The 53,656-nt window shown below is 57.5% G+C and carries 59 protein-coding genes, 1 pseudogene and 1 riboswitch (1 of these 61 cut by a window edge); of the genes and pseudogenes, 35 read left to right on the top strand and 25 right to left on the bottom strand.

Translation table 11 applies throughout. The features are described from left to right. Window positions 1-166 precede the first annotated feature (166 nt). The 9 genes from CFBP5473_RS11235 (at window position 167) to CFBP5473_RS11195 (ending at window position 9,151) form a co-directional block, all read left to right on the top strand. Window positions 167-1,729 (top strand): helicase HerA-like C-terminal domain-containing protein, encoded by a 1,563-nt coding sequence (locus CFBP5473_RS11235; protein WP_027675608.1) that lies wholly within the window; start codon window positions 167-169, stop codon window positions 1,727-1,729. A 138-nt stretch (window positions 1,730-1,867) separates the two neighbouring features. Then, the gene (locus CFBP5473_RS11230) at window positions 1,868-2,710 is read left to right on the top strand and encodes a metallophosphoesterase (RefSeq protein WP_027675607.1); all 843 of its coding nucleotides are present in this window, start codon (window positions 1,868-1,870) and stop codon (window positions 2,708-2,710) included. 185 nt (window positions 2,711-2,895) lie between these two features. Beyond that, window positions 2,896-3,531 carry a LysE family translocator gene (locus CFBP5473_RS11225; RefSeq protein WP_027675606.1) on the top strand — a complete coding sequence of 212 codons (636 nt, stop codon included), beginning with the start codon at window positions 2,896-2,898 and terminating at the stop codon, window positions 3,529-3,531. A 190-nt stretch (window positions 3,532-3,721) separates the two neighbouring features. Further along, entirely contained in the window at window positions 3,722-4,153 is a 432-nt protein-coding gene (locus CFBP5473_RS11220) for a c-type cytochrome (RefSeq protein ID WP_027675605.1), read from the top strand. A gap of 75 nt (window positions 4,154-4,228) precedes the next feature. Beyond that, window positions 4,229-5,146, top strand: a complete 918-nt coding sequence (locus CFBP5473_RS11215) for a cytochrome c (RefSeq protein ID WP_027675604.1) — start codon at window positions 4,229-4,231, stop codon at window positions 5,144-5,146. A gap of 409 nt (window positions 5,147-5,555) precedes the next feature. Then, window positions 5,556-7,460 (top strand): methyl-accepting chemotaxis protein, encoded by a 1,905-nt coding sequence (locus CFBP5473_RS11210; protein WP_027675603.1) that lies wholly within the window; start codon window positions 5,556-5,558, stop codon window positions 7,458-7,460. 102 nt (window positions 7,461-7,562) lie between these two features. Then, a riboswitch (cobalamin riboswitch) is annotated at window positions 7,563-7,777 on the top strand. A gap of 144 nt (window positions 7,778-7,921) precedes the next feature. Then, window positions 7,922-8,104 (top strand): CbtB domain-containing protein, encoded by a 183-nt coding sequence (locus tag CFBP5473_RS11205; RefSeq protein ID WP_027675602.1) that lies wholly within the window; start codon window positions 7,922-7,924, stop codon window positions 8,102-8,104. Window positions 8,105-8,118: 14 nt separating this feature from the next. Further along, window positions 8,119-8,826, top strand: coding sequence for a CbtA family protein (locus tag CFBP5473_RS11200; protein ID WP_027675601.1), 708 nt, complete (start codon window positions 8,119-8,121; stop codon window positions 8,824-8,826). Between the two features lies 1 nt (window position 8,827). Next, window positions 8,828-9,151: a hypothetical protein gene (locus tag CFBP5473_RS11195; RefSeq protein ID WP_027675600.1), complete on the top strand. Its 324-nt coding sequence runs from the start codon at window positions 8,828-8,830 to the stop codon at window positions 9,149-9,151. On the opposite strand, the gene CFBP5473_RS11190 is transcribed toward CFBP5473_RS11195, so the two are convergent. Both CFBP5473_RS11190 and CFBP5473_RS11185 read right to left on the bottom strand, forming a co-directional pair. Continuing rightward, complete coding sequence (locus tag CFBP5473_RS11190) at window positions 9,148-9,720, bottom strand: type 1 glutamine amidotransferase family protein (protein ID WP_027675599.1); 573 nt, start codon at window positions 9,718-9,720, stop codon at window positions 9,148-9,150. The two genes, CFBP5473_RS11195 and CFBP5473_RS11190, sit on opposite strands and share 4 nt — an antisense overlap. A 27-nt stretch (window positions 9,721-9,747) precedes the next feature. Then, window positions 9,748-10,236 (bottom strand): GNAT family N-acetyltransferase, encoded by a 489-nt coding sequence (locus tag CFBP5473_RS11185; RefSeq protein WP_027675598.1) that lies wholly within the window; start codon window positions 10,234-10,236, stop codon window positions 9,748-9,750. Between the two features lie 284 nt (window positions 10,237-10,520). On the opposite strand from CFBP5473_RS11185, the gene CFBP5473_RS25340 reads away from it, so the two are divergent. Next, window positions 10,521-10,808: a class I SAM-dependent methyltransferase gene (locus CFBP5473_RS25340; protein ID WP_234881750.1), complete on the top strand. Its 288-nt coding sequence runs from the start codon at window positions 10,521-10,523 to the stop codon at window positions 10,806-10,808. A 401-nt stretch (window positions 10,809-11,209) separates the two neighbouring features. Beyond that, entirely contained in the window at window positions 11,210-11,605 is a 396-nt protein-coding gene (locus tag CFBP5473_RS11175; RefSeq protein ID WP_051441283.1) for an Imm8 family immunity protein, read from the top strand. Window positions 11,606-11,696: 91 nt separating this feature from the next. Here CFBP5473_RS11175 and CFBP5473_RS11170 read toward each other — a convergent pair whose 3' ends face one another. Both CFBP5473_RS11170 and CFBP5473_RS11165 read right to left on the bottom strand, forming a co-directional pair. Then, window positions 11,697-12,110, bottom strand: coding sequence for a MerR family transcriptional regulator (locus tag CFBP5473_RS11170; RefSeq protein WP_027675597.1), 414 nt, complete (start codon window positions 12,108-12,110; stop codon window positions 11,697-11,699). 91 nt (window positions 12,111-12,201) lie between these two features. Continuing rightward, a complete protein-coding gene (locus tag CFBP5473_RS11165) occupies window positions 12,202-12,696 on the bottom strand; it encodes a hypothetical protein (RefSeq protein ID WP_037171004.1) in 495 nt (164 codons plus the stop codon). A 142-nt stretch (window positions 12,697-12,838) separates the two neighbouring features. Here CFBP5473_RS11165 and dmeR point away from each other — a divergent pair, with 142 nt between their 5' ends. Further along, window positions 12,839-13,111, top strand: a complete 273-nt coding sequence (dmeR, locus tag CFBP5473_RS11160; RefSeq protein WP_027675596.1) for a Ni(II)/Co(II)-sensing transcriptional repressor DmeR — start codon at window positions 12,839-12,841, stop codon at window positions 13,109-13,111. 9 nt (window positions 13,112-13,120) lie between these two features. Continuing rightward, window positions 13,121-14,161 (top strand): CDF family Co(II)/Ni(II) efflux transporter DmeF, encoded by a 1,041-nt coding sequence (dmeF, locus tag CFBP5473_RS11155; RefSeq protein WP_027675595.1) that lies wholly within the window; start codon window positions 13,121-13,123, stop codon window positions 14,159-14,161. A 70-nt stretch (window positions 14,162-14,231) separates the two neighbouring features. Here dmeF and CFBP5473_RS11150 read toward each other — a convergent pair whose 3' ends face one another. From CFBP5473_RS11150 to CFBP5473_RS11125, 6 genes are all read right to left on the bottom strand, one after another. Continuing rightward, complete coding sequence (locus CFBP5473_RS11150) at window positions 14,232-14,504, bottom strand: hypothetical protein (protein ID WP_027675594.1); 273 nt, start codon at window positions 14,502-14,504, stop codon at window positions 14,232-14,234. A gap of 230 nt (window positions 14,505-14,734) precedes the next feature. After that, window positions 14,735-15,850, bottom strand: a complete 1,116-nt coding sequence (locus tag CFBP5473_RS11145) for a quaternary amine ABC transporter ATP-binding protein (RefSeq protein WP_234881749.1) — start codon at window positions 15,848-15,850, stop codon at window positions 14,735-14,737. Next, entirely contained in the window at window positions 15,843-16,751 is a 909-nt protein-coding gene (locus CFBP5473_RS11140) for an ABC transporter permease (RefSeq protein WP_027675593.1), read from the bottom strand. Before CFBP5473_RS11140 ends, CFBP5473_RS11145 begins: the two co-directional genes overlap by 8 nt. Window positions 16,752-17,003: 252 nt before the next feature. Continuing rightward, window positions 17,004-18,014 (bottom strand): ABC transporter substrate-binding protein, encoded by a 1,011-nt coding sequence (locus tag CFBP5473_RS11135; RefSeq protein ID WP_027675592.1) that lies wholly within the window; start codon window positions 18,012-18,014, stop codon window positions 17,004-17,006. Window positions 18,015-18,592: 578 nt separating this feature from the next. After that, complete coding sequence (locus tag CFBP5473_RS11130; RefSeq protein ID WP_136954349.1) at window positions 18,593-19,741, bottom strand: IS4 family transposase; 1,149 nt, start codon at window positions 19,739-19,741, stop codon at window positions 18,593-18,595. A 252-nt stretch (window positions 19,742-19,993) separates the two neighbouring features. Beyond that, window positions 19,994-22,093: a S9 family peptidase gene (locus tag CFBP5473_RS11125; protein ID WP_027677338.1), complete on the bottom strand. Its 2,100-nt coding sequence runs from the start codon at window positions 22,091-22,093 to the stop codon at window positions 19,994-19,996. Window positions 22,094-22,328: 235 nt separating this feature from the next. Here CFBP5473_RS11125 and CFBP5473_RS11120 point away from each other — a divergent pair, with 235 nt between their 5' ends. Next, window positions 22,329-22,727, top strand: coding sequence for a DUF930 domain-containing protein (locus tag CFBP5473_RS11120; protein ID WP_027677339.1), 399 nt, complete (start codon window positions 22,329-22,331; stop codon window positions 22,725-22,727). A gap of 180 nt (window positions 22,728-22,907) precedes the next feature. Here CFBP5473_RS11120 and CFBP5473_RS11115 read toward each other — a convergent pair whose 3' ends face one another. Beyond that, entirely contained in the window at window positions 22,908-23,921 is a 1,014-nt protein-coding gene (locus tag CFBP5473_RS11115) for an IS5 family transposase (RefSeq protein ID WP_136954340.1), read from the bottom strand. A 363-nt stretch (window positions 23,922-24,284) separates the two neighbouring features. Between CFBP5473_RS11115 and CFBP5473_RS11110 the strand changes: the two genes are divergently transcribed. Then, window positions 24,285-25,205, top strand: coding sequence for a dihydrodipicolinate synthase family protein (locus CFBP5473_RS11110; RefSeq protein WP_027677184.1), 921 nt, complete (start codon window positions 24,285-24,287; stop codon window positions 25,203-25,205). A gap of 54 nt (window positions 25,206-25,259) precedes the next feature. Then, window positions 25,260-25,982, top strand: coding sequence for a polysaccharide deacetylase family protein (locus CFBP5473_RS11105; RefSeq protein WP_027677183.1), 723 nt, complete (start codon window positions 25,260-25,262; stop codon window positions 25,980-25,982). A gap of 2 nt (window positions 25,983-25,984) precedes the next feature. Here the strand turns inward: CFBP5473_RS11105 and CFBP5473_RS11100 are convergent, their stop codons facing one another. The 4 genes from CFBP5473_RS11100 to CFBP5473_RS11085 form a co-directional block, all read right to left on the bottom strand. After that, on the bottom strand, window positions 25,985-26,314 hold the full coding sequence (locus CFBP5473_RS11100; RefSeq protein ID WP_027677182.1) for a type II toxin-antitoxin system HicB family antitoxin: 330 nt from the start codon (window positions 26,312-26,314) through the stop codon (window positions 25,985-25,987). After that, window positions 26,311-26,571, bottom strand: a complete 261-nt coding sequence (locus CFBP5473_RS11095; protein WP_027677181.1) for a type II toxin-antitoxin system HicA family toxin — start codon at window positions 26,569-26,571, stop codon at window positions 26,311-26,313. Before CFBP5473_RS11095 ends, CFBP5473_RS11100 begins: the two co-directional genes overlap by 4 nt. A gap of 106 nt (window positions 26,572-26,677) precedes the next feature. Next, window positions 26,678-27,796, bottom strand: coding sequence for an AI-2E family transporter (locus tag CFBP5473_RS11090; protein WP_051441439.1), 1,119 nt, complete (start codon window positions 27,794-27,796; stop codon window positions 26,678-26,680). Between the two features lie 149 nt (window positions 27,797-27,945). Continuing rightward, window positions 27,946-28,806 (bottom strand): VOC family protein, encoded by an 861-nt coding sequence (locus CFBP5473_RS11085; protein ID WP_027677179.1) that lies wholly within the window; start codon window positions 28,804-28,806, stop codon window positions 27,946-27,948. 230 nt (window positions 28,807-29,036) lie between these two features. On the opposite strand from CFBP5473_RS11085, the gene CFBP5473_RS11080 reads away from it, so the two are divergent. The 3 genes from CFBP5473_RS11080 to CFBP5473_RS11070 all read left to right on the top strand — a co-directional run bounded on the left by CFBP5473_RS11080 (window position 29,037) and on the right by CFBP5473_RS11070 (window position 30,821). Then, window positions 29,037-29,447: a universal stress protein gene (locus tag CFBP5473_RS11080; protein ID WP_027677178.1), complete on the top strand. Its 411-nt coding sequence runs from the start codon at window positions 29,037-29,039 to the stop codon at window positions 29,445-29,447. Window positions 29,448-29,564: 117 nt separating this feature from the next. Further along, a complete protein-coding gene (gene trhA, locus CFBP5473_RS11075) occupies window positions 29,565-30,236 on the top strand; it encodes a PAQR family membrane homeostasis protein TrhA (RefSeq protein WP_027677177.1) in 672 nt (223 codons plus the stop codon). 84 nt (window positions 30,237-30,320) lie between these two features. Continuing rightward, window positions 30,321-30,821, top strand: a complete 501-nt coding sequence (locus CFBP5473_RS11070) for a GNAT family N-acetyltransferase (protein WP_027677176.1) — start codon at window positions 30,321-30,323, stop codon at window positions 30,819-30,821. On the opposite strand, the gene ftrA is transcribed toward CFBP5473_RS11070, so the two are convergent. Beyond that, window positions 30,805-31,803 (bottom strand): transcriptional regulator FtrA, encoded by a 999-nt coding sequence (gene ftrA / locus CFBP5473_RS11065; protein ID WP_027677175.1) that lies wholly within the window; start codon window positions 31,801-31,803, stop codon window positions 30,805-30,807. The genes CFBP5473_RS11070 and ftrA overlap by 17 nt on opposite strands. An 88-nt stretch (window positions 31,804-31,891) precedes the next feature. On the opposite strand from ftrA, the gene CFBP5473_RS11060 reads away from it, so the two are divergent. After that, window positions 31,892-32,305, top strand: coding sequence for a rhodanese-like domain-containing protein (locus tag CFBP5473_RS11060; RefSeq protein WP_027677174.1), 414 nt, complete (start codon window positions 31,892-31,894; stop codon window positions 32,303-32,305). A 50-nt stretch (window positions 32,306-32,355) separates the two neighbouring features. Here CFBP5473_RS11060 and msrB read toward each other — a convergent pair whose 3' ends face one another. Further along, window positions 32,356-32,766 (bottom strand): peptide-methionine (R)-S-oxide reductase MsrB, encoded by a 411-nt coding sequence (gene msrB / locus CFBP5473_RS11055; protein WP_027677173.1) that lies wholly within the window; start codon window positions 32,764-32,766, stop codon window positions 32,356-32,358. A 184-nt stretch (window positions 32,767-32,950) separates the two neighbouring features. Between msrB and CFBP5473_RS11050 the strand changes: the two genes are divergently transcribed. From CFBP5473_RS11050 to CFBP5473_RS11005, 10 genes are all read left to right on the top strand, one after another. Beyond that, a complete protein-coding gene (locus CFBP5473_RS11050; protein ID WP_027677172.1) occupies window positions 32,951-35,317 on the top strand; it encodes a putative monovalent cation/H+ antiporter subunit A in 2,367 nt (788 codons plus the stop codon). After that, window positions 35,314-35,733, top strand: coding sequence for a Na(+)/H(+) antiporter subunit B (locus CFBP5473_RS11045; protein WP_027677171.1), 420 nt, complete (start codon window positions 35,314-35,316; stop codon window positions 35,731-35,733). Before CFBP5473_RS11050 ends, CFBP5473_RS11045 begins: the two co-directional genes overlap by 4 nt. Continuing rightward, entirely contained in the window at window positions 35,733-36,110 is a 378-nt protein-coding gene (locus tag CFBP5473_RS11040) for a Na+/H+ antiporter subunit C (RefSeq protein ID WP_027677170.1), read from the top strand. Before CFBP5473_RS11045 ends, CFBP5473_RS11040 begins: the two co-directional genes overlap by 1 nt. Before the next feature lie 17 nt (window positions 36,111-36,127). Then, entirely contained in the window at window positions 36,128-37,693 is a 1,566-nt protein-coding gene (locus CFBP5473_RS11035; protein ID WP_027677169.1) for a Na+/H+ antiporter subunit D, read from the top strand. Then, a complete protein-coding gene (locus CFBP5473_RS11030; RefSeq protein ID WP_027677168.1) occupies window positions 37,690-38,169 on the top strand; it encodes a Na+/H+ antiporter subunit E in 480 nt (159 codons plus the stop codon). The genes CFBP5473_RS11035 and CFBP5473_RS11030 overlap by 4 nt, the downstream gene beginning before the upstream one ends. Further along, window positions 38,166-38,576 (top strand): cation:proton antiporter, encoded by a 411-nt coding sequence (locus CFBP5473_RS11025; protein WP_027677167.1) that lies wholly within the window; start codon window positions 38,166-38,168, stop codon window positions 38,574-38,576. The genes CFBP5473_RS11030 and CFBP5473_RS11025 overlap by 4 nt, the downstream gene beginning before the upstream one ends. Continuing rightward, window positions 38,573-38,905: a monovalent cation/H(+) antiporter subunit G gene (gene mnhG, locus CFBP5473_RS11020; protein ID WP_027677166.1), complete on the top strand. Its 333-nt coding sequence runs from the start codon at window positions 38,573-38,575 to the stop codon at window positions 38,903-38,905. The genes CFBP5473_RS11025 and mnhG overlap by 4 nt, the downstream gene beginning before the upstream one ends. Before the next feature lie 431 nt (window positions 38,906-39,336). Further along, entirely contained in the window at window positions 39,337-39,765 is a 429-nt protein-coding gene (locus tag CFBP5473_RS11015) for a Ros/MucR family transcriptional regulator (protein WP_027677165.1), read from the top strand. Window positions 39,766-40,019: 254 nt separating this feature from the next. Next, window positions 40,020-40,433 carry a DNA replication protein gene (locus tag CFBP5473_RS11010; protein WP_234881748.1) on the top strand — a complete coding sequence of 138 codons (414 nt, stop codon included), beginning with the start codon at window positions 40,020-40,022 and terminating at the stop codon, window positions 40,431-40,433. Further along, complete coding sequence (locus tag CFBP5473_RS11005; RefSeq protein ID WP_037171861.1) at window positions 40,417-41,241, top strand: DUF6456 domain-containing protein; 825 nt, start codon at window positions 40,417-40,419, stop codon at window positions 41,239-41,241. Before CFBP5473_RS11010 ends, CFBP5473_RS11005 begins: the two co-directional genes overlap by 17 nt. A 93-nt stretch (window positions 41,242-41,334) precedes the next feature. Here CFBP5473_RS11005 and CFBP5473_RS11000 read toward each other — a convergent pair whose 3' ends face one another. The 4 genes from CFBP5473_RS11000 to CFBP5473_RS10985 form a co-directional block, all read right to left on the bottom strand. Further along, window positions 41,335-41,565: a PepSY domain-containing protein gene (locus tag CFBP5473_RS11000; RefSeq protein WP_027677163.1), complete on the bottom strand. Its 231-nt coding sequence runs from the start codon at window positions 41,563-41,565 to the stop codon at window positions 41,335-41,337. Next, complete coding sequence (locus tag CFBP5473_RS10995) at window positions 41,556-42,590, bottom strand: hypothetical protein (protein WP_136954351.1); 1,035 nt, start codon at window positions 42,588-42,590, stop codon at window positions 41,556-41,558. Before CFBP5473_RS10995 ends, CFBP5473_RS11000 begins: the two co-directional genes overlap by 10 nt. Window positions 42,591-42,739: 149 nt before the next feature. After that, the gene (locus tag CFBP5473_RS10990; RefSeq protein ID WP_027677161.1) at window positions 42,740-43,156 is read right to left on the bottom strand and encodes a SufE family protein; all 417 of its coding nucleotides are present in this window, start codon (window positions 43,154-43,156) and stop codon (window positions 42,740-42,742) included. Between the two features lie 193 nt (window positions 43,157-43,349). Beyond that, the gene (locus CFBP5473_RS10985) at window positions 43,350-43,763 is read right to left on the bottom strand and encodes a DUF5330 domain-containing protein (RefSeq protein ID WP_027677160.1); all 414 of its coding nucleotides are present in this window, start codon (window positions 43,761-43,763) and stop codon (window positions 43,350-43,352) included. Window positions 43,764-44,245: 482 nt separating this feature from the next. On the opposite strand from CFBP5473_RS10985, the gene CFBP5473_RS10980 reads away from it, so the two are divergent. The 4 genes and pseudogenes from CFBP5473_RS10980 to CFBP5473_RS10965 all read left to right on the top strand — a co-directional run bounded on the left by CFBP5473_RS10980 (window position 44,246) and on the right by CFBP5473_RS10965 (window position 48,630). Next, a complete protein-coding gene (locus CFBP5473_RS10980; protein ID WP_027677159.1) occupies window positions 44,246-45,769 on the top strand; it encodes a sensor histidine kinase in 1,524 nt (507 codons plus the stop codon). Further along, window positions 45,741-46,685, top strand: a complete 945-nt coding sequence (locus tag CFBP5473_RS10975) for a peptidoglycan-binding domain-containing protein (RefSeq protein WP_027677158.1) — start codon at window positions 45,741-45,743, stop codon at window positions 46,683-46,685. The genes CFBP5473_RS10980 and CFBP5473_RS10975 overlap by 29 nt, the downstream gene beginning before the upstream one ends. Before the next feature lie 270 nt (window positions 46,686-46,955). Next, window positions 46,956-48,181: pseudogene (locus tag CFBP5473_RS10970) on the top strand (IS481 family transposase). Window positions 48,182-48,288: 107 nt separating this feature from the next. Beyond that, on the top strand, window positions 48,289-48,630 hold the full coding sequence (locus CFBP5473_RS10965; protein ID WP_027677284.1) for a DUF1491 family protein: 342 nt from the start codon (window positions 48,289-48,291) through the stop codon (window positions 48,628-48,630). A gap of 95 nt (window positions 48,631-48,725) precedes the next feature. On the opposite strand, the gene CFBP5473_RS10960 is transcribed toward CFBP5473_RS10965, so the two are convergent. From CFBP5473_RS10960 to CFBP5473_RS10950, 3 genes are all read right to left on the bottom strand, one after another. Next, window positions 48,726-49,214 carry a chemotaxis protein CheW gene (locus CFBP5473_RS10960; RefSeq protein ID WP_027677283.1) on the bottom strand — a complete coding sequence of 163 codons (489 nt, stop codon included), beginning with the start codon at window positions 49,212-49,214 and terminating at the stop codon, window positions 48,726-48,728. Beyond that, a complete protein-coding gene (locus CFBP5473_RS10955) occupies window positions 49,214-51,157 on the bottom strand; it encodes a methyl-accepting chemotaxis protein (RefSeq protein ID WP_027677282.1) in 1,944 nt (647 codons plus the stop codon). The genes CFBP5473_RS10960 and CFBP5473_RS10955 overlap by 1 nt, the downstream gene beginning before the upstream one ends. Window positions 51,158-51,629: 472 nt before the next feature. After that, a complete protein-coding gene (locus CFBP5473_RS10950; protein WP_234881747.1) occupies window positions 51,630-52,610 on the bottom strand; it encodes a DUF2336 domain-containing protein in 981 nt (326 codons plus the stop codon). Window positions 52,611-53,416: 806 nt separating this feature from the next. Here CFBP5473_RS10950 and CFBP5473_RS10945 point away from each other — a divergent pair. Continuing rightward, on the top strand, window positions 53,417-53,620 hold the full coding sequence (locus tag CFBP5473_RS10945; protein ID WP_027677281.1) for a hypothetical protein: 204 nt from the start codon (window positions 53,417-53,419) through the stop codon (window positions 53,618-53,620). A gap of 21 nt (window positions 53,621-53,641) precedes the next feature. Here the strand turns inward: CFBP5473_RS10945 and CFBP5473_RS10940 are convergent, their stop codons facing one another. After that, a protein-coding gene (locus tag CFBP5473_RS10940) for a DUF1254 domain-containing protein (protein ID WP_027677280.1) crosses the window boundary here: on the bottom strand, window positions 53,642-53,656 show its final stretch. The gene runs 534 nt beyond the window's last position; the window shows 15 of its 549 coding nt (coding positions 535-549); the start codon falls outside the window, past its right edge — the gene reads right to left on this strand; the stop codon is at window positions 53,642-53,644.

The following is a 53,656-nucleotide window of genomic DNA, read 5'->3' as shown; positions in this document are numbered from 1 at the left end:
TGAAACACAGACTCAAGGCCGTGCAAAGACCGCGCGACAGCTTTTTCCGCGCCTTCAATTCTAAGCTTATCAAACAGTTGTTGAGGCCGGAAACAGTTCCTATAAGTATATTGCGAAGATTGGATAAAGGATGAAAACTGCCCTCATCTTACGGAGGATTCGCCAGATGTTGCAGGACGATAAGCTTTATATTGGTACGAGCCGCAATCCCGACGACAGTCTCAACAAGGGCGAATATCTCGATTTCCGTTTCGGCAACCGCCACGGCCTGATCACAGGCGCCACCGGCACCGGCAAGACGGTGTCGCTACAGGTGCTGGCGGAAGGTTTTGCCAAGGCGGGCGTGCCTGTCTTCTGCGCCGATATCAAGGGCGATCTATCCGGCATCGCGAAGCCCGGCGAGGCCAAGGACTGGGTGACGAAGCGGGCCGAACAGATCGGCTTTACCGACCTTTCCTTCGAACAGTTTCCGGTGATCTTCTGGGACCTTTACGGCGAAAAGGGCCACCGCGTCCGCGCCACGATTGCCGAGATGGGGCCGCTGCTTCTGGCGCGTCTGATGGATGCATCGGAGGCGCAGGAGGGCGTGCTCAACATCGCCTTCAAGATCGCCGATCAGGGCGGCCTGCCGCTCTTGGATCTGAAGGATTTGCAATCCTTGCTCAACTATATGGGTGAGCATGCGACCGAGCTTTCCAATCAGTTCGGCCTTATCTCCAAGTCCTCCGTCGGCTCGCTGCAACGTGGCCTTCTGGTGCTGGAACAGCAGGGCGCGGAACACTTCTTCGGTGAACCGGCGCTGAAGATTTCCGATATCATGCGCACCACCAGCGATGGGCGCGGCACAATTTCCGTTCTCGCCGCCGACAAGCTGATGATGAACCCGCGCCTTTACGGCACTTTCCTGCTGTGGATGCTCTCAGAACTGTTCGAGGAACTGCCGGAAGTGGGTGACCCCGCCAAGCCGAAGCTGGTGTTCTTTTTCGATGAGGCGCATCTGCTGTTCAACGATGCGCCGCGCGTGCTGGTGGAGCGCGTTGAGCAGGTCGTGCGCCTCATCCGCTCCAAGGGCGTCGGCGTTTACTTCGTCACACAGAACCCGCTGGACGTGCCGGAAACCGTGCTGGCCCAGCTCGGTAACCGCGTTCAGCATGCGCTGCGCGCCTATACGCCACGCGAGCAGAAGGCGGTAAAGACCGCCGCCGATACGTTCCGCCAAAACCCGGCCTTCAATACGGCGGATGCCATCACCACGCTCGGCACCGGCGAAGCGCTGGTCTCGACGCTTCAGGAAAAAGGCGCGCCCTCCATCGTGGAGCGCACACTGGTCCGCCCGCCATCTGGCCGCGTCGGCCCCGTCAGCGATGACGAGCGCCGCAGCATTATGGCATCCAGCCCTGTTGCCGGTCTTTACGATCAGGACGTAGACCGAGAATCCGCCTTCGAAATTCTCGCCGCCCGCGCTCAAAAGGCTGCGGAAGCGGAAGCTGCCAAACGTGCAGCGGAGGAGCAGGCCAGCCAGCAGACGGACAGCGCTTCAGGCCGCTGGAAACTGCCGGGCTTTGGCGATGAGGAACCGAAACAGGCATCGACAACCGGCGCGCGTCGCTCAAGCGGGTATCAGCGCGAGACGGTGATCGAGGCTGCGATGAAAAGTGCGGCGCGTTCTGTGGCGACATCGGTTGGACGGGCGCTTGTGCGGGGGATTTTGGGGAGTTTGCGGCGGTAGGCCAAAGCACAACCTCTCTCATCGCTCGGCGGATATCGGTTTAGCAGCTGCCGGATTGTGTTTAATGTGAGAGCTTCTGCTTAAGCGAAACGCGGGTGTCACACACCTGTCATCCCCCGCGCCTATGCGGTAGCCACCATGACAGATACAGCACCGCTCTTCTCCTTCGGCATCGTCGCCGATCCTCAATATGCCGATATTGCGCCGAAGCCTGAGATGGATCGGTATTATGCTGCGAGCACGGTCAAGCTTGCGCAGGCGATAGAGGTGTTCAATGGGGAGGAGTTGGCATTCGTCGTCACGCTGGGCGATATCATTGACCGGGGTTGGGAGAATTTCGAAGCGATTCTGGCCTGTTACGACAAGCTGAGGCACCGTTCCCTGCTGCTGCCGGGCAACCATGATTTCGCGGTTGAGCCGCAATATCTGGCGCAGGTGCATCAGCGCCTGGGCATGCCAAGCCAGTGGCATGATTTCAGCATCGGCAAATTCCGCTTTTTCGTGCTGGATGGCAATGATGTCAGCACCTTCGCGCCGCCGCCGGGTGATCCGCGGCGGGAACTGGCTGCAAGCCGTCTCGACGCGCTGAGGCAGGTGGGCGCGATCAACGCGCAGGATTGGAACGGCTCTTTCAGTGACGAGCAGGTGGCGTGGCTGCGGGCAACGCTTGCGGCTGCGGATGCTATGGATGAGCATGTCGTGCTGTTCTGCCATTATCCGCTTTATCCGGAAAACGCCCATAATATGTGGGACGCGCCGGAGGTGCTGAAGCTGATTGCCGCACATCACAGCGTGAAGGCATGGTTCTGCGGCCATAATCACGAGGGCAATTACGGCGTGATCGGCAACACCCACTTCGTCAATTTCAAAGGCATGGTGGACACGCCGGACCAGAATAGTTTCGCCATCGCGGATGTCTATTCCGACCGGATCGAAATCCGTGGCTTTGGCCGGGAGACCACGCGCACGCTGGCATTCTGAACCCAGGTTTCAGAGCAGACACCGACATTCATCGACCACAGCAGAACGCGCCTTACTGCGCGCGAAAACGCATCGTCTGCGAGATGAATTCACCACACTTATTCATTTGATATTTCTCGGTAAAGCGGGAGGATTCCGCCTGTTATCGACTGATTATTTCACCGATCTATTTCAGGACTGCCGATATGACCTACAGTGAAAATCTCTGGCTTTATTTCACGCTCCTGTTCGGCATCATCATCCTGCCGGGCATCGATATGCTGCTTGTGCTGGCAAGTTCCTTGACGGGTGGGCGCAAGGTCGGGCTTTCGGCAACCTCCGGCATCATGGCAGGCGGTGTTGTGCATTCGCTTTATGGCGCGGTGGGCGTCGGCCTGCTGGCAACCGTGATGCCGGTTCTGTTCAAGCCACTGATGATTTTCGGCGCGGCCTATATGATCTGGATCGGCTTCAGCCTTATCCGCAGTTCCATCGTGATCGAAGGGGATGAGGTCAGCGCCAGCGCTTCCGCCTGGCGGGCCTTCCGGCGCGGTATCATCACCTGCCTCAGCAACCCCAAAGCCTATCTCTTCATGATGGCGGTCTATCCGCAATTTCTAAAACCCGCTTACGGCCCGATCTGGATACAGGGCATCATCATGGGGCTGATGACGGCGGGAACGCAGCTTGCCGTGTATGGCACGCTGGCGATGACGGCGGGCAAGAGCCGGGATTTCCTCGTGTCTTCACCCCGTGCCACCATATTCATCGGCAGGGCAGCCGGTCTGCTGCTGGTCATCGTTGCCTGTTTCACCCTTTGGGAAGGCGTAAAAGGCAACTGAAAATACCCACTTCAGGCTACTGATTTCACTGTAAAAATCACCGGAATGTGACTTCTTTTTGCCATGTGAAGCAGGCATCTTCCACACTGTTCGACTCCGCACGCTGTCCGGTTCCCGCCGGGCATGATCCGATACTGCGGAAAGAGCGAACGACCACCGCATCCGGTGCGCCGGATCAAGGAGAGAGACAATGAAACTTAAGACGATTGCCGCATCTTTTCTTATAGGCTGTCTTTGCGCCGGAGCGGTTTCCGCTGCTGGCGAAGTTGAAAAACGCGAAGGCTTGATGAAGCAGATCGGCGGCGCCATGGGTGCGCTGGGCGCCATTGCCAAGGGTGAAAAGCCCTACGACGCCGAAACCGTGAAGACCGCCGTCACCACCATCAGCACCAATGCCAAGGCCTTCCCGGATCAGTTCCCGGCAGGTTCCGAAGGCGGCGCTGCTGCACCGGCCATCTGGCAGAATTTCGCAGACTTCAAGTCCAAGTCCGAAAAGCTCGGCGCGGATGCGGATGCTGTTCTGGCACAGCTGCCGACGGATCAGGCCAGCACGGGTGCGGCTCTCAAGACGCTCGGCGCGGATTGCAGCTCCTGCCATCAGACCTACCGTGTGAAGAAGTAACGCTGAATATCAAGGCCCGCTGGTTCAGCGGCGGGCCATTTTTTACAATATTTTTATTGATGAGCGGAGTGGGTGATGGCGTCCATCTGGGCAAAGCTTGGCGGTGGCATCGTGGTTGCCGGTATTGCCGGTTTCGGCATTTTCATGTGGGTAACCGAACCCCAGCGCCAGCCGCCAAGCCACTGGGCCAATTTAGGCGAGCCGGATCTGGCCAATGGCGAAACGCTGTTCTGGGCGGGCGGCTGCGCAAGCTGTCACGCCGCACCGGATGCAACGGGCGATGCGCTGAAGACGCTTGCGGGCGGGCAGGCTCTGCCAAGCCCCTTCGGCACCTTCCACATGCCTAATATCTCGCCTGATCCAAACCACGGGATCGGAGGCTGGACGGTCGCCGAATTCGGCGATGCCATGACCCGGGGTGTGGGCAAAAACGGTGAGCATCTCTACCCGTCCTTCCCCTATAATTCCTACGCACGGATGACGCCGCAGGATATCAACGATCTCTTCGGCTATCTGAAAACCTTGCCCGCAAGCACCAATGATGCGCCGGGCCATGATCTGCCATTCCCCTTCAACATGCGCCTCACGCTCGGCGGCTGGAAGTTCCTCTATTTCGACAAGGGCCAGCCGCGCGTGGAGCTGGCCAATGCCGATACGGAAGTGGCGCGCGGTCAGTATCTGGTGGAAGGCCCCGGCCATTGCGGCGAGTGCCACACGCCGCGCGATATGCTGGGCGGCTTCGTGAAGGACAAGTGGCTGGCTGGCGGCCCGAACCCGGAAGGTGAGGGCACCATTCCCGATATCACCCCCGGCTCGAAGGCCATCGGCTCCTGGACCAAAGAAGACATCGCCAACTACCTCGAAACCGGCTTTACGCCGGAATTCGATAGCGCGGGCGGCTCCATGGTAAAAGTCCAGCAGAACATGGCACGGCGGACGGCAGAAGACCGCAATGCGATTGCGGCCTATCTCAAGGCTGTGCCATCGCGCTGATCTTTATCGTTGCTTGTCCCGCGATAGCGATCCGTCCGCTTAATCCTGTTCGAGTTGTCATTGCGGGGGGTTCTGTCTCGCCGCCCTGATCTGCTTTGGACAAAATCAGGGCATTTTATAAAATGCGGTGAATCCACAAGTAGAGGTGTGACACTAATAATTCGGATTTTTTGTGATTATTGCTTATTTTAAGTTGTATTTGGAGTATTGAGCAGGAAAACTACATTTTTATATTATATTAATTTATGCTTTAAAACTATATTAGATAATTTTTACTTTGTTTACTTGTTATGGCTAATAAAGGTTTGCCTCATGACGAGAGCCCACGCACGACCGGAACCTTAGGACAGCTTCAGTCCGGCAGGCGTCTTCTGCAACGTGCCTTCCGTTAGACCCAGGGATTTCTCCCATGAAACGTCCGAATATAAAAACCTTGCTGATTTCCATTTTAGTCGTGATTGCGGGTGCGTGCGCCATCTTTGGCTATATCGCATTGACGGGCCTGTCGCGTACGAACGAAGCAACGAAAGAAATTGCCACCAACTGGTTGCCCAGCATCAGAACGGCCAATGCCATAAACACCGCCGCGGGCGATTTTCGTATCGCCGAGGGCGCGCACGTCATGTCGACGGACGCGAAAGAAATGCAGAGTGCGGAAAGCGATATCGGCATCGCCGATCGCAAAATCGAAGAACTGCGTGAGACATATCAGCGTCTGATTTCTTCCGATGAAGAACGCAAGCTTTACGCTACTTTCTCAGATCAGTGGAAAAGCTACAAGGCGCTGCATGACAAGCTGATGGTGCTTTCACGCGCCAACAACACCGAAGAAGCATCGGCTTTCTACAAAACACAGATGCGCAGTGTTTATGATGCCGTCGGCACTCAGCTCGATCAGATCATCGCGCTCAACAATTCCGGCTCTGATTCCAGCTACGCCTTGAGTGCCGCTGCTTACGACACGACTTTCACCATTGCCACGTTGACGCTTGGCTTTGTGGCGCTGATCGTCGTTGCGTCCGTTGGCTTCGTTCTGCAGGGCGTAACAAAGCCCATCAGTCAAATCACCGGCTCGATGAAGCGGCTTGCCGAGGGCGATGCGGCTTCCGCCATTCCCTATTCTGGCCGCGCTGACGAGATTGGCGAAATGGCTGGCGCGGTTGAAATCTTCCGTCAGGCAGCACTCACCAACAGGCGCCTGGAAACGGAGGCCGAGGAAAACCGTAACCGTGCCGAAGCCGACCGGATTGCAACGCAGGAAAAAGCAGAGGCCGACGCGGCAGAACGCTTGCGCATTGCCACATCCGGCCTTGCTGCCGGGCTGAAGCGGCTTGCGGAAGGGGATCTCGCCTTCCAGCTCAACGAAGCTTTCGCACCGGATTTCGAAGCGTTGCGGCATGATTTCAACCAGTCCGTCCGCCAGCTTGGGGATACGCTGAAGGACATCTCGCAGTCGATTTCAACGATGGACGATGGCACGCGGGAAATTGCAGCCGGTGCGGACGATTTGTCCCGCCGGACCGAACAGCAGGCCGCCTCGCTGGAAGAAACCGCAGCGGCTCTCGACCAGATCGTTGCCAATGTCAGCAATTCCTCCAAACGCACGGAAGAAGCGCGAAGCGTTACGAGCCAGGCCAACAGCTCTGCTGTCAAGTCCGCACAGGTCGTTTCACAGGCAGAAGAAGCGATGCGCAAGATCGAGCAGTCTTCGCAGCAGATTTCCAATATCATCGGCGTCATAGATGAGATTGCCTTCCAGACCAACTTGCTGGCGCTGAACGCTGGCGTGGAAGCCGCCCGTGCTGGTGAGGCTGGAAAAGGCTTTGCTGTCGTGGCACAGGAAGTGCGGGAACTCGCTCAGCGTTCCGCTCAGGCAGCCAAGGAAATCAAAAGCTTGATCCAGAACTCCTCTACCGAGGTGGAAAGCGGCGTGCGGTTGGTGCGCGATACTGGCGATGCCCTGAAGACCATCGGTGCCTTTATCGTTGAAGTGAACGGCCATATGGAATCCATCGCCATTTCGGCGCGGGAGCAATCCACAGGGCTTGTGGAAATCAACACCGCCGTCAACGCCATGGACCAGACGACCCAGCAGAATGCAGCCATGGTGGAACAATCCACCGCCGCCTCCAGCACCCTTGCGCAGGAGGCTGCAAAGCTTCGCTCCCTGGTAGAACGGTTCCAGTTGGAAGACGGGGGCACGGGCCGGGCTTCGGCACAGGCCTCTGCCCTGCGCCAAACGGCTGCTGCCATGTCTCGCCCTCAACCAGCCGCATCGCTGAAGACCGCCAATAGTGGCTGGCAATCCTTCTGATGGTTGAGCGTTTCCATTCAATGTGGAAACGCTCACGTTACGCCTGATACCGAAAATCGGGTCAAGCGTGATGACGAGAATTGACTCTCCACAACCACTGCCTGATAACAGACGTGTGATGGTCTTTCCGGGTTCGCCCGGAAAGTGAAAAGGGAATACGATAGGAGCGAGCATTCGCTCTCATTCGTGGCTGCCCCCGCAACTGTGAGCGGAGAGCCTGAAAACAATGACCACTGATCCGGCAAACCCGGATCGGGAAGGTGTTTTCAAGGTGACGACCCGTGAGCCAGGAGACCTGCCATCGCTGTAAGTGTCGTCAATGCCGGCGGGGTGTCCGGAAGAGCACGGTTGGCAGGTCGGCTCTATCCGCCCTGAGAACCCTGTTTATCTTTTCCCCGTGGTGAATGTTGAAAGCGCGCGCGCTGCGCCATGCAGGCCGCCGCTCAAAGGAGAGGGTCACTATGTCTATCCATCAAAATACGGCCTCAAGCGCCATTTCCACCAGCACATCCAAGATATTGCAGGGCTTAAGCGCTATTGCGCTTGGCCTGTTCATCGTCGGTTTCGTTGGCTTCTCGCATGTGGAAGCCATGCACAATGCGGCGCATGATACGCGCCACGCCAACGCCTTCCCGTGCCATTGAGGGGGAGGGGAACCATGCCGTTTTTCAGAAACATCGTCTTTACTGCCGTGCTTGTCGGGCTGATTGCGGGCCTTGCGACGAGCGCCATGCAGGCCATCGGCACCACACCGCTCATCCTTCAGGCGGAAACATTCGAGAGCGCCGGTGGTGATGCCGGGCACACCCATGCGGCTGGCACGCCCGCGGACCACCACCATGACGAGGAAGCCTGGGCACCTGCCGATGGTTTCGAGCGTAACGCCTATACGATTGCCGCCAACGTCTTGACCGCAATCGGTTATGCGCTGGTGCTGACCGGGCTGATCTCGCTGCGCGGTGCGCAGGGCGGCTGGCGCGAAGGGCTGTTCTGGGGGCTTTCCGGCTTTGCAGCCGTGATGCTGGCACCCATGATCGGCCTTCCGCCTGAATTGCCGGGCAGCCCGGCTGCCGATCTCAACGCCCGTCAAATCTGGTGGCTCGCAACCGTTGCAGCAACGGCAGGCGGCATCGCGCTGCTTGCCTTCCGGCGCACGGAGCCATGGGCCATCCTGCTTGCGGTCCTGCTCATCGTCGCGCCGCACATCGTCGGCGCACCCCTGCCGCCTGAGGGGGAACATGCGCTGGCGCCCCTGCCGCTCGAACGCCGCTTCGTCGTCGTCGCAACGGTTACCAGCTTCGTCTTCTGGCTGATCCTCGGTTCGCTCAGCGGTCTGTTCCTCAAGCGCTTCGAATTGGTCAAGTGAAATGATAGAGGGCGAGGGGAGCGCAGCCGAGTGGAGCGATGAGCTCGATTGTCTGCGTTTCCCCGTCCCCGGCCATGGCGCAGCCTGCGCCATGCACCGCCTGGCCTTCAAGGCGCTTCTGCCGGAAACGCCGTCGAAAGAGCGTTGCCTGGATTATTTTCATGGAAATCAAGCATCATTCCTCGCTGCTGCGCGCAGCAAGATCGACCTGATGAACATCCCAAAGAACCACAGCCTGCACATCAACAGCCGTGATGTGCGGCGAGCCAGTTCGGCAGAAAGCGCGAAAGGACCAGCGCGCCGCTGCCGTGTTCTGGATCGTTAAGGCTTGAGATGCTCGGCGGAAAACACCGAAATCTCCGCTTCGGCTTCCGGCCCCCACAGGTCCAGCGCCTTCAGGACTTCGGCAGCAAACGTGACCGGAGAATTCCCCGGCGCGGTAACGATACCCTTGTCGCTGACGGCCTGTGGCTGGTCGCGATAAAGCCCGGCACCCTCGTACATCTCGTATCGCTGATGCGAGGCGAGCGAGTTGCCGGTATGTGCCGCATGGTTCAGGACGCCCGTTCCCGCAAGCGCGCTCGCCGCCGCACAAATACCCGCCACAACGCGGTCCTGCGCGCGAAACCGATGGACCAGATCGGTAAAATCGGGCGCAGCACCTTTTTCCCAGCTCAATCCGCCGGGAATGACGAGCGCATCGATATCGTCGGGGTCGAGCGCTTCATAGGCCGTGTCCGGCATCACCTTCAGCCCACCCATGGACGTCAAGGGCTTGCCATCGGGCGATGCAGTGACGATCTCCACGCCCAGATAACCGCGTGCGGCGGCAGCCAGCAGAGCGGGCTCCCAGTCGGCAAATTCCTCTGTCAGCGCTATGGCGATACGCGTCATGTCATCCTCCGAACGTCTGTGCGTGTCTCAGGAAAGCGCCTGCATGAAGCGCATGCCGGTGACCGGGCGCGGTACGAAATCCATGTTTTCGTAGAACTTATGTGCGGCGAAATTGCCGGTGGCAGCACCAACGGACAGGAAATCACAGCCGCAACGCTTCGCCACGTCACGCGCACGGGAAACCAGATGCTGGCCAGTGCCGTGGCCGCGATGCCCATCCCGCACGAAGAGGTGATGCAGTTCCATACCGCGACGACCTTCCTGCGCACGGTAGAGCGGCACGAGGATCGCGTAGCCGATCAACTCGCCATCGGCTTCTGCAACAAGTGCTGTGATCCAGGGGATTTGCGCGAAGAGATCACGCTCCAGCTTTTCCGGCGTAATCGCCGCCGCATCACCATGATGAGCCGCCAAAAGCGTGATCATCTCGTTGAGTTCAGGCAGATCGGTCTTGCGCGCACCACGAATGGTCACGACGGGCGGTCTCGGTAAGGTCAGAAGGCTGTCTTCGGTCATTTCTGCGGTCCTTCGGGTTCTGGTCTTTTGCCGTCAGGACGTTTGAAAACAACAAAGCCGCCTGACGGCGGCTTGTTGACAAACTGATCTGTCGAGCCGCCCTTAAAGGAAGGCCCAAAAATACGTGCAGGAAATGGGTGCGCGTTCGTTGATCATGCGAGAGTGATGCGCTCGAATCGTAATCGTGTCAAGGCCGGATTTCTGGTTTGCACCAATTGCGGTTTTTGTGCCTATTTTACGTTTGTGTAATTGCGTCGGATATGGATTGGGAGGGGCTAACGCTAATGAACGATACTACCTTGAAATTTTACGAGGCAAACTCCGAGAAATATACGGCCGACAAAAATGCTCCCAATCCTAGATTGTTTACTTTTCTCAAACAGTGCAAACTAAATGGTAGGGTGCTCGAATTGGGTACAGGTCGTGGCGTTGATGCTGCAGTAATCATCAAGAACGACTTCAAACTAGATGCGACAGACGGCTCATCGGAACTTGCCGCCATCGCTTCACTTCGCATCGGGCAGCCTGTCAAGACGATGTTGTTCAACGAGCTGGATGCTAAAGATGTTTAAGACGGGGTTTACGCCTGCGCTTCCCTGACCCATGTGCCGCGACTACAACTCGGTGGGGTCATTACGAGAATTTACCGTGCGATGACTGAGAACGCTGTCGTTTGGGCTAGTTTTAAGGCGGGTAGCGAGGAGGGTTCAGATGCGCTGGGCCGCTACTATAACTATTTCCAGCAAGATCAGTTGATATCGCTTTGGCAGGCATCAACGCCTTGGCATAACATTGAGGTCGAGGCCTGGACAGACAGCGCATGTGACTCCAAGCAGACTGATTGGCTTGCTATCACAGCGATGAAATGAAGTCTGCTTCGGGTCAAAAACCGTCACATTCGTTCGGCTGGTTTGCGCCGATTTCGGATGTGAGCACCTTAATTTATCATAGCCAAAAAACATAGTTGCAGAGCATGAAGGCAGAACTCAAAAAATTTAATATGTTGGGAAGAGACGGAGAATGGTTTATCCCAGACAACACTGAATACTTCGGAGCTTTATTGGACCTCGTTATCGGCCCTCCGGATAGCAAAGGTGGAGATAATTTCTCTGCTGTTGTCTGCACACCATTATGGTTTGCTGATAACGTTTTAAATCCTAAGCCAGGTCACGAAACCCATGAGAGACATTCACATCCTCTTTTCGGTCGACATTATCTATTTGTACAATCTTACGACGAACGCGCTATTCGTGACGTTGTCGAATATTTCATTGCATCTCAAACTGCGGACAATTGGGACAGGCTTGCGACGCTTTTAAGCAGAGAACTCGCATGGGAGTTTGAGGACTACGTCGACGTTAAAGATTGAGGACTATAATCCGCCAAGGCCGAGGTTCGCCACTCAATTTGGATCGCTGCGACCTTCCGGCTCGTTGCCATCACTCCCATGAGCTCTGCCCTCAATGCTCATGCTTGCAAAGCCCGTGGTTCGACAATGCGCGGATGACATAGCAATCCTCGATGGAATGGCCGTCGCAATGGGAGACGATGCGTTCGAGTTCGTGCTCCAGCTTCTTCAGCTTGGCGATCTTTTCGCGCACCGTTGCCAGGTGATCGGCGGCGATGCGGTCGGCGCCTTCGCAAGGGAGTTCGCGGTGCTGGCTGAGCGCGATCAGTTCGCGGATGGCGTCGATGTTGAGGCCGAGGTCTCGGGCGTGGCGCACGAAGGCCAGCCGCTCGAGATCGGACTTCTCGTAGCGCCGCTGGTTACCCTCCGAGCGATCCGCTTCTTTCAGCAAACCCATCTGCTCATAGTAACGGATTGTCGGCACCTTCACGCCGGTTCGCCTGGAAAGATCACCGATGGAATACATGATGGCACCTCATAGCTATAGCTTATAGAGATATAGCTATGAGAAAGCGTGTAAACAATGGTGCGGCGTCAGCACCCGGGGTAATAGCGACCTATGCTGTTGAAGCTGCCCCATCTTCACCGTTGGTGGCATTATTAACGCCCAGTGCGCGCAGAATTGCCTGTTTGATTTCTTCTTCGATTGCGGCGCGCTCGTCAGGCTCGAGCTTGGCCAAATCCTCTTCCGTGATATTTTTCTCTCTGAGAATATTGGCGCGAATTCTTTCTTCCAGACTCATTTCGGAGAACTCCAGAAACTCCGTCCTCAGGGCCTCCGAGGCGGCATCGAGTTCATCCTGTACGTCTTCAAACGTCTTCGGCGCATCGTTGATTTCAAGTTCCCAAAGAACACTAGACATCGACGTACTGAAGCTTGTTGTGGGTGTGTTGCCATAATCCCCAAAAGACACCGGATCGGTAGTAGCGGTCTCTGAAACGGCGACCTCATCCAGTTCAGACTGGAACGCGTCGCCGCTAGAGCCATCGTTTTGATGCTGCGCATCGAAGCCGTTGAAGAAAATGCTGCTATACGAAACTGGATCAACCATATGAAAGCTCCCTCAAAAAACACCGAATATGATTGAATATTGCCTGCGCTGACTTGCGCGGAGGTTGTGGAGATGTGCATTGCCATCTCTGCATAATCAATATAATATACCCCCCTATACTATATTGATCGAGGCAGGACCGATGTCACACACGATGCGGGATAAGGACAAGCTGCTGGCGCGGATCCGGCGGATGAAGGGGCAGATGGAGGCGGTGGAGCGGGCGCTGGAGGGTGGCAAGCCCTGTGGCGATATCCTCCAGCTTCTGGCGTCCGTGCGCGGCGCGCTCTCCGGGCTGACGGGGGAGGTGATGCAGGATCACCTGCACGAGCATGTGCTGCATGCGGAAAACGATGAAGAGCGCGCCAAGGCAACAGAAGAGCTGGCGCAGGTTCTGAAAACCTATATTCGGTGAGGTAAGGCAATGGCATTGAGCGCGCATATCCATGCGGATGGAACGCATGACCACGTTTTTCTTGGGGCTAATCACGAGCGCAACGAGCGGCGAGTCTGGATGGTGATTGCCCTGACTGCCGTCATGATGGTGGCGGAAATCACGGCGGGCAACTGGTTCGGCTCCATGGCGCTGACAGCGGATGGCTGGCACATGTCCACCCATGCGGGCGCGATGCTGATTTCGGCGCTGGCCTATCTCTATGCCCGCAAACATGCGCGCAATTCGCGCTTCACCTTCGGCACCGGCAAGTTCGGTGATCTGGCGGGCTTTGCCAGCGCCGTGGTGCTGGCGGTTGTGGCGCTGCTGATTGCCTGGGAAAGCGCACTGCGCTTCGTTTCCCCGGTAGAGATCGATTTCAATCAGGCAATCATCGTCGCGGTCATCGGCCTCCTCGTCAATTTCGTCAGCGCGCTGTTGTTGAAGGACGATCACCATCATGGTCATCACATTAGGCATCACCATGGGCATGATCATGGACATTCCCATGGCGGCCACTCTCACGGAAGCCATGCGCATCACGGCCATCATGATGGTTCTCACGCCCATGCCAATCACCACCATGGCGATCACGCCCATCATGGCGGCAGGGATAACAATCTGCGTGCCGCTTATCTGCACGTCATCGCAGATGCGCTGACATTGGTGCTGGCAATCGTGGCCCTGCTGCTGGGCAAGTGGAATGGCTGGAACTTCCTCGATCCCGCCATGGGCATCGTCGGCGGGCTCGTCATTGCACGCTGGTCATGGGGCCTCATCCGCGCCACGGGCTCGGTTCTGGTCGATGCCGTGCCACAGGATCAGGCGCTGGCAACGAAAATTCGCAGCGCCATCGAAACCGGACAGGAAAACATTACCGACCTGCATTTGTGGCAGGTAGGGCCGGGGCATTATGCCGCCATTATTGCCATTTCCACGACTGAGGAAAAATCCTCGGGCTACTACCGGGAAAAGCTGAAGTCTTTTGGGGAATTGTCACATGTGACGATTGAAACCAACGCAATCGCCTGATTTCACAGTCCTGATGACTGCGCCACCTCATAAGGTGGGGAGAGATAATCGCCGGAGTGATCCGGCGATTTCAGTGTTCAGTATAGGCCTGAAACACCCAGGCGGCATCGCTATCTGCTGTTGTCATGGAAGAAGCGGCAGCCGTTTCGGGGGCGGCATCGCGATTGACAGTCCAGAGAACGTTTGCGAGTGACGTGGATTGCAGCGCGTTGACGAAGGAAATAGAATTTCCGCTGAACACCGAAGCCTGAACTTCGGAATTCGCCGTTTCCGTTTGCACTTTCTCAATATGTTGTGAGCGACCCTGATAGGGTGAGCCGCCAATATTATTGTCGATATTCATAATAAGCCTCATCAAGCTGTTAACGAATTTTTAACCGCTGAAGCTTGCGCGAAGCTTGCGTCATCGCCTTACGTGAGGCGATATCTGCTTGACAGGCTGGAAAGTACTGCTTCGATTTTGCAACTTTAGGGCTTGCAAATTGTCAAAAAGCCCGCAAATGCCGATTCTTTAGCAGGGTGAGACCTCCGCAAGCATGGTTGCGGAGGGAATCAGGTCGAAACTTGAGGGAATCACGCGTCCTGCTTTTCAGGAGCGTTCGTCCTGGCAACCGGGGAGGCGGCCTCTTGCGTTGCTGAAGGCGGAAGTTCGGTTTCCTCCGCATCCTGCGTCGCAGGTGTCACCATGGCGGCCACCAGCGTTTCGATGCCGATGGTGCCAACGGCTTCGCCCTCGTCGTTGACGACATGAGCCGTAGTCTCGTTCGCATCGGTCATGTCGCGGGCGATTGTTTCCAGCGTCGCGTTTTCCGGAACGGACATGCCTTCCGGCGCGCTGTCCAGCGGCTCCATCACCGTCGTTGCCTGCAACACGCGGCCACGGTTCACATCACGCACGAAGTCTGCGACATATTCATCGGCCGGGTTGAGAATGATGCTCTGGCCATCGCCCTGCTGAACGACCTCGCCGTCCTTGAGGATTGCGATGTGATCGCCAAGGCGCAGCGCTTCATCCAGATCATGCGTAATGAAGACGACGGTCTTCTTCAGTTCCTGCTGAAGATCGAGCAGCATGGTTTGCATATCGACGCGGATCAGCGGATCGAGCGCCGAATAGGCTTCGTCCATCAGCAGAATGTCGGCATCGTTCGTCAGGGCGCGGGCAAGGCCCACACGCTGCTGCATGCCGCCGGAAAGCTGGTTCGGATAATAATCCTCGTAACCGGCAAGGCCGACACGCTCCAGCCAGTAACGGCCTTTCTCGGTGCTTTCCTTGCGGGCAACACCCTGGATGTCGAGGCCATAGACGCTGTTTTCCAGCACGGTGCGGTGCGGCAGCAGGCCGAACTTCTGAAACACCATCGCCGTCTTGTGGCGGCGGAAGTCGCGCAGCGCCGACGTGCCCATGGAGCAGACGTCCTCGCCATTATAAAGCACTTCGCCCGCCGTCGGGTCGATCAGCCGGTTGATGTGGCGGATCAGCGTGGACTTGCCGGAGCCCGAAAGCCCCATGACCACGGTAATCTTGCCGCCCGGCATGGTAATGTTGATGTCGTTGAGGCCAAGCACATGGTTGTGCTTGTCGTTCAACTCGGTCTTGCTCATCCCGGCTTTAACGGCCTCAAGATATTTCTCCGGATGCTTGCCGAAGATCTTGTAGAGATGCTTGATTTCGATGCCCTTAGCCATGGCTCACCTCGCGATATTTCTGAAGACGCTTGCCGAATGCCTGGCTGGCGCGGTCGAACATGATGGCAATCGCAACCAGCGCGAAGCCGTTGAGGAAGCCGATGGTGAAGAACTGGTTGTTGATGGCCTGAAGCACGTTCTTACCCAGCCCGCCAACGCCCACCATGGAGGCGACGACGACCATGGCCAGCGACATCATGATGGTCTGGTTGATGCCGGTCATGATGGTGGGCAGTGCCAGAGGCAGCTGCACGTTGAACAGCGTCTGTCGTCGCGATGAACCGAAGGCATCCGCCGCTTCCAGAACCTCGCGGTCCACCATGCGGATGCCGAGATTGGTCAGACGGATCATCGGCGGCACGGCATAGATGACCACCGCAATCAGACCCGGCACCTTGCCGATGCCGAAGATGACGACGACGGGGATCAGATAAACGAAGCTCGGCATCGTCTGCATAACGTCCAGCGTCGGGTTGATGAAGCGCTGCACGCGCTCGGAGCGCGCCATGAGAATGCCCAGCGGCAGGCCGATGATGACGGCAATCAGCGTTGCGATTGCCACGATGGACAGCGTCGTCATCGCATCCCGCCACAGCCCGACTGCGCCGATAAGGCAGAGCGAAATGGCAGTGCCTGCGGTGATGCGAATGCTGCGTCCGGCCAGATGCACGAGGGCCAGCAGGCCTAGAAAAATGATGATCCACGGCGTCTGAATGAAGAACCGTTCGGATGAATTCAAAAACACCTGCAGCGGATGCACGACCGTATCGATGATCGAGCCATATTCACGAACGATATCGCGAAAGCCATCATCGATTGTCTTGCGTGCCACGCGCATGGTGCCGTTGCTGAGCGCCGGAAATTTGCACAGCATATCCGGCAGAAAATTACAGAGGGCCATTATTGTTGTTTTCCCTTGTTTTTGGATAAGAGGGCGTATGGGGTTGCTGTGTCGCGCAAAGCTCCCGTTTCCGTCATCCCGGCCTTGAGCCGGGATCCAGCCGCCTTGCGTCTGCAAGGCGAAAGGACTCCTTCCGCGATCAAGGACTTGATCGCACTGGATCCCGGCTCAAGGCCGGGATGACGGAAGAGGAGTTGCACGGCTGGCGATCCACGCACGGCCTTCACAGACCGTGCGTGCAAATCACTCACCTCAAATCGAAGCCTTCAGCTTCTCCGCCACTTCGGGCGAAACCCACTTGCTCCAGATTTCCTCATGGTTCTCGAGGAAATACTGCGCGCCGTCTTCGTTGGTGCCCTGGTTTTCGTCCATCCAGGCCAGCACTTCGGCAAGCGTATCGTTACCCCACTGGCGCTTCTTGATGTAATCGACGGAAGGACCGGCCTTTTCAGCGAACTCCTTTGTTACGACCGTGAAGACATCGGCAACCGGGTAGGCGTTTGGCTTAGGATCGGCGCAATCCGGCTTTGCGATGCAGTTGTCGTAAGCTTCGCGGTCCAGCTCAACGCCGTCGTCCAGCTTCACCATGTCGTACTTGCCGAGAATGGCCGTTGGTGCCCAGTAATAGCCGAGCCAGCCCTGCTTCTTTTCATAGGCGTTGGAAATGGAGCCATCGAGGCCCGCACCGGAGCCGGTATCGACCAGCGTGAAGCCCTTGTCAGCGGCTTTGCGCGCCTTGAACAGATTGGCCGTGGTTGGCTGGCAGCCCCAGCCCGGAGGGCAGCCGAAGACGGCACCCTTGCTGGCGTCTTCCGGCGCCGGGAAGAGCTCGGGATGCTTCAGCGCATCTTCAACGGTCTTGATATCGGGATGTTCGTCGGCCAGATATTTCGGAATCCACCAGCCTTCAACGCCGCCATCGGTCAGGATTTTGACTTCCTGAATGAGTGTACCGTTCTTTACGGCGTCCTCATAAGGCGCGCCCAGCGTGTTCACCCACATTTCGGGTGCCATGTCAGGCTGGCCCTTTTCGTTCATGGAGGTGAAGGTCGGCGTGGTGTCGCCGGTCACGATATCGACCGTGCAATCATAGCCGTTTTCCATGATGAACTTGTCCACATAGGCGGCAACGCCAGCGGAAGCCCAGTTCATTTCGGCGATGGTGATATTGCCGCATTCTTCTGCGGCGTTTGCGGAGGTTGCTGCACCGGCAGCGATGGTAAAGCCCGTTACGAGAATGGTCGAGGCTAGGAGTTTCTTCATCAATATGACCCCAAGTCTAATGCAGTGTTATCAACAGGCGAACCGGGGCACTGCAAAGCCGGTTTGCCAGTGCGCCACCTCTACGCGAGCGGAGGATGAAGCGCGTTACGATGCCTCGGTAGCTTCCTAGGCGCGGAAGCTCACGAAGCGAATGACACGGCGCGTGAAAGACGAGCGAACGCTCATCAAAAGAATAGCCGCCTGAACGCGACGAAGAGAGCCGCAGCCGAGCGGCAAAAATGCGCAAAAATATGTCAGTGGTTTTTATAATAGGGCGGAAAGATGATTGTGCAACGAAAAAGGGCACATTGCTGCTATGCGCCGGATTTTTGAACCATTTGCGCTTATGTGTAATACTTTTCTTATTGCAGATTTTACTAGGTAAATTTATCACTATACAGTTCAATGGAATAAAAATTCCGTTAAAATCTGGTGTGGCGCAAATTACCGTAAAGAAAAGTAATTTTGTGGAAAAAACTTCGAGGAAAGTGGCTTACGTTAGGTTATGTGAGCAATTTTTCTGCCTAATCTTCTCTCCGTCATCCTCGGGCTTGACCCACTACTGTCCGGTTTAAATTTCAGTCCCACATCAGCACCATCTGGTTTGGGGATTTGGACGGTTGTGTGGGTGGTTTAAGGAGTTGGTCGGATCGCCTTTTGTGCATGAGGTTGAGGCGTACGAGGCGGGTGAAGGTGAGCGGTTGCGTGATGGCGCTCTGGCAGGCCTGCGCCATGCGCAGCACAAGATAGGCGATGAGGGCGACATAGGTCTGGATGCGCACGGCGTTTTCGGATGCTCCGAAGAAATGGCGTATCCTGAGGTTCTGCTTGACCCATTTAAAGAACAGTTCGATCTGCCAGCGCTGTTTGTAAAGCTCGGCAATCTCTTCGGCTGGCGCATCCAGATCGTTGGTGACGAGCCGGATGGTCCTGCCCGTGTCGATCCGCACCGCGATCTCGCGCAACGGTTCGGAAAAGGGATTGCGTCTCGAGCGCGCCATGCGTTGTGCCAACAGCCCGATCCTGTCGCACAGGATGTGATCGCTCTCGCTTGGAGGCTGTTCGGTGGCGGCCTGAAGATGCGTGTTGGTCTTAAGCCGTGTGACGAAGCGGCAGCCTGCCCGGTCCAGCGCTGCCCACCACGCGAAATCATAGTAAGCCAGATCAAAGACATAGGTCATGCCGGGTTCGATCGGCATGGCCTTTGCGGGCACGATGTCGTTGGTTCTCTGGCCTGTCATGGTCATCGCCATGGGGATGTCGCCATTCGGATCGTAGGCGACATGCAGCTTGGCGGCTCTGCGCCCGCTGACCATATCGGCCCAACCATTGCTCATGGAGGAGACGGCGACGCGGGTGGCGTCGAGCAGGCGCACCGCATCGCGGATATGGCGACGGGTTCTTCGGCTGGCGGCAGCCGCCATATGGGAAAACAGATCGGCAAAGACGTCCGCAGGCCTTGTGGCATTGGCATCGGCAAGGGTGGAGCGCGCCACGCCGTGGGCACCCAGATGATAAAGCTGGTTGCGGTGGCTCGACAGCCCTGCCTCGATCTCGCGCAGGCTTTGCGCGCCGGAAAGTTGAGCAAACAGAAGCGCCAGCAACTGGTCCTTCATCGAAAACCGCCGAACCCTGTGATCGCCCTTGTACTTATCCACAAGCCCTTCGAAGACCTGCCAGGGAACATGCTTCTGTATTTGATGAAAAACGCTATTCTGGTGGCGCATGACGTTGATCTCCTGTTCGTGTCCAGATCGCCGCGAAACGTCTGAAACCGAGTAGAATCAATGTCATGCGCCTTGTCCAGAAATTTAAACCGGACAGCAGTGGGCTTGACCCGAGGATCTACCGACGTCGCATCCGCAGAAGCGTGAGTAGATCCTAGGGACAAGCCCTAGGATGACGAAGGTGGTGGTGCGCGGTCTTCACTATAGCAGCGCACCAGCGTGACAGGCCCGAGCATGACGAAGGACATATGCTTACACCGCGTCCTTACCCGCAACCTTCAGCGCAAACGCATACTCGAACGCAATCTCCTCCAGCCGCTGGAAGCGACCGGACTTGCCGCCGTGGCCTGCGGCCATGTTGGTCTTGAGCAGAATGGGCGCGTCACTCGTGGTCTTCTCACGCAGCTTCGCTACCCACTTGGTGGGTTCCCAATAGGTCACGCGCGGGTCGGTCAGGCCGGAAATGGCCAACAGTGGGGGGTAGGGCTTGGCCGCGACATTGTCGTAAGGCGAGTAGGCGGCGATCCACTGGTACTCTTCTTCCGATTCGAGCGGGTTGCCCCATTCCGGCCATTCCGGCGGCGTCAGCGGCAGGGTGTCGTCCAGCATGGTCGTCAGCACGTCCACGAAAGGTACGGCGGCGATGATGCCTGCGAACTTCTCCGGTGCCATGTTGGCAACCGCACCCATCAACATGCCCCCGGCAGAACCGCCCTCGGCAATGATGCCTTCGTAAGAGGTAAAGCCTTCTTTCACCAGATGGTCAGCAGCGGCGATGAAGTCTTTGAAAGTGTTCTGCTTGTGCTCCATCTTGCCGGTTTCGTACCACTCGAAACCCTTGTCCTTGCCGCCGCGAATATGGGCGAGCGCATAGACGAAGCCGCGATCCGCCAATGACAGATTATTGGTGCTGAAGGAGGCCGGAATGGAAATGCCGTAAGCGCCATAACCATAGAGCAGGCAGGGCGCGGAGCCATCCAGCGGCGTATCCTTGCGGTAGAGCAGGGAGACAGGCACCAGCGCGCCATCATGCGATGTCGCCATCACGCGGCGCGTTACGTAATCATCGGGGTTATGGCCGGATGGCACTTCCTGCGTTTTCAGCAGAACGCGCTCACGCGTCACCATATTGTAGTCGAACAACTGGCTCGGCGTCGTCATGGAGGAATAGCTGAAGCGGATGACGTCCGTGTCATATTCCGCCGCACCATGCAGGCCCAGCGAATAGGCTTCCTCGGCAAAGGCAATCGCATGTTCTTCGCCGGTCTGGCGATCACGGATGACGATGCGAGGCAGGCCGTCGCGGCGTTCCAGCCAGATCAGATGGCGCGCATAGGCATCGACCGACAGGATAAGGCGACCCGGCTCATGCGGCACGATTTCCTTCCAGTTTTCCTTGCCCGGTGCGACTACCGGTGTCTCGACAATACGAAAATCCTTGGCATCCTCATTATTGGTGAGAATGAAGAAAACGTCGCCGCCTTCGCACATAGAATATTCGATGCCTTCCTCACGCTCCGCCACGATCTGCGGTTCGGCCAGCAAATCCTTGGTGGAGAGAAGGCGGTATTCGCTGGTTTCGTGGTCGTGAATATCGATGAAGATGAAATCATCCAGCACCGATGCGCCGACGCCCATGAAGAAGCCGGGGTCCTTCTCCTCATAGACCAGCCGGTCGGAAGACTGCGGCTGGCCGATAATGTGGTGGAAGACCTTGGAGGGGCGGTGGTTCTCGTCCTGAAGCGTATAGAAGAAGCTCTTGCCATCCGGTGCCCAGGCCCCGCCGCCGCCGGTGTTTTCTACTACGTCATCAAGGTCGTTGCCGTTCGCCAGATCGCGAATGCGCAGCGTGTAATATTCCGAGCCCTTATCGTCATAGCTCCAGATACCGCGGCTGTGGTCGGTGGATTGATCCAGCCCACCCAGCCGGAAATATTCCTTGCCCTCGGCTTCCTTGTCACCATTCAACAAAACGTGTTTCTCGCCACCATCGCGTGGTGTGCGGAAATAATGCGGCTGCTCGCCACCGGTCACGAACAGCGTGCCGTAAGCATAGGGCCCGTCATTCACCGGCACCGAGGAATCGTCCTGCTTGATGCGGCCCTTCATTTCCTCGAACAGCTTTTCCTGCAGCGGTTTGGTATCGGCCATCGCGGCTTCCATATAGGCGTTTTCCGCCTCCAGATGCGTGCGAATCGCGGGATCCAAAAGGGTAGGGTCCTTGAACATGGCCTGCCAGTTATCGGCACGAAACCAGGCATAATCATCCGTGCGGGTAATGCCGTGATGCGTGTCCGTAACCGGTTTTTTCTCGGCAACGGGCGGGGTGGGCAGGTTCTTGAAAATGGTCAAGGCAAACTCGCTTTCATGGGAAATCATTCTGCGTATTCATGGTGTAAAGGGCGGTTGTGGCGCGATCAAGTTGGTATTGTCCACGACAGAATGAGAGCCGGGCACATTTTCGTCGGGTTTCGATCACATTCTGGCAATAGATCGCAATCGAGCACCGCTTCGCCGCCTCGATGCGACCCGAGTTCTCTCCGCTCAAAAAACGACAAGAAGACCCGAGAAAGCCTCATAGAATCCGATGCAAAAACCTCTATCCGTCGCCCTTCTGGCCGCCTTTTCCGTCCTCTCCTTCATTGGTCCTTCCTACGCTATCGATGCAAGCGTTATACGACAGCTGAATGCCTTGGCGCCGGAAGAGCGCCTGGAACAACGCTGCGATATCGAAGCCATGGAGCGTATCGCCAAGGATCAGAAGGGCATGAAACCGGACAAGGTCATCGCCTACGCCTTCGGCGACCCGGAAGTCGGCAAGGATTCCATCAAGGCCCCCGGCGCGGTCTTCCGCAGCGGCGGAGACTGGTACCGCCTCCGCTACAAATGCCAAATCGCCTCCAACCTCGGCATCCGCAATTTCGATTACAAGGTCGGGGACAAAGTGCCGGAATCACAATGGGCGAAGCATTATTTGTATGATTGAGGGGGACGCCGCAGCCTACCTCTCCCCTTGTGGGACCGTTGCGTAACTTCCGACATAAGCTGATTGCCAAACGACAAATCACCTTGGCCACCGCCCTTCCTATCGAGGGGCGGTTCTAGGTTCGTGTAGGCTGGTTGATGGGTGATATGGCTGAACTGCGGACACAGTTCTCCCCTCGGCTCACGCGCTCAGCGTCACCCAGCGGCGCATGTTGAACGCCATGGCCGCAAGCAGAACCTGGGCGGATGCCTTGGCAAGACCGATGTAGCGAATGTGGCTCAGCCCCATGCGGCGCTTGAGCGTGGCAAAGGTCGTCTCGACCGCAGCGCGTCGTCTGGCCACGGCACGGTTGAAACGGCGGGCTGCGGCTTTGAGAACAGGGTGATGCTTGTTGGGGCGCTTCATCAGACCGCAGAAAATCCCGCGCTCCTTCAGCATCGCGGCCCGTTGATGTGTGTGATAGGCGCTGTCGCCCAGAACCCGCGTCTCGTCGCCCACGATCAGCAGATCGGCAGGCACGGTATCGTTGATATTGGCCGGCGTGGTGATCACCCGCCGGATCAGGCCCGAACCTTCATCCACGCCCACATGGGCCTTGTAACCATAGCTCGAACCCTGCCGACCCTTGCGCCGGGTAAACGCCGCATCCGGATCGCGTGCGCTCGTCTGCACCTTGTCTTCTTTGTCTTCAGTGCCTTCGGCACCGTTGTTCGTATCTTGAGCACGCGGCGGGCGAGCAGCTTGCGTCTCGATGACAGTCGCATCCAGCATCGTGCCGCGCCGCAGGATCAGGCCTGCGGCATCGAGCTGCCTGTCAAGCTCGCCAAACAGCTTCTCCAGAAGTTTCCGTTCCACCAGCCGGTTGCGAAAGCGGCACAGTGTCGTGTGATCGGGAACAGCCTCATCGAGGCCAATGCCACAAAAGCGGCGAAAGGAAAGGCGGTCATAGATCGCCTCCTCCAGTTCCGCATCGGACAGGCCGTAAAGCTGCTGCAGCATCAAAGCCTTGAACATCGTCAGAACAGGATAGGCAGGCCGACCGCCAGTCTCCCCATCAGGTTCAAGCGACCGCAGCACCTTCTCGAAGCGATACCACTTCACCACCGACAACAGCTTGCCCAACCGGTCCGGCCCACTGCGCACCGTCACAAGCGCATCCGCAAAGCTGAACTGAGAACCGCTCTTCATCGCCATCCAAACACCCCTTCGATCGCTCACGAACAGAGTGAATCATATCCGTAGGGTTTTGCAACAGGCCCCTTGTGGGAGAGGAAGAAAAATCATGGTCTTAGCTTCAGCTAAGTCATAGATTTTTCAGGTGAGGGGTTCGGCTACGGTCGCGATAAGACCCCTCACTTGCAATTTCTAACACTTAGCTTCGCTAAGATGTTGAAATTGCTTTCTCTCCCACAAGGGGAGAGATGGAGTTCGACGCACCCTCCCAACACCCATATTGTTGCCCATCCGCAACCATATCTAACTGATTTCATATTGTTATTGCCGTCCGCTGCTTTGCCCCGTAATCCTTCTCATCAGAGGGTTTTGAGGGGCATTTTTATGAGCAGCAGGTTTCACGGTCTTTCCGCGTTTCCGTTGACGCCAGCGGATGAGAATGGCTGCGTCGATGTCGAGGCGCTGTCGCGGCTTGTCGAGCGGTTGGATGCCGCAGGCGTCGATTCCGTTGGCCTTTTGGGTAGCACTGGAAGCTATGCCTATCTTTCGCGCGCTGAAAGACTGCGTGCCGTGCAGGCGGCGGCGGATTGCCTTAAGGGCAAGCGCACGCTGATGGTCGGCGTCGGCGCATTGCGCACGGACGAGGCGACGGCTCTTGCGAAGGATGCGGAAAGTGCCGGTGCGGATGCTCTGCTGCTTGCCCCGGTGTCCTACACGCCTTTGACGCAGGAAGAGGCTTATCATCATTTCGCTGCCGTTGCGGGCGCAACGGCGTTGCCGCTTTGCATCTACAGCAATCCGTCGACAACGCATTTCACCTTTAGCGACGAATTGCTGGTTCGGCTCGCCTATATTCCGCACATTCTCTCGGTAAAAATGCCGCTGCCCGCCAATATGGAATTCAAGCCCGAGCTTGAGCGTCTGCGCCCGCGTCTGGGCGATGATTTTGCCATTGGATATAGCGGTGATTGGGGCTGTGCTGACGCCGTGATGCAGGGCGCGGATGCCTGGTACAGCGTTATCGGCGGCCTTCTGCCGGTGCCATCATTGCGTCTGCTGCGCGCCGCTCAGGCACAGGATGCTGCCGAAGTTCAGCGTCTGCAAAGTTATTTCGAGCCACTTTGGGCGCTGTTTAGGGAGTTCGGCAGTTACCGCGTCGTCTATGCCGCTGCCAATCTCCTGTCGCTCACGCACCGCCAGCCGCCGCTGCCCGTCATGCCGCTTGGCATCAGCGATACGCAGCGCGTGGAAGATGCTTTGGCAAAGCTTGCCGAACTGGATGGCCTGCCCGCCGCAACGCCATAATTCCGGCGCTTTGCGGGCGGCATTCACTGCTGAAACATACGAAAGCCTATTGAAATGTTGAAGCGTTTCCACATTGCCGCGCTGCTTGTTGCCATTGCCTCTCCCGCTTTCGCAGGCTCCGGCCTCGTGGAGCCGAGCCTGAAAATGCATGGCAAGGGCGAAGTTACGCGCGTTGCGATCACGCTGGATGCCTGCATGGGCAAGACCGATTTTCGCATTCTCGATACGCTGGTGAACGAGAAAATCCCGGCAACCATCTTCGTCACCGCGCGCTGGCTGAAACATAACCCGCAGGCGCTCGCCACTCTGCTGGCGCATCCCGATCTCTTCGAAATCGAAAATCACGGCGAAAACCACGTTCCCGCTGTCGACAAGCCCGTCTCGATCTACGGCATCGCCGCAGCCGGTTCCGAGGCTGCCGTCATTCAGGAAGTCGAAGGCGGGAGGCAGGCTATCGTGTCCGCCACCGGTTACCAGCCCCACTGGTTCCGCGGCGCGACAGCGAAATACACACAGTCCTCCATGGCAACAATCAACCAACTCGGCGAACGCGTGGCCGGTTATTCCATCAATGGAGACGGCGGCTCATTGCTCGGTGCCAGCATGACCGCAAAACACATCGCCTCCGCCAAGGACGGCGACGTCATTATCTCTCACATCAACCAGCCCACGCACGAGGCTGGCGAAGGTGTAGTGAAAGGCCTGCTGGCACTGAAAGCGCGCGGCGTAACCTTCACCCGCCTGGACGACCCGGCCTTCAACCCGCCGTCCAACTGAGGTCAAGAGACAGCCTTTTCCAGCGTCGATGTCACCCACTTATTCAGGCTCACACCGTCTCTTCGGGCAGCCGTTGAAATCGCCTTATGCAGGCGCGGCTCAGCACGCACGACGAACTGGCCGGAAAATGGCTTTTCCGGTTCTTCCCCACGCTCCTTGCAGAAGGAGATATAGTCTTCGACAGATTCGGCCAAAGCCTGTTTCAGCTCCGCTGCGGATGTGCCTTGAAACGTGATCACGTCGCGCAGATTGATGACTTCACCGTGGAAAATCTCTGCATCCTCATCGAACTCGATGACCGCTTCATAGCCCTTGTAATGCATCAAGGTCATGGTCTTATTCCTGCTTCGCTGAGAAACCGGCGCACCGATTTCACTGCTCCCTTGTCCGTTTCTTTTTGCGGATGCGGACGGTGAAACACCGCTCGCACCCCGTTGAGTGCAACCCGAACACGCGAGCCGCTTCCTTCGGAAATTTCCGCGCCGCAGGCCTGGAAAAGGGCTTCGATATCTCGCCAGTCTATTTCCGCCAGCGCCGGGTCGGTAAAAACCGCATCCAGCACGCTTCGATGCTTCTTGCTCAACTTCATATAGTATCGCTTTTCAGTATCGTTTTCAATATTGTTTCTCTGGTCGGCTCCGACAGCCGATCATCGATTCACAACTATATGTAGAAAACCGAAGAACTGGTAGCGGTCAATCCGGCAGATTCGGCACCACCTTGCGGGATGGGAACAGTTCACGCGCAACCGTCATGCCGATGAGGGAGAGCGGGAGGGCGAGCATTGCGCCTGCTGCACCCCACATCCATGTCCAGAAGATGATGGCGACAAAGACGAGGAAGGGGTTGATCTCCAGATTTTTCCCAACAACTGCGGGGAAGACGAGGTTTTCCATCAGCAGGTGAATGGTGAAGAAGACGATGGAAGGCAGGAGAGCGAGAAACAGGCTGTCATGGGTGATGATGCCTGCGACGGCCAGTGCCAGCGTCATGGCTGTGATGCCGAGGAAGGGCACGAAGCTGGATAGGAACGCGAAGAGGCCCCAGAGAAACGGCATTGCCAGCCCGCCCACATAAGCGATGACCACCATGGAACAGCCAAGCGCGGCATAAAGCAGCGAGGCTGTTGCGAAGTAGGAGCTCAGCACGGTTTCGATGGAAGCAATGGTGCGAATGGTTCTGAGCCGCTGGTGCCTCTGAGGGAAGGCCATGATGACGGCCTTGCGGAGCCTGACTCGGCTGTAGAGGAAAAGCAGCAGCGCGGCGAAGAACATGAGACCCTGCACGATGGCCGGTGTCAGGTTTGCGCCGACGAGAGTGATGATCTCGCCGCTGCGCGAAATCAGTGATTCCATGGACATGGAGCCGAGACTGAAGGTGGCGGCGGAAATATTCAGCCAGCGAATGTTCTGGAAATACGGCAGGAAGCGATCGAGCGTCTTCTCCAGAAGGCCGGGGCCTTCGCTTGCAAGTGCCGAAAGCGGCTCCACCAAAGAATTCACCACCAGAAACAGCACCAGCGCCACGGCAGATGAAAGGATCAATGCCACGGCAAAGCCGGGTATGCCGTAAGAACCGAGCTTCTCAGCCGCAACACCGAGAATCATGCCGACGACAATCGCCATGACGATGGGAATGAGGACGAGCGACAAGGTGTGGATGACAGCCATGAGGACGATCAGAAACAGGCCGACGACCGACCAGGATACGGCAACGTCAAGCGCTTCCCGCCCCAATGGCTGCTGGCTTCGTGCATCGTCCTGCGCGGTTGCAAGAGCAGTCTTGACCGCAGGGTCGCGATCGACCTCCGCCATCGGCGCGTGGCGTTTCTTCCGGTGGGTCAAGAGTTGATCGTTCATGATATGCGTCCCCATAAGCGATGGAGAACGCATAGATTGCAACGCAGTTCCAGCCATCTGGAAATATGTTTTGCCTAGCTAAAATAGGCTATTAGCGATTGGTATCAGGCTGAAAGCTTCAGCCCGATACCCCAGGGGTCCTTCACCGCCACGCCGTCACTTTGACGTTCTGTGGAAATTTCCAGCCGGTCCAGCGCCGCGAGGGCATTGTCCAGCGTTTCCTTCTCGTTGAACTTCAGCGAGTAGCCGGAAAGACCCGTCATATTTTCCGAGCGGGCCTGAGCACCCTTGCTGTTCCAGATATTGGCCGCAACATGGTGGTGATAAGCGCCATAACCGAAGAAGCTGGCGCCCGGGTAACGCGCCATGATCTTCAGGCCCAGAACATCCTGATAAAAGGCGTCAGCCTGCGGCAATGCGCCCACCTGCAGGTGGATGTGGCCGATTGCAGTGCCTTCGGCGGCCTTGTGGAATGGCGTCTGTGGTGCGCTGTCATACAGTGCCTGAAGGTCGAGCCTCAGCGTGGACATGCTCACCGTGCCATCGGTCTGGTAAGACCATTCGTCCGGCTGGCGGTCGCGATAGACTTCGATGCCGTTTCCTTCCGGGTCGGAGAGATAGATGGCCTCGCTGACGAGGTGATCCGATGCGCCCTGAAGCTGGATGTTGTTGCGAGCGACATGCGCCAGCCACTGTGCCAGATCCGCCCGGCTTGGCATCAGGAATGCGGTATGGAACAGACCGGCAGCGTTACGCGGAGCCTCGGCAGCATCCCCGGATGTGGTCAGCGTTAAAAGCGGCAGACCGTTTACGCCCAGAACCTCTCCGCTCGCGCTCTTCTCGAGAACGGAAAGGCCAATGATGTTCTGATAGAAACCAGACACCTGTGCCAGATCCTGCACCACGAGATGCGCCTGACCGACATATCCCGGTCGCGTGAATGCGAATTGCTTTTCCTGCGTCATAATAGGCTCCAAATTCATCTGCCAGCGTGTCGCGGCAATCTTTGAGCTCAATATGACGGCGGATCATCGTTCAGAAAAGATCACTGTTCAGCGATTCACTTTCCAATATTCGTTGACGATGAAACCGCATGCCCGACTTGATTTCAATCAAGCCGAACCATGGCGAAGGGCTTATGTTAAAGGAACAAGATAAACGGAAAAGTTGTTTTCGAAACTGAAGGGAGAAACACATGTACAGAAAAATCCTCGTCCCCGTCGATCTGAGCAACGCCGACAAGGCCGAACGCACATTGAAGAAAGCCGAGGCGCTTCTCGATGACGGCGGGCAGATCGTGCTCGTGAATGTGGTGGAAGATCTGCCGAACTATCTCGCCATCGACGTGCCGATGGATATCATCGAAAATGCAATCAAGGATGCAAAGAACAGGCTCGCCGTGCTGAAGGAAAAATCGGACAGGATCGGTGCGGTCGAAATCAGAAGCGGTGCGCCTGCACGGGAAATTCTGGGCCTTGCGGAAGAAGCGAATGCCGATCTCATCATCATTGCCTCGCACACGCCGGATTTCACCAACTACTTCATCGGCGCAACGGCGGATCGGGTCGTGAGACACGCCAAATGCTCGGTTCTGGTGGACCGTTGATCGTCATCTCCGCTTTTGCGACAGGCGTGAATGCAAAGTGAAGTCTTATCGTCTGCCACGTCTTGTTCCTGTCTCATATTGTCTGCATGATGCGGAAATTGCAGACGGGAAGACGAGATGAGCGAGCTTTGGCCATTTGGCCGCCGATATGACCTTCATGAAATTGTGGCCGATGGCATCGTGCATGGCGTCGGCATTGTTTTTGCGCTGATCGGCGCAACCGCGCTCATCTTTTATGTCACGTTGTGGGGCAGCCTCAGCGCCATCGCAGCGGCATGGATTTACGCTCTCGGCCTCATTCTCTGCCTGTCCATTTCTTTTACCTACAACATCTGGCCGCACTCCAGGGTGAAGTGGTTCCTGCGCAGGCTGGATCATTCCGCGATTTTCATTTTGATCGCAGCCACTTATACGCCGTTTCTCCAGCGCGGCATTGAGGAGCCGATGATTGCCGTGACGCTTGCCGGCATCTGGATGGCGGCGCTGGGCGGCATTTTTCTCAAATGCTTCTATCCGGGCCGTTACGATCGGCTGGCGATCCTGCTCTATCTCGGCATGGGCTGGAGCGGTGTGATGGTGGCGCAGCCGCTTTCCAACCACCTGGCACCCGTTACCATGTGGCTCATCGTCATCGGCGGCATCATCTATTCCCTCGGCGTAGTTTTTCATGTGTGGGAGCGCCTGCGCTTCCAGAATGCCATCTGGCACGGCTTCGTCGTGGTGGCGGCGGCGGTGCATTACTCGGCAGTAATGACGAGCTTCAGCCTCGCGCCCTCCGTGGCTTATTGAGCAGCAGATACGGAAATCACTTCACAGCAAGATTAGCGATGCCTATTGTTCCGACAGAACTCTGATTTGCAGCGGACATAAAGCATGAGCATCGAACTGCGCGACGCCATCGTCGAAGATCTTCCCACAATCATGGACATCTATAATGATGCCGTGGAAAACACGACCGCCATCTGGAACGAGACGCTGGTCGATCTGCAAAACCGCAAGGATTGGTTCAAGGCCCGCACCGACCGCGGCTTCCCCGTCATCGTCGCGGTGAAAGATGGCGCAGTCGTCGGCTACGCCTCCTTTGGAGACTGGCGCCCCTTCGATGGCTACAGGCACACCCGCGAACATTCCGTCTATGTCCACAAGGACGCACGCGGCCACGGCATCGGCAAGCTTCTGATGCTGTCTCTCATCGAACACGCGAAGGCCGCAGGCGTCCACGTCCTGATCGGCGCCATCGAATCCGAAAACACAGCCTCCATCCGCCTCCACGAAAAACTCGGCTTCCGCATCGTCGGCCGCTATTCCGAAGTCGGCAAAAAATTCGGCCGCTGGCTGGATTTAACCAGCATGGAGCTTAGGGTTCCTTCCTGAGGGCAATGCTGAATTTTTCCCGATAGGCCGCTGGCGTCGTTGAGAATTGCTGCCGAAAGTGGTGGCGTAGATTGGCGGCGGAACCGAGGCCGCAGTTTTCAGCGATGGCCTCCATTCCAAGAGGGGAAGTCTCCAACAGATCTTTCGCCTTTGCCAGCCTTTGAAGCAAAAGCCATTTGGCAGGCGTTGTGCCGGTTGCGGATTCGAAGCGGCGCAGAAGCGTGCGTCCGCTCATGCCTGCCATATGCGCCAGTTCGGAAACGGTGTAGCTGCCGGTCAAATCCGCTTGCATCGCGTCCAGCAAGGGGCCGAGCCTTGATCGCTCATGCGGCTCCGGCACCGCCTTGTCTATGAATTGCGCCTGCCCGCCATCCCGGTGAGGCGGCACGACAAGGCGGCGGGCGACCATATTCGCGGCCTTGGTGCCGAAATCGCGGCGGATGAGATGCAGGCAAAGATCGATACCCGCAGCACTTCCGGCAGAGGTCAGCACATTGCCTCCATCGACATAGAGCACATCCGGCATAACTTCGATGTGAGGATTTCGCTCCGCCAGCGCTTTGGTATAACGCCAATGCGTTGTCGCTCGCTTGCCATCGAGAAGGCCTGCGGCAGCGAGAACGAAAACCCCGGAGCATATGGAAAGCAGACGCGCACCATTTTCATGCGCTTTGCGAAGTGCGGCGCAGAGCGCTTCCGGCACGGCGGCATCCACGCCCCGCCACCCCGGTACGATGATGGTGCCCGCCCGCTCGATCAACTCGACACCTCCATCGGCAATGAAGCGCACGCCACCTGTCGCATGCATTTCGCCATCATCAATCGCTGCTACGGCAAAGCGATACCAGTCAGCTCCCATTTCCGGGCGCGAGAGCCCGAAGACCTCGACAGCAACGCCAAACTCGAAGGTGCACAGCCCGTCATAGGCCAGCGCCACGACAAGGCGGTTGGGTTTGATATGGGTATCGAGCGTGTTTGTCATGATTTTTACGATATATGGCAATCATGCCATCTGCCAGACCTTGGGTCCGCGAAATACGATGCCTGCGTAACAAAACAAGGAGGCATTTATGAGCTACGTCACCGAAATCCCAGCCGCTCCGGCAAGCGTCGTCATCGACCACTTTTCCCGCAGACTTTCCGTTGAGACCGATTGCTGGGACGTTGCAGCGTCCATCGAAAAAGGAGAGCAGGATTTCGTTCTCCTGCATGTGGTTGGATCACCGGAAGCCTATGCCCGCAAACACATACCCGGCGCTATCCACCTTCGCCACGCGGATATGACGGCAGAGCGCATGCAGGACTGGCCACAGGACACGCTCTTCGTGGTTTATTGCGCAGGCCCGCATTGCAACGGCGCAGACCGCGCTGCACTCAATCTGGCGAGGCTTAACCGAAAGGTCAAAATCATGATCGGCGGCATCACCGGCTGGGCGGATGAGGGGCTGGCTTTCGAAACGAACGCAGTGGCCAGCGTAGCATAGTGCCTCAAACGAAAAGGCCGCTTCATTGAAGCGGCCTTGAAAACTCCGGGTTATTCCTGCGGCTCGAACACCATGGAATGGCCGTTGATGCAGTAGCGCAGGCCGGTTGGGGGTGGGCCGTCGGGGAAGACGTGGCCGAGGTGGCCGCCGCAGTTGGCGCAGCGGATTTCGGTGCGGACCATGCCGAAGGCCGTGTCGCGATGTTCGGTCACCGCATCCGGCTTCACCGGTTCGAAATAGCTTGGCCAGCCGCAGCCCGCATCGAATTTGGTGTCGGAGATGAAAAGCGGTTCATCGCAGGCGGCACAACGGTAGAGGCCTTTTTCGGTGCTGTCCCAATAGGGGCCGGTAAAGGCGCGCTCGGTGCCGTGTTCGCGCAGGATGCGGTACTGATCCGGCGTCAGCTGTTCGCGCCACTCGGCATCGGTTTTGGTGATTTTCGGAGATTTGAGATCGCTCATCGGAGGCCCCTTTCTGTTGTCGCAGATATAGTGTCGCGGCAGCGCTATTAAAAGGGGATCAAATCGGCGTTAGTCATACGCTTTTTGCCGATAAAGGCCCGATATAGGGTTGAGCCACCACTTCCTTTCCCTTAATCAATCATACTTATTCGGGGGCCGTTCATCGGCTGGAGTGGGAGACCAGATGACAGTCAATGTCACGTCGCTGACATTCATCGTGCTATTTTTGCCTTTTATAACCGCGCTTCTCGCTCCTGTTCTCAGTAGAGCTTTGGGAGAAAAGGCGGCATGGCTGCTGGCGCTTGCGCCCGCAGCGGCTTTCGCGCACTTCCTCGGCTTCCTTCCGGCAATTGCGGCGGGTGAGGTGGTGACCGGCGGATATGTCTGGGTGCCGAGCTTCAATCTCTCCTTTTCATGGTTCATTGATGGCCTGTCGCTCACCTTCGCGCTGCTGATCACCGGCATCGGCACGCTGGTCGTGCTTTACGCCGGTGGCTATATGGCGGGGCATCCGCAGCAGGGTCGCTTCCTGTCCTTCCTCCTGCTTTTCATGGGCGCGATGCTTGGCGTCGTGGTGTCGGATAGCATTCTCATGCTGTTCGTCTATTGGGAACTGACCTCCATCACTTCCTTCCTGCTGATCGGCTTCGATCATACGCGGGAAGCCGCGCGCCGGGCGGCGCTGCAGGCGCTTGTGGTGACGGGCGGGGGAGGGCTGGCGCTGCTGGCCGGGCTCATTCTCATCTGGGATATCAGCGGCATCACGCAGCTTTCCATGCTGGTTCACGGTGGCGATGTGCTGCGCCAAAGCCCGTTTTATTTCGCCACGCTTCTGCTCGTGCTGACTGGCGCCTTCACCAAATCCGCGCAGTTTCCCTTTCATTTCTGGCTACCAAACGCCATGGAAGCGCCTACGCCCGTTTCGGCCTATCTGCATTCTGCAACGATGGTGAAGGCGGGTGTTTACCTGCTGATGCGGTTTTTTCCGGTGCTGGGAGATACGGCTGCATGGGAAATTCTTCTGCCCTTCTTCGGCGGGCTCACCATGCTCGTCGGCGCTCTGCTTGCCGTGCGTCAGACCGATCTCAAGCTGATGCTGGCCTACACGACTGTCTCGTCGCTCGGCCTGCTGGTGATGTTGACGGGTTTCGGGTCGGAACGCGCGCTGGAAGCGGCGGTGCTTTATCTGGTGGCCCATTCTCTGTTCAAAGGCGCGCTCTTCATGGTCGCCGGCATCATCGATCATGAGGCCGGAACGCGAGATGTGACCCGGCTCGGCGGCTTGCGCGGGGCAATGCCGATAACTTTCGCAGTGGCCCTTGCCGCCGCAATTTCCATGGCGGGCCTGCCGCCCTTCTTCGGCTTTCTGGCGAAGGAGGAGATTTACTATGCACTGGCGCATCCCAATCCGCGCGCCATCCTCTTCACCGGCATCGCCATCATCGGCAATGCGCTGATGCTGGCCATCGCCTTGGCCGTGGCGCTGAAACCCTTCGTCGGGCCGACGGTGCATACGCCGAAGCACGCGCATGAGGGGCCGGTTCTGCTGTGGCTTGGCCCGGCAGTGCTGGCTTTGGCCGGGCTTCTCGCAGCCCTGTTCTCACCGTGGGTCCATGCTGCCATCTCGGCACCCATGGCGAGCGCCATTGCGGGCGAAACGCGCGTGGTGGAAATATCGCTTCTGCCACATATCGGCGTGCCGCTGGCGCTCTCGCTCTTCACCGTCGCGCTCGGCATCATGGTGTTCACCAAGCTCAGGGCAGTTCGCGCGCTGATGGCGCAAACGCTGGAGGCGATCGGGCCGGGACCGGACAAGGGCTTCGATGCCTTCATCTCCACGCTCATCCGGCTGTCATTCCGCGTCACGCGCATTTTGCAGCCGGGCAGGCTGGAATTCTATGTCACGGCAACCTTCATCATGATTGCGTGTGCTTTGCTGCTGCCGCTGGTTCTCTATGATGAGCTGCCCGCAATCCCTGCCTGGCCGGGAAATATGCAAATCCACGAATTGACTTTCGTGGTCATTGCCATTGCCGGTCTCGTGGCGGTGCTGATGGCGGCAAGCCGCCTGACGGCCATTATCGCGCTCGGCATTCAGGGCTTTGCCGTGGCCGTCATCTTCCTGCTGTTCGGCGCGCCGGATCTTTCCTTCACCCAATTCATGGTGGAAACTCTTTCGGTGGTCATCCTGACGCTGGTCATGACGCGCCTGCGCCTTTCGCCTTCCGATCATCGCAGACTTGGGCAAAAGCTGCTGGATGGCACAATCGCCATTGCCTGCGGCACGGGCTTCGGCCTCATGCTGCTTAAATCCACGCAGCAGCCTTTCAACGACAGCCTGACGGCGTTTTTCAACGCTTATTCGAAGGTCATCGCTCACGGGAACAATGTGGTGAACGTCATCATCGTGGATTTCCGTGGCACAGATACGCTGGGTGAAATTGCGGTGGTGATGATAACGGCGCTTGCCGTTCTGGCGCTCATCCGCATTCGCGCAAGCTCCAAACGCACGGCGAGTAACGATCATGAGCGAAGGGAGGGCAGGGCATGAACACCTTGATTTTCCGCACCGTCGCGCCCGTCATCGCCAGCCTGATGCTGATGTTCTCCATCTTTGTGCTTCTGCGCGGCCATAACGAGCCGGGCGGCGGCTTCATCGGCGGGTTGATTGCGGTTTCGGCGCTCGCCATCTACGGCATCGCCTTTGGCGTGGAGGCCGTGCGCCGCGCCATCATCTTTCATCCGCTGTCTATTGCGGGCTTTGGCTTGCTCACTGCCGCTCTGTCGGGCGTCATTTCAATCGTGGTCGGCGCGCCCTTCATGACGGGCCTTTGGATTTATCCCAGCCTCTTCGGGGTGGAAGTGCCGCTTGTCACCGTCATCTCCTTCGATATCGGCGTCTATCTCGTCGTAGTCGGCGGCTTTACCTCTATCGCGCTGGCGCTGGAAGAAAGGGATCGCGACTGATGGAAGCTGTTTTCTCGATCCTCGTCGGCATCTTTTTTTCGGTGGCGATCTATCTGATGCTCTCCCGCCACAGCGTCCGGCTGTTGCTCGGCATCGCCATTCTCGGCAATGCGGTCAACTTGCTGCTGTTCACGGCGGGACGTCTTCAGCGCGAGGTGCCGCCCATCATTGGTGCGGGGCTGGATACGCTGCCGCCCGGTACCGCCAATCCGCTGCCGCAGGCCTTGATCCTGACGGCAATCGTCATTTCCTTCTGCTTTTTCTGCTTCCTGCTGGTGCTGGTCTGGCGCGCGTTTCAGGAGCTGAAAACCGATGATACGGATGAGATGCGCGCTGCCGAACCGCAGGCAGAGCCGCCTCCACCGGTGGGATATTAATGCTGGCACACATCTCCATGGCCGCATCCGGCCCCGCCGCCGCCGTCGATCTTTCCGCAGCGCTCGTCATGCAACCGACCCGCTTTGCCGATTGGTTGATCGTGCTTCCCGTCGCGCTCTGCATCGGTCTAGGCGCGGTGCTGATGATGATCCGTCAAAGAACCCGGCTACATGCGCCTCTGGCGATTATCGGCCTTGCCGCGCTTGTCGCTCTGGATGCCGCGCTTCTGTGGCGCGTGGCATCGGAAGGCCCGGTGACGATGGTCATGGGTCGCTGGCTCCCGCCTTTCGGCATCGCTTTCACGGCGGATATGACCGGGGCGGCTCTGGCGCTTGCCGGGGCCATCGCGGCACTCGCCTGTGCCATCCACGCGGCGGGGGATGTGGATGAAAGCGGGAGACGCTACGGTTTCTATCCCTTCCTGATGCTTTTGATGGCGGGCGTAACCGGCGCTTTCCTGACGGGAGATATCTTCAATCTCTATGTCTGGTTCGAGGTTCTGCTCGTCTCCTCCTTCGGCCTCATCGTGCTGGGCTCCACCCGCGAGCAGATCGATGGCGCGCTGAAATATGCCGTCCTCAACCTGCTCGGAACCACCCTGTTCCTGATTGCGGTCGGGTATCTCTATGCCATCTTCGGCACGCTCAACATGGCGGATATCGCCATGAAAGCCACGGCGCTGGGCGAGACTGCACCGCTCGTCACGCTCTGCGCCCTGTTCACGCTCGCTTTCGGCATGAAGGCGGCTGCCTTTCCGGTAAACTTCTGGCTGCCCGCATCCTATCACACACCAAAGATCGTCGTGTCCGCGCTGTTCGGCGGCCTGCTCACCAAGGTCGGCATCTATGCGCTCATGCGCGTCATGGTCATGCTCTTTCCAATTCAGCGGGAAGAGCTCAGCTTCGTCATCGCCATCTCTGCTGCCTTGACCATGATGCTGGGTGCCATGGGCGCGCTTGCGCAAAACGATCTGCGCCGCATGCTGGGATATGTCGTCATCTCAGGCATCGGATACATGATGGCGGGCGTGGCAATCGGCACGCAGGCCAGCCTCAGCGGCGCAGTCTTATATGCGTTGAATTCTGTGGTGCTGATGACGGCGCTCTACCTCGTCATCGGCCACGCGGCCCGCCTCGGCGGCGCCTTTACACTGTCCGGGCTCGGCGGGCTTTATGCGAAAGCCCCGTGGTTCTCCGGCATGGCGCTGGCGCTGTTCTTCGCAGGCGCGGGCCTGCCGCCTTTCTCCGGCTTCTGGCCAAAGGCCATGCTGGCGAAATCGGCCATCGATATCGGCGCATGGTGGCTGGCAGCGGCAATCCTCGTCGCGGGTTTCCTCTGCACCATTGCCTTCGGTCGCGCCTTTCTCCTCTGCTTCTGGCGCCCGGCGGCGACGGAAAGCCGCGCAACCCCTTCAGCGGAAAAGTCACCGTCCATGGTGCCCATCGTCGCACTGACCATGCTTGTCGTCGGCTTCGGGCTATTCCCGGAAACTCTGATGCAGCTCAGCCAGAACGCCGCCGCCACATTGGGTGATCCCGCGGCTTACATCCGCTCCGTCTTCCCGCAGGGAGGTCCGCGATGAGCCTCTATGTCATCGGTCTCATCTTCGTGCTGATCTGGCTTGCCATCTCCGGCAGCTATACCATCGCCAACCTGCTCTTCGGCGTCATCGTGGCCTGCCTCTCGCTCGGCCTCATCCGCCACCAGATCGGCGGAAGCGATACCTATTGGAGGCGTATCCCGGCCATCATGTCGCTGGCGCTGCTCTTCATGAAGGAACTGGCGCTCTCCGCCTGGGCGGTTGCAAAAATGGTGCTCAGCCCGCGCATGGACCTCAAGCCGGGAATCTTCGCCTATCCGCTCACCGTGCGCAGCGATTTCGAGATCACCCTTCTCGCCAACCTCATCACGCTGACGCCAGGCACGCTCTCCGTCGATGTGACGGATGATCGTTCGACGCTTTACGTCCACGCGCTGGATTGCAGCGATATAGAAGCCACCAGGCGCTCCATTGCCGAAGGCTTCGAGCGCAAGATCATGGAGGCGTTTCGCAAATGACACCGGAAGCGCTCATCTCCTTCGCATCGCTTGCCGCACTCTTCATTCTCTGCGCGGCCTTCCTTTTGACTGTCTATCGAGTCGTCATCGGCCCCACCTTGCCGGATCGGGTCGTGGCGCTGGATATGCTGGTCGGCATCGCCATCGGCTTCATTGCCGTCATTGCCGTGCGTACAGGATTTAATCTTTATATCGATATCGCGATTGCGCTCTGCCTCGTCGGCTTCCTTGCGACGGTTGCTTTCGCCCGCTTCATCCTCTCCCGCAAACCGGAAGAGGGGCAGAAGCGGAAAGAGGTTCTGGATGGTACGGATGTGATTCCCCGCGCAGGCCATGCGGCCAAGGGCAGCAAGAAACCCAAAGGCGGCAAGCGCAAAGAAAAACACGGAAAGGACAAGAAGAAATGAGCTGGATGCTTGCGATAGTTGTGTCCGTGCTTCTTGTTAGTGGCGCTCTATTTTCCTTGACTGCGGCAATCGGAATCAATCGCCTGCCTGATATTTACACTCGAATGCACGCGGCATCCAAAGCAGGCACTGTCGGTTCGGGCCTGTTATTGCTGGCGGTGGGCCTGCATTCGCAGGAACTGCCGGTTCTTGCGCGTGCTATAGCCGGTTTTCTTTTTGTTGTGCTCACTGCCCCAGTATCTGCACATTTGCTTGCCAAAGCTTCACACACGGTCGGATATCGGCTGACCTCTTTTACAGTGAGAGACGACCTTGAAGCAGACGGATAGTCGAGTTGCAAAAACTATCCTGCGTTAACTTGCTCTATCTCCCGACATATTCCAAATTTTTATTACCTGTTATTTCTTATATCTGCTCGCGCTGAATTATCGTCTGGATTAGTCCAAAATAATAATTGGACTTTTTTTGGTTTAGTGCTATCCACAATACGTAAAGTTGCTGATGTTGATTTGCTTCGTCGTTATTGGCTTTCCATTAGAACCTATATTGAGCTGAAAAGTCTTGGTGAGGATTTTCCTGGAAACAGAGCCGAGGCTGTCGCAATCATTGTCAGTAATTCCAGTCTATTCTGCATGAATCCGGGGGCGGGTTTCAGGTTGTTAAGTACAAATGCAGATAGGTGGGCTTGGGGTTAACTTTGCTTCACTGGTGCCTGCGGCGCGGCCCGGCACTACGCGAGACATGAACAGGAGACACTTAAATGACGGAAACTACATACGGCGGCGCTCAGAATCTGCTGGTCGAGCTGACTGCGGATATCGTTGCTGCCTATGTTAGCCACCATGTCGTTCCGGTCGCGGAACTTCCTAGCCTGATTTCCGATGTACACACCGCGCTCAGCGGCACGTCGGCCCCGGCTGTTGCGGCAGTCAGCGTTGAAAAGCAGAAGCCTGCGATTTCCGTGCGCAAATCGGTTCAGGATGACCAGATCATCTGCCTGGAATGTGGTGGTTCTTTCAAGTCGCTCAAGCGTCACCTGACGACGCATCACAGCATCACCCCGGAAGAATACCGCGAAAAGTGGGATCTGCCGGTAGACTACCCAATGGTGGCACCGGCCTATGCCGAAGCGCGTTCGCGCCTGGCAAAGGAAATGGGCCTCGGCCAGCGCCGCAAGTCAGGTCGCTGATCACCCCATCAGTCCAGATATTACGAAAAGCCGGCCTTAGGGTCGGCTTTTTTGTTGCCAGCAGAAGGAGTTACAAAGAATTTCGCTCTTCTCCGAGTTGATGTTTCAGGGCATGGACGTATCTTAGTATTTCATTTTGCTGACGCAGAAATTGCGCTTCATTCCCAATGCGATAAGAATTTGTTCCTGGTTTGTTCTTTTCATCCTTCGACATGTGATGTATGAATTAATTCCTATTGAGTAGGGAGTTTCATATGTCAGTCCAGCCCCTTTCCGCAGAAAATAGTGAAGCCGCGCCGCCGCTTGCCGTTTTATCCTCATTGGCTTCGCCGTCCAATTCCGAAAGGCTTGTGTGCCGGTTCGTGCGGCAGATGGCCTTCGAGATGTTCGTTCTCGTATCCGGCGAATCGCACAGGCGGGATCGCAGGCACGCCATGAATCACATCCGGCAAATCTCGATTTATGTCTGCCATGTGGGCCTGTCGCTGCCGGTGCCGGTGGTCGCGCAGTGCTTCGGGCGTGATCGCTCGACCATCAAGACCACCTGCCTGCTGGTGGAGGAACGGCGCGAAAATCCGGGCTTCGATGATTTCGTGTCCATGCTGGAGCGTCTCGCCAGAAGCATGTTCCAGATCGTGAAGGGAGAAGCCGATGTCGGCGTCAATTGAAGATCGCGCTGCGAATGCAGCGGAAATCGCAGCACTCGTGCGCCTGCTTCGCTTCATCGGCAAAGGCCCGGCAGTCGTGTCGGATGAAGGATCGGTCGTTCGCGTTTCCACGCATGCGGGTTCCGCATCCAGAAATATGCCGCAAGCCATTCTCGAACAGGCGATGTCACGCGGCTTGCTCGGCTGGCAGGCAAACGAAATCGTGCCGACGCCGGAGGCGGCATCGTTCCTTCGGCGCGCGCTGGTGAAGGAGCGCGACGATATCTTTCAGGAGCAGCATCGCGATTGCGAGGTCGTTTCCGTCGAGCTTGAAGGGGAGTGGCATTCCGCGCGGCGCAACGAATTGTCGTCGCCCCTTCAGGCCCTTGCGCGCCTCAAGGGCAGGGACGGCAAGCTGTTCTTCCCGCCGGATATTCTGGGCGCGGGAGAGCGGCTCGCAAGCGATTTCCATCGCGGCCACCTCAACCCCCGCGTCACCGCGTCGTGGGAGCCGCGCCTGGCGCAGCGCGTCAAAGGCCAGAAAAGCGGCGCGCAGGACCTGACGGACACCGCACTCGCCGCCCGCCTGCGCTTCACTGCCGCCGCAGACGCCATCGGCCCGGAACTCTCCGGAGTCGCAATCGATGTCTGCTGTTTCGAAAAAGGCCTCGAGATCATCGAGCGCGAACGCCAATGGCCCGCCCGCTCCGCCAAACTCATGCTCCGCGCCGCCCTCCAATCCCTCCACCGCCATTACGCACCCCCGGAACCCACCGGCAAACGCCACAGCCACCACTGGGGTACGGAGGATTATCGACCGGAATTGTGAGGGAAGGCGGCAGTTGGGAGTCAGTTCATTCCATCTGCCGCTTTTGCCGCGCTCGTTCTATATCTCCTTTGACGTCTTTGCCGAAGCAACTGTTCACCAAGGAACATAACCCTCTTCAAGAATCTCTCCGGTATTCGCATCGATCTTGAAACGTGCCACAGTCCCGAAATTGGGATAATTCGTCGTGATTTCGAATATCGTCGGTTTTCGGTTGAACCAGCCATGATGCTCCACGACATGAACTGGCTCTCCAAAGCCCCACTCATTGTCCTCGGCACGTTTGCGGGCGATTTCGATGGCAGCTTCTTTGTCGATTAAGGCCATGCCGTTCCTACCTCTTGCCATGGCTGCAGGGATGAAAGCGGAGACTGAGCCGGAGCCGGAACATCTTGTTGAGGATCGGCTTTAATTTCAACTTCGTCGGTTGATAGCTTGCCAGCTTTCAAAGATACATAGAATCGCGTTCCGCCTAGCATGATCGTGCCAATCATTGCTCCTTCAGAAAAAATCTGTGAAACAGTGACGTAGCCATTCTCAATTGGAAAACGATAAGCGGCTAAACCCTTCTCTAGTCCCTGTATTCTCATCATCGCATAACCCTGCGCCAACGCCTCTTCCAAGTATCGAAGAAACGCGATCCGTTTATAGCCGGTAATTCGCATCTCAGCTCTCAGCTTACGAAGGGGACCTGTTTTCGGTGAGAGGTAGCGGTGCACCAATTCGTGATAAAGCGCCGTACGGCGTGTTTCCAACGGTAGAGGTCCCGCCGTGCGAGGGTGATAACGAGGGATTTTTATGCGCCCGAACGGATCGGTTTCTCCGAATTTCCCAGGAATTTGGGACGGGCGCGATAGCTGTAATCCGCTTCCAGAAGCTGGAGCAGGGGGAAGTGCTATACGTGGTTTTTGTTTGAAGGCGACTGGACCCATGCGAATATTCGCTGCAACCGGTTTCGCCTGTCCCCTAAGCAGAATCGCCTGAATCACGGCCAGACCAAGGATGAGGATCGCTTTGGCAAAATGATCCGCTGCTTGTTCTATATCCCTGTCAGACTTCGCCGAAACAGCCGTTTTTGCAAATGTGTAGAGTTCTTCAGCGCCCTCGAAAACCGACCAGCCCAGTACAATAGCACCCGCCCCGAGAAGAATGAGATCTACGATTGCGCCAATCCCGACCAGATGGGAACCGGCCCACAGAACAATTATCCCAGCCATTATCGACAAGTTTTGAGGTGTAAGCATCGCGCGTAACGCCGCGCCAGTGTCTGCGGGCAGCTTAGGAATCGCCCGCAACATAGCTGCTTGAGTTTTCTCCACGGAAGACATGGCTGACACATTTTCACCTGGCATTATGCTATCACCTTCAACAAGTTGACATTTTCCGCATAAGCACATTGGCTGGGCGTATCTGGAGTGCGTCCGACACCGAAACCAACGTGGTGGCTGAGTTTTACACCTCTAAATTGAGCAAAAATAAGGAAGTTGCTACTTAATCAGCATCAAGCCGCCAGCAACCGCGCCTCTTCTCGAATGCGGTTGACCATGGAGCGCAGGCCATTGGCGCGTTGGGAAGAGAGATGCTCGACAAGCCCGATCTTGCCGAAGACGTCGATGGCGTCCAGCGCGGCGATTTCGGAGGCTTTTTTGCCGGAATAGGTGGCGAGTACGATGGCCACGAGGCCGCGCACGATGTGGGCGTCGGAATCGCCCTCGAATGTCAGCACCGGGTCAGACGCGCCATCGCTATGGCTCACGACCCAAACCTGGCTCGCACAGCCCTGCACCTTGTTCTCAGCGGTCTTCTTCTCGTCGGCAAGATCAGGCAGCGCCTTGCCGAGTTCGATCACATAGCGATAGCGATCCTCCCAATCGTCCAGAAAGGAGAAGTCGTCCATGATCTTGTCGAGAGAAGCCATTTGCCTGCCATCCGTGGTTTTCTGCCCCGGATATAGGTGAAAGCGCGAGCGAATTGAACTCTCCCGCTCAAGAAAAAAAGCCCTGCGGCGAAGCTTTCGCTTCGGGCAGGGCATCACAGTCGGGCAGTCAGGCGGCCGCATCTATAGCGGGATGGGCCGCAAGGGGAGGTGAGAGGGTCTCTCGAATTCGATATCAGAGCGTCGGGCGCTTCTGGGGCACGGGAATGGTGCTTTCGGTCTTGATGGTGCCGGTCTTGATGTCGTCGCTCACGACAGGCGCGTCGATCGTCACTACAGGCGCGGCCACATCGGCAATCTTCTTTTCATCCTTGCCTGCCAGTTGCGCATCGATCAGCTCATAGGCCACCTTTGCGCCTTCACGGGCACGTTCGCCGAAGGCGTGGAACGTCTCGACACCCTTTACGCAAACATCCGGCTTTTCGATGCAGATGGCGCTGACATAGCGGTAGGCTTCGCTGGCAGCGGAAACCGCGCCTGCGACATTCATCTGCGAGTTCTGGTTATCGGTGCTGTTGCTGCCACCGAAGTAGGAGAGTGCGACGAGCACCAGCGAAAACCAGAATGTTCCTTTGATCAGAAACCACATTGCGAGACTACCCTGTTTGACCGGCGTCCTTTGCGGATCATCCGTTGTTGCCCTGTTTTCCGGGCTTGAAAACAACCTAAGACCAAGAGACCAACAGCCATTTGCAAAAATCAGCGAGATTTAATTCAAATTGTACCTATTTGTTCCGCCTCAGGACGATGAATGCGATTTCGCTACAATTTTAACGGCTGATGTTAAGCATAATTGCGGCGGGTGTCCCTGAATGCAGGGGAAAGCGCGGCATGAGCCTGCCACAGAAGTTAACAAGAACAGAAAAATATAACGAATTCCTTCGCTTACCCGCCATTAACCATGATGCACGAAGTCCGGTTGAAATGCTCCGAATTGGGATTCCGAAGGGTTTTAACGGCCTTTCCGCACCCCGCTTTTATCCTTTCCTTAAGCCGCCAGACCCTATTGTCGGGCATGGTTAAGGGCCGGTCCGGCCTGGTTGCAGATTTGGTGTGCGGGTATTGCGTAACATAACGGAAAAAGCGATTGCGTTGATCGATCATGCCGCAGGCATGTGGCTTTCGCGCATGGAAGACGATGCCGATGGACGGCTTGCAACGGTGGGCGCCATTCGGCGTCTCGTCGCTTTCGGTGTTGCCGCACTCGTCGTCGTTCCCGCTGTTTTCTGCCTGGTTTTCTCCGCCTCCGTCGCCCTCCCGCTTGGCGTTACGGTCGTCGTTGCCCTGTTTCTCACCGCCACTGCACTGCTTCTCACACTTCACAAGCCCGCGCGCGAGATGGTGGAACAGCCAGTCGCCAGACAGGATTTGCTGGCAGCGCAGGTGCCCGGCCTGCTGCTGTTCTTCAACGAGCACGGCGTCGTGCAGACCGTTTCCGGTCGCGATCAGCGTCAGTTTCCCGCCCATATTCAAAATTGCACCGGCCACATTTTTGCCGAGCTGGTGCATGTCTCGGATCGTATCGGCCTGATGCAGGCCTTCGATACGCTGCGGCAGGGTGAGGATAACGCCATTGCCGAACTGCGCTTCGAAAACGGCACGGCCAATCGGCAAGTGCAATTCGTCTATGCGCGTCTGGACATGACAGCGGAACGGGATCGTGCGGGCAGGCTGCTGCGCGTCGTCGGTCAGTTGCGCGATGTCACGGATAAGGAAGTCCTGCGCCGCGAAGTCGTTCGTAAGGCGGCAGAGGCGGAATCGGCAAACGATGCGAAATCCCGTTTCCTCGCCGCCGTCAGCCATGAGCTGCGCACGCCGCTCAACGCCGTTCTAGGCTTCTCGGATATCCTTGCCGGAGAATATTTCGGCAAGCTGGAGAATGAGCGACAGCGCGAATATGTCATGCTGATCCGCCAGTCCGGCGCGCATCTGCTTTCGGTCGTCAACACCATGCTGGATATGAGCAAGCTGGAAGCTGGCCATTACGAGCTGATGATGGAGCCTTTCCGAATTTCGGATGTGATTTCCGCCTGCGAAGGCATGCTCGGTCTTCAGGCCAAGCAGAAGGGTCTGACGCTGACCAGCCGCATCCAGCGGGATCTGGGTGAAGTGGTGGCAGATCAGCGCGCCATCCAGCAGGTTCTCATCAATCTTGCGGGCAATGCCATCAAGTTTACCGAATCCGGTGGTGTCGTATCCATCGATGCAGCGCTGCAAGGCAACCTGCTGAAGCTCACTGTCAGCGATACCGGCATCGGTATTGCAGAGGATAAGATCGCGCTTCTGGGCCAGCCTTTCATGCAGGTGCAGAACGAATATACCCGTCGCTATGAAGGTACGGGTCTGGGGCTATCGCTGGTCAAGGGACTGGTGGAATTGCACGGCGGCAGCTTCGCAATCACCAGCCGCCCCGGCGAAGGAACGGTTGTCACCGTGTTGCTGCCTGCCGATGGTTCCGGCCAGGAGCGCAACAGCTGTGGAGAGGCGGAAGCACCGGTGGAATTTCCGCCGCGCTTGAAGCACAACGCAAACGGTGCGGAAATGATGAAGAGGAAGGACACTGCGGATGGCCGCGCCAAAGCGAAAATCGCCTAGGAAAACACCGGCCCGCAAGGAGCCAGGTTTGATTTCCGTGGCCGCAATGGCCATGGGAGAGCAAATTCTGCGTCATCCAAAGCTGGTCGGCGGCTGCACCGCCTTCCTCGTGGTTTTCGGCTTCGTTGCCGCCAATGCGCTGTGGTACCAGCCCGGCCACCATCCTTCACCCTTCCTGCGCACGCGCGATGAGGATGATCCGAACGGCATTGCCGGTTACCGCATGACCTCGCCGCTCGGTGAGCACGGCAACGTCACGACCTTCCGCATCGAGCGCCAGACGGACACGCCGCAAGCGCCTGCCATGCAGAACGGCCAACAGGTCGCGACCACGCCTGCCGCGCCCGGCCAGCCGCCCGCCAATCATCAGCCATCCGATCTCGTGGCCGAAATCCAGCGCGAACTTTCACGCCGTGGCCTTTACGAAGGCCCGGCAGACGGCCTGATCGGCCCACGCACCACCGCCGCCATCCTCTTCTTCGAGGAAACGGTGGGCATGGAGCAGACCGGCGAACCAACCAGCCGCATCCTTTCCGCCTTGAAAATCGACAGCGCCACCACCGTTGCCGCCATCCCCAAGGCCGTGCCACAGGACCGCCCGGCAGCATCCAATAGCGGAGGTGTCGCAATTGATCCCGTCGCCGCAGCCATCCGCAATGCCGAGACAACGACGCCAAAAGCACAGACCATCTCGCTCTCGTCCAGCAACGCGGCAAAGCCCGCGCCCAAGGACATGGTCTCCAAAATCCAGCAGGGCCTCGTCAACATCGCCTATGCCGACGTAAAAGTAGACGGCGTCGCCGGCGAACAAACCCGCCAGGCCATCCGCAATTTCGAAAAGCACTATCGCTTGCCAGAAACGGGAGAGCCGAACGAGGCGGTGCTGAAGAAGCTGAAGTCTATCGGGGCTTTGTGACGGCTTCGTTCTCCGCAGGCCTGCTCGACCTGCATCCCCGGTCCAAAAAGCGCTCGCGTTTGCGGCTCACCCCCCTCTGCCCTGCCGGGCATCTCCACCACAGGTGGGGAGATCGGCAAGCAGCACGGTCCGCACTTCATCCTCGACGCAAGAGATGGGCGACAGCTATCCACGATTCGATCTCCCTCCTTGTTGTACAGCCTTGAGACATAGTTGACAGATGTTCGGAGACATCCCTGACAGTTTTGCTCTGTGGCAAAGGAGGTCGGGATGGCTTGGCGGGAGGTGTCTGTCGTGGATCAGCGAAGCGAATTTGTGATGCTTGCGTCGTTGGAGGGGGCCAATGTTTCGGCTTTGTCCAAGCGTTTCGGCATCAGTCGGCAGACGGGGTATCTTTGGCTGCGGCGGGCAAAGGCGGGAGAGACCGTGCAGGATCGCTCCCGTCGTCCGCATTCAAGCCCTTTTCGAACCCCCGATGATCTGGAGCGCAGTGTCGTCGATATTCGTGACGAGCACCCGGCCTGGGGTGCCCGCAAGATCGCAAGGCGAATGCGCGACCTTGGTATGGAGCCGCCTTGCGTCTCCACCGTGCATGCCGTTCTTTCCCGCCATGGCAGGATCGGGGCGCGACCGAGTGAGCGCATGGCAAACGGTCGCTTCGAGCGCGAGGCGCCCAACCTCCTCTGGCAAATGGACTTCAAAGGGCGCATCCAGATGGCCTGTGGCAACTGGTGCTATCCCCTAACCATCATCGATGACCACTCCCGCTTCGCCATTGCCATCGAAGCCTGCCCCAACGAGCAGCTGGAGACCGTTCGGGCCAGGCTGGAGGCGATCTTTCGTCGCTATGGCATGCCGATGGCCATTTACTGCGACAATGGCAATCCATGGGGTGCGGGCGTGCCCAATCAATGGACGCGGCTGCGGGTCTGGCTGTTGAAGCTTGGCATCGAATTGATCCATTCCCGGCCTTATCATCCGCAGGGTCGTGGCAAGAACGAACGGTTTCATCGTAGTCTCAAGGCGGAAGTGACGGACTTCACAACGCTCTTGGATCAGGCCCACGCCCAAAAAGCGTTCGACCGCTGGCGCCGTATCTACAATCACCATCGCCCGCACGAAGCGCTCGGCATGGCCGTGCCCGCAAGCCGCTATCGGCCTTCCTCACGTGCATTTCCCAACCAGCTTCCAGAGCCCATCTACGACAGAAGCGAGATCGTTCGCTGCGTCAGTTCGACCAAGGGCTATGTCAGCTTCAAGGGCAAGACCTGGCGGGTGCCGAACGCCTTCAGAAACGAACGCCTGGCCATCCGATCCCTCAACCGCACAGGCCTCTACGGCGTCTTCTTCGGCGCAACCCAGGTCGCAAAAATCAACCTTGAAAGCTAGGCCGCACTGTCAGGGATGTCTCCGAACATCTGTCAGGGATGTGTCCGGTCTTTACACTTGTGGGGGCGATGCCCGGCAGGGCAGAGGGGGTAAGCCGCAAACGCTGACATCTCCAGCAAGATATCGCGTGTGGTAAAGTGAAGGTCGTCGGCGAAACCCAAACCTCCACGAAAAATCCATAGCCCCCAAACCACGCACTCTCTATAACAACCCCATGCGCCTAAAATCCGAAATCTTTGTCTCCGCCCTCATCCGCCGCGTCTTTGCCGCAGGTGATTTCGCTGCCATCGAGCGCAAGGGGGCAGAGGAGGCGGGGGCTATCTTTATTCGGCAGCGCTTGCGTGGTGGCTTGGAAAATCTTTATGGCCCTGCGCCGCAAAGCTTCTCTGACGACGAGGAAGTGCGCGCTGAACGCCGCTTCGAACTTCGTCTTGAGGGTGCGCAGGCGCAGGATGTGGAGAGTATTCTGGAGAAGGAAAGGCGGTTCGACAGCGACCTCTGGGTCGTGGAACTCGAGACCGATAATGTGGCGGGACTGTTTACGGTCGTGGGCTGATTTGCTCGTCGTTGTATTGGGAGCTTCCGAGGGAGGCTTGGAAGTAGCAGCGCCGGGGCCACGAAGAGCGTCAGCCCCGACGTTGGTTGTTGTATTCAGGCCTCCGCCTCAACTCCCCATTCTTCTGGCTCTGCGGTTGCGAAGATGGCGTCGAGATTGAGGAAGCAGATCATCATTTTTTCGCGGGCGAAGATGCCTTCGGCGTAGCCGGTGGTGGCAAGGCCTGCGGCGGCTGGCACGGGCTGAAGGTCTGCGGCGGAGACGGTCAGGATGTCGGAGACGCGGTCCACCATCATGCCGATGGTCTTGCCCTTGACGCTGGTGACGACGATGGCGCTGCGTTCGCTGGCTTCGGCAGGCGGCATTCCCAGCTTTGCCGAAAGATCGATGATCGGGATCACCGTTCCGCGCAGGTTCATCACGCCCAGCACATCCGGTGGCGTGTGCGGGATTGGGGTCACGGGGGCCCATCCGCGAATTTCGCGGATGGCAGTGGTGCGAACCGCAAACTGCTGATCGTTCAGCAAGAATGCGATGATTTCGAGCGCGTCGTCAGCGCGCACGGCAGCGGAGATGTCCTGCATCAAAACTCTTCCCAGTTGCTCTTGGAGGTATCGAGCGCCGCATTGCCGGAGAAGGCGGCGGAGATGCGGCGACCGAGCGCGCGGGCAGGGGAGGCGGAGGGACGGTCAGCCGTGGAGGCCGTGCGAACGCTTGCCGCATTTCCGGCATAGCTGCCTTCGGAAAGCTTGAACTGCGCCAGCAACTGGTTGAGCGAATGCACTTCCTGCGCAAGACCATGGCTTGCAGCGGTCGATTCTTCCACCATTGCCGCGTTCTTCTGCGTGTCCTGATCCATCTGGTTGACGGCAGTGTTGATCTGCTGAAGACCGGAGGACTGTTCCTGTGCCGACTCTGCGATGGCCGCAACGTGACGGTTGATCTCCTGAACTTCAGCCACGATCGTTTCCAGAGCGCGACCGGTCTCGCCGACCAGTGTCACGCCTTCTTCGACCTGCGTGTTGGAGGTGGTGATCAGCGCTTTGATGTCCTTGGCAGCGTTGGCGGAACGCTGTGCAAGTTCGCGCACTTCTTGAGCCACGACGGCAAAGCCCTTGCCTGCCTCACCGGCACGCGCCGCTTCGACACCTGCATTCAGCGCCAACAGGTTGGTCTGGAAAGCAATCTCGTCGATCACGCCGATGATGTTGGAAATCTCGCCGGAAGACTTTTCGATCTGCTCCATGGCGGAAACCGCCTTGCGCACCACATTGCCGGACTGTTCCGCGCCAAGCTTTGCACGGCTGACCAGCTGACCGGCTTCCTGGGCGCGACGGGTCGCGTCCTTGACGGTGGTGGTGATTTCTTCCAGAGCCGCTGCGGTTTCTTCCACCGCTGCTGCCTGCTGCTCGGTGCGCTTGGCCAGATCGTCGGCGGCGGACTTGATCTCGTTGGCGCCGGAATCGATGCCGCGGGCGTTCTGCGCCACGCGGTTCAGCGTGGACTGAAGCTGTTCCGCCGTGCGGTTGAAGTTGCCGCGAATGCCATCCAGCGTTTCGACGAAAGGCTGCTGGATACGATGTGTCGTATCGCCATCGGCAAGCTTCGAAAGCGCCGCACCGAGATTATCGACTGCAAACTGAACGTCTGCCGCTTCCTTCGCCTTCTGCTTCTCACGCTCGATGCGCTCCCGCTCGGACATGGAGCGGTTGGCTTCGGTCTCCTGCTCAAGACGGATGCGCTCGATGGCGTTTTCACGGAACGTCTGAACGGCAGCGGCCATCTGGCCGACTTCATCCTTGCGGTCCATGCCGTCGATCTCGGCCTTCGTCTCGCCAGCAGCAAGCGAATTCATCCGCTCGCGAAGGCGGGCGATGGGGGTGGAGATGCCTGCTGTGGCGATGAACAGGCCAAGCGCGATCAACAGTCCGGAGATACCCAGAATACCGATGGCGCTTGTGAGAATTGTTCTATCGGTATTGTCCGATAGCTCCTGGCTACCCTCGCTCATGGCCTGAGTGAGCTTGTCGGTGCCTGCGGAAATCTTTGGTAGAACGTCCGAGAGCCTGGTGACCATCTCGAGTGCCGCTTTCTGAGCCTCGACGCTTTTTCCGGCCTTTGCCAGATCGAACGCCTTGGCAGCCAGAACGTCCAACTCGTTGAAGCCGCGAATGATGTCCTGCGCGCCTTCCGCGCGCTCCGGCACCATCTGTCCGACCTTGGTCTGGCGTTCTTCACTGACCCTGCGATCTTCCGCGAATTTCTTCGCTGCGGCTGCGAAAGCGTCGCTGGAAGGATCCAGCAGCGATGCGCGCAGAGTGCTGATTGCCATTGCGTTCAGCGATCCGCTGGTTCGCGCGTTCAAAACGGCTGCGTAGGAATCCTTGTTGATAAAGTGATTATAGGTATCATCAGTCTGCTGGTACTGAATGCTGACATAGGCCAGTCCAATCAGCGACGTCGCGCTCATGGCTGCTATGACCGAAATCATCTTTGTCTTTATCTGGGCGTTTTTTAGAAAAGACATTAATTCCTCACGCTAATGAACAAGCGGTACAATGCTGCCGCCTGGAAAATCATTTAATCATTCCGCGTAGTCACCCCATTCATTGGGCGTCGAGCAATCTATTTCGCAACCAATAGTATTTTTATATATGACTCGGTCTACTGCCCCAAAATAATGCTGGGGTTGGCGAGGGATAGATATCCATAATTTTCCTAAATTTATTATTACTGACGCCGGGCACAATTCACCTAGCGGAAGGTAAGAATTTAAGTGTCTGAAATTTATGCGATTTATTTATAGGGCAAGACAACTTAAAGGTGGCGCGAAACGCGCGCCAGATTTCAGTTGGCCTGTGTGAATTGACGCAAGCCCAAAGCGCGAATTTTTGCGCTCTCCGACATTGAAGCCGAACCGGAAAGACCGTGAGTCTGGGCGTTCTCTCCAGAAATACAACCAGAAAGAGAACTTGGTTACTTTCCGGTCTTTACCGGAATCAGCGCCTTACGACGAGTTTCTGGGCCTGATCAAGCTTGCCGGTTTGCGCATCATCCGCACGGTCTGGATTGACGGTATAGCTATCGGCACGCCGCCAGCTTTCGATCCGCTCTTCGCACTGCACTGGGTCCAGCGCATCGAGCATGGCTTCGGCCCGTGTCATATCGGCTTCGCGCGCCTTGAGGTGCGGATAGAAGCATTCCAGCACGAAGGAAGCATCGGGAAATTCCATGCCGAGGCCGGTCAGGGTGGTGGCGAGTTGCTGGCCGGAAATATCCAGCATGATGCGCTCGGACAGCCAGTGGCTGGCGGAAAGGGAATCCGAAAGGGCAGCCGAAAACTGGCGCGCATTGCGTTCGCGGGCGAACCGCACCAGCAACGCTTCCTGCACTTCCGTCAGGCGGCGCACGCCCAGCGTATCGTAATCCGGGCGGCGGAACTGCCGGGCCATGTTGCGCAACTGGCGGCGCAAATCTTCCTCGCGCTCGGCAATGCGTTGTGCCGTCACATTGGGGCTGTCGGGCAGGGCGACTTCCGCCTCTTCACCCGGACGCTTCGGCACATGGCGCGAATGGCGCAGGCCAACCAGCGCATCGATGACCGTGGGAGATAGATCCTCACGCCGCACGATGGCGCGGGCATGGGCCGCACCCTGGGTGCGCGCAATGGCAATCAGCGTGTCATCGCTCAGCGCCTGAGAGGAAATGAGAAACGGGGCAGACAGCGAAATCGGCTGGCTGGCAATGAAGAATGCGACCGCCGACGGCACGTTCTGGTTTTGGGAAAGGGCCGCAATAGCCTCACGCTTCGCTTCCGGCGTGGACGCCGTGAAGAGAGGCATGAACAGTTCCGCAAACTGGCGAAGCTCGGATTTGGACGGATGAGAAAGCCCTTCAAAACTCGATACGGTGGCCATCAGCACCACGTCTTTCTTCCTCTCGGCGCTTGGCCGCTCAAGTTCTCGAAACCGGTCAGTCAACGCAATACCCAACACGACGCAAAACAATACGATTGGGACAAATTAGAACAAATGCGTTGACGGCCTGTTAACCACCGCCGGGGCAAAGCCCTTTTTTGTTGCTATTCACAGCAATTTTTTAACAAAAGAATTTTCGATAATTCATGGAACCGCTGTGCATATAGCGGCGTTATTGCAGGCCTTAGAGCGGGTGCTCGCCGACCGTGGTTGCGACATGGAAAGACGAGCCCCTGACCGCCATCATGGCGGCTGACTGCTTTAGACATGAGGTGATTGCGTTTCGTCAAACGCCCAGCCTTCTAATTCTAAAGGGTCAGTTTCTGTATGATCCTAAAACCGTTATGATTTACAACGGCTTTGCCGATGTAATCCCTGATTGAATTCACAGGACTGTGACCGATTGATTGACGATATGTTTGTGCAGTGCAGCAAATTTTAATGAAATTTGTGCCGATGCAGGAATATTAGCGTTAACGCTCGTTTAACCTCTTAGTGATTCTAATATCATGGGTGACTAATGGATTCGGTGTTATACTCGCCCCCTGACGTACCTTAAGGGCGGGCGAACGACGCCCCTGTTGCCCAAGCTTTTGATGCCAGTCCGTGGACTGGAGATGCCCGATGTCGTGGTAATGGCATAACCGTATCGACCTCGCGCCGGTGTTCAAAACATCGGCTCGAATATCGAAGATGATTTCGCGCAAGGTCGGTACGACAATTCAATATATCGGATCGTCGCGTCGCAACTCACCTGCCATATGGCGATCCTTCAACAAAGCCCGTCGTGCCTGTGAGAGGAGAAGACAATGGCAGACATAATCTCGTTTTACGCGGCAGCACGCCGTTTTAACAAACCGGCAGAGCCATCGCATGTCGCGTCCGGCCCGGCGCAGCTTCTGTTTTTTACCGGCGTTCGCTATGAGCGGCAGGAAACGGCAGCCGTCGAGAAGAAGACACGCAAGCGCAAGGTCGTCGTAACGCATGCTTCGGATGCCGCACTCGGCTCCTGACTGGATTTTAAAGTCGCCCGGTTACTTCCAGGGCGT

Source organism: Agrobacterium larrymoorei, from assembly GCF_005145045.1.
Classification (GTDB): domain Bacteria; phylum Pseudomonadota; class Alphaproteobacteria; order Rhizobiales; family Rhizobiaceae; genus Agrobacterium; species Agrobacterium larrymoorei.
This window is presented reverse-complemented; position numbering and strand designations above follow the sequence as displayed.

What these genes read in the sequence shown, in the direction of transcription:
- CFBP5473_RS11135 (WP_027675592.1), bottom strand. Translation starts at nt 18,014, where the DNA reads ATGAAGAAACTCCTAGCCTCGACCATTCTCGTAACGGGCTTTACCATC.
- CFBP5473_RS11150 (WP_027675594.1), bottom strand. Translation starts at nt 14,504, where the DNA reads ATGAATATCGACAATAATATTGGCGGCTCACCCTATCAGGGTCGCTCA.
- CFBP5473_RS11010 (WP_234881748.1), top strand. Translation starts at nt 40,020, where the DNA reads ATGTCAGTCCAGCCCCTTTCCGCAGAAAATAGTGAAGCCGCGCCGCCG.
- CFBP5473_RS11030 (WP_027677168.1), top strand. Translation starts at nt 37,690, where the DNA reads ATGAGCCTCTATGTCATCGGTCTCATCTTCGTGCTGATCTGGCTTGCC.
- dmeF (WP_027675595.1), top strand. Translation starts at nt 13,121, where the DNA reads ATGGCATTGAGCGCGCATATCCATGCGGATGGAACGCATGACCACGTT.
- CFBP5473_RS11235 (WP_027675608.1), top strand. Translation starts at nt 167, where the DNA reads ATGTTGCAGGACGATAAGCTTTATATTGGTACGAGCCGCAATCCCGAC.
- CFBP5473_RS11170 (WP_027675597.1), bottom strand. Translation starts at nt 12,110, where the DNA reads ATGTATTCCATCGGTGATCTTTCCAGGCGAACCGGCGTGAAGGTGCCG.
- CFBP5473_RS11165 (WP_037171004.1), bottom strand. Translation starts at nt 12,696, where the DNA reads ATGGTTGATCCAGTTTCGTATAGCAGCATTTTCTTCAACGGCTTCGAT.
- CFBP5473_RS11085 (WP_027677179.1), bottom strand. Translation starts at nt 28,806, where the DNA reads ATGACGCAGGAAAAGCAATTCGCATTCACGCGACCGGGATATGTCGGT.
- CFBP5473_RS11200 (WP_027675601.1), top strand. Translation starts at nt 8,119, where the DNA reads ATGCCGTTTTTCAGAAACATCGTCTTTACTGCCGTGCTTGTCGGGCTG.
- CFBP5473_RS11185 (WP_027675598.1), bottom strand. Translation starts at nt 10,236, where the DNA reads ATGACCGAAGACAGCCTTCTGACCTTACCGAGACCGCCCGTCGTGACC.
- CFBP5473_RS11215 (WP_027675604.1), top strand. Translation starts at nt 4,229, where the DNA reads ATGGCGTCCATCTGGGCAAAGCTTGGCGGTGGCATCGTGGTTGCCGGT.
- trhA (WP_027677177.1), top strand. Translation starts at nt 29,565, where the DNA reads ATGAGCGAGCTTTGGCCATTTGGCCGCCGATATGACCTTCATGAAATT.
- CFBP5473_RS10965 (WP_027677284.1), top strand. Translation starts at nt 48,289, where the DNA reads ATGCGCCTAAAATCCGAAATCTTTGTCTCCGCCCTCATCCGCCGCGTC.
- CFBP5473_RS11210 (WP_027675603.1), top strand. Translation starts at nt 5,556, where the DNA reads ATGAAACGTCCGAATATAAAAACCTTGCTGATTTCCATTTTAGTCGTG.
- CFBP5473_RS11105 (WP_027677183.1), top strand. Translation starts at nt 25,260, where the DNA reads ATGTTGAAGCGTTTCCACATTGCCGCGCTGCTTGTTGCCATTGCCTCT.
- CFBP5473_RS10985 (WP_027677160.1), bottom strand. Translation starts at nt 43,763, where the DNA reads ATGTGGTTTCTGATCAAAGGAACATTCTGGTTTTCGCTGGTGCTCGTC.
- ftrA (WP_027677175.1), bottom strand. Translation starts at nt 31,803, where the DNA reads ATGACAAACACGCTCGATACCCATATCAAACCCAACCGCCTTGTCGTG.
- mnhG (WP_027677166.1), top strand. Translation starts at nt 38,573, where the DNA reads ATGAGCTGGATGCTTGCGATAGTTGTGTCCGTGCTTCTTGTTAGTGGC.
- CFBP5473_RS11190 (WP_027675599.1), bottom strand. Translation starts at nt 9,720, where the DNA reads ATGACGCGTATCGCCATAGCGCTGACAGAGGAATTTGCCGACTGGGAG.
- CFBP5473_RS11230 (WP_027675607.1), top strand. Translation starts at nt 1,868, where the DNA reads ATGACAGATACAGCACCGCTCTTCTCCTTCGGCATCGTCGCCGATCCT.
- CFBP5473_RS11095 (WP_027677181.1), bottom strand. Translation starts at nt 26,571, where the DNA reads ATGAAGTTGAGCAAGAAGCATCGAAGCGTGCTGGATGCGGTTTTTACC.
- CFBP5473_RS25340 (WP_234881750.1), top strand. Translation starts at nt 10,521, where the DNA reads ATGAACGATACTACCTTGAAATTTTACGAGGCAAACTCCGAGAAATAT.
- CFBP5473_RS10975 (WP_027677158.1), top strand. Translation starts at nt 45,741, where the DNA reads ATGGCCGCGCCAAAGCGAAAATCGCCTAGGAAAACACCGGCCCGCAAG.
- CFBP5473_RS11220 (WP_027675605.1), top strand. Translation starts at nt 3,722, where the DNA reads ATGAAACTTAAGACGATTGCCGCATCTTTTCTTATAGGCTGTCTTTGC.
- CFBP5473_RS11035 (WP_027677169.1), top strand. Translation starts at nt 36,128, where the DNA reads ATGGCCGCATCCGGCCCCGCCGCCGCCGTCGATCTTTCCGCAGCGCTC.
- CFBP5473_RS11060 (WP_027677174.1), top strand. Translation starts at nt 31,892, where the DNA reads ATGAGCTACGTCACCGAAATCCCAGCCGCTCCGGCAAGCGTCGTCATC.
- CFBP5473_RS11145 (WP_234881749.1), bottom strand. Translation starts at nt 15,850, where the DNA reads ATGGCTAAGGGCATCGAAATCAAGCATCTCTACAAGATCTTCGGCAAG.
- CFBP5473_RS11015 (WP_027677165.1), top strand. Translation starts at nt 39,337, where the DNA reads ATGACGGAAACTACATACGGCGGCGCTCAGAATCTGCTGGTCGAGCTG.
- CFBP5473_RS11000 (WP_027677163.1), bottom strand. Translation starts at nt 41,565, where the DNA reads ATGGCCTTAATCGACAAAGAAGCTGCCATCGAAATCGCCCGCAAACGT.
- CFBP5473_RS11225 (WP_027675606.1), top strand. Translation starts at nt 2,896, where the DNA reads ATGACCTACAGTGAAAATCTCTGGCTTTATTTCACGCTCCTGTTCGGC.
- CFBP5473_RS11140 (WP_027675593.1), bottom strand. Translation starts at nt 16,751, where the DNA reads ATGGCCCTCTGTAATTTTCTGCCGGATATGCTGTGCAAATTTCCGGCG.
- CFBP5473_RS11195 (WP_027675600.1), top strand. Translation starts at nt 8,828, where the DNA reads ATGATAGAGGGCGAGGGGAGCGCAGCCGAGTGGAGCGATGAGCTCGAT.
- CFBP5473_RS11110 (WP_027677184.1), top strand. Translation starts at nt 24,285, where the DNA reads ATGAGCAGCAGGTTTCACGGTCTTTCCGCGTTTCCGTTGACGCCAGCG.
- CFBP5473_RS11175 (WP_051441283.1), top strand. Translation starts at nt 11,210, where the DNA reads ATGAAGGCAGAACTCAAAAAATTTAATATGTTGGGAAGAGACGGAGAA.
- CFBP5473_RS11120 (WP_027677339.1), top strand. Translation starts at nt 22,329, where the DNA reads ATGCAAAAACCTCTATCCGTCGCCCTTCTGGCCGCCTTTTCCGTCCTC.
- CFBP5473_RS11090 (WP_051441439.1), bottom strand. Translation starts at nt 27,796, where the DNA reads ATGGCGGAGGTCGATCGCGACCCTGCGGTCAAGACTGCTCTTGCAACC.
- msrB (WP_027677173.1), bottom strand. Translation starts at nt 32,766, where the DNA reads ATGAGCGATCTCAAATCTCCGAAAATCACCAAAACCGATGCCGAGTGG.
- dmeR (WP_027675596.1), top strand. Translation starts at nt 12,839, where the DNA reads ATGTCACACACGATGCGGGATAAGGACAAGCTGCTGGCGCGGATCCGG.
- CFBP5473_RS11070 (WP_027677176.1), top strand. Translation starts at nt 30,321, where the DNA reads ATGAGCATCGAACTGCGCGACGCCATCGTCGAAGATCTTCCCACAATC.
- CFBP5473_RS11040 (WP_027677170.1), top strand. Translation starts at nt 35,733, where the DNA reads ATGGAAGCTGTTTTCTCGATCCTCGTCGGCATCTTTTTTTCGGTGGCG.
- CFBP5473_RS10945 (WP_027677281.1), top strand. Translation starts at nt 53,417, where the DNA reads ATGGCAGACATAATCTCGTTTTACGCGGCAGCACGCCGTTTTAACAAA.
- CFBP5473_RS10955 (WP_027677282.1), bottom strand. Translation starts at nt 51,157, where the DNA reads ATGTCTTTTCTAAAAAACGCCCAGATAAAGACAAAGATGATTTCGGTC.
- CFBP5473_RS11005 (WP_037171861.1), top strand. Translation starts at nt 40,417, where the DNA reads ATGTCGGCGTCAATTGAAGATCGCGCTGCGAATGCAGCGGAAATCGCA.
- CFBP5473_RS10990 (WP_027677161.1), bottom strand. Translation starts at nt 43,156, where the DNA reads ATGGCTTCTCTCGACAAGATCATGGACGACTTCTCCTTTCTGGACGAT.
- CFBP5473_RS11130 (WP_136954349.1), bottom strand. Translation starts at nt 19,741, where the DNA reads ATGCGCCACCAGAATAGCGTTTTTCATCAAATACAGAAGCATGTTCCC.
- CFBP5473_RS11115 (WP_136954340.1), bottom strand. Translation starts at nt 23,921, where the DNA reads ATGGCGATGAAGAGCGGTTCTCAGTTCAGCTTTGCGGATGCGCTTGTG.
- CFBP5473_RS10960 (WP_027677283.1), bottom strand. Translation starts at nt 49,214, where the DNA reads ATGCAGGACATCTCCGCTGCCGTGCGCGCTGACGACGCGCTCGAAATC.
- CFBP5473_RS11050 (WP_027677172.1), top strand. Translation starts at nt 32,951, where the DNA reads ATGACAGTCAATGTCACGTCGCTGACATTCATCGTGCTATTTTTGCCT.
- CFBP5473_RS11045 (WP_027677171.1), top strand. Translation starts at nt 35,314, where the DNA reads ATGAACACCTTGATTTTCCGCACCGTCGCGCCCGTCATCGCCAGCCTG.
- CFBP5473_RS10995 (WP_136954351.1), bottom strand. Translation starts at nt 42,590, where the DNA reads ATGCCAGGTGAAAATGTGTCAGCCATGTCTTCCGTGGAGAAAACTCAA.
- CFBP5473_RS11025 (WP_027677167.1), top strand. Translation starts at nt 38,166, where the DNA reads ATGACACCGGAAGCGCTCATCTCCTTCGCATCGCTTGCCGCACTCTTC.
- CFBP5473_RS11080 (WP_027677178.1), top strand. Translation starts at nt 29,037, where the DNA reads ATGTACAGAAAAATCCTCGTCCCCGTCGATCTGAGCAACGCCGACAAG.
- CFBP5473_RS11205 (WP_027675602.1), top strand. Translation starts at nt 7,922, where the DNA reads ATGTCTATCCATCAAAATACGGCCTCAAGCGCCATTTCCACCAGCACA.
- CFBP5473_RS11100 (WP_027677182.1), bottom strand. Translation starts at nt 26,314, where the DNA reads ATGACCTTGATGCATTACAAGGGCTATGAAGCGGTCATCGAGTTCGAT.